Origin of the sequence: Mycobacterium sp. 050134, assembly GCF_036409085.1 — a bacterium.
In the GTDB taxonomy this organism is placed as follows: Bacteria; Actinomycetota; Actinomycetes; order Mycobacteriales; family Mycobacteriaceae; genus Mycobacterium.
On the sequence record NZ_JAZGLV010000010.1, the window covers coordinates 113567 to 169410 of the forward strand.

59 protein-coding genes and 1 pseudogene (2 of these 60 running past the window's edge) are annotated in these 55844 nt (G+C 70.3%); 21 read left to right on the plus strand and 39 right to left on the minus strand.

Features of this window, described 5'->3' with window-relative positions; all coding sequences use genetic code 11:
* The 5 genes and pseudogenes from SKC42_RS13980 to SKC42_RS27735 all read left to right on the plus strand — a co-directional run.
* A protein-coding gene (locus tag SKC42_RS13980; protein ID WP_330964897.1) for an ABC transporter substrate-binding protein crosses the window boundary here: on the plus strand, window positions 1-857 show its 3' portion. The gene continues 556 nt to the left of window position 1, outside the view; 857 of the gene's 1413 nt are visible here — the last part of the coding sequence; its start codon lies off the left edge, out of view; its stop codon occupies window positions 855-857.
* A 31-nt stretch (window positions 858-888) separates the two neighbouring features.
* Window positions 889-1773: an ABC transporter permease gene (locus SKC42_RS13985; protein ID WP_330964898.1), complete on the plus strand. Its 885-nt coding sequence runs from the start codon at window positions 889-891 to the stop codon at window positions 1771-1773.
* Window positions 1770-2531, plus strand: coding sequence for an ABC transporter ATP-binding protein (locus SKC42_RS13990; protein ID WP_330964899.1), 762 nt, complete (start codon window positions 1770-1772; stop codon window positions 2529-2531). The genes SKC42_RS13985 and SKC42_RS13990 overlap by 4 nt, the downstream gene beginning before the upstream one ends.
* Window positions 2532-2576: 45 nt before the next feature.
* A pseudogene (locus tag SKC42_RS27730) lies at window positions 2577-2942 on the plus strand (SulP family inorganic anion transporter); the annotation flags it as partial.
* Window positions 2943-2956: 14 nt separating this feature from the next.
* The gene (locus tag SKC42_RS27735; RefSeq protein ID WP_442932144.1) at window positions 2957-3214 is read left to right on the plus strand and encodes an STAS domain-containing protein; all 258 of its coding nucleotides are present in this window, start codon (window positions 2957-2959) and stop codon (window positions 3212-3214) included.
* An 18-nt stretch (window positions 3215-3232) separates the two neighbouring features.
* Here SKC42_RS27735 and SKC42_RS14000 read toward each other — a convergent pair whose 3' ends face one another.
* On the minus strand, window positions 3233-3685 hold the full coding sequence (locus tag SKC42_RS14000) for a hypothetical protein (RefSeq protein WP_330964900.1): 453 nt from the start codon (window positions 3683-3685) through the stop codon (window positions 3233-3235).
* Between the two features lie 48 nt (window positions 3686-3733).
* Between SKC42_RS14000 and SKC42_RS14005 the strand changes: the two genes are divergently transcribed.
* Window positions 3734-5296: a purple acid phosphatase family protein gene (locus SKC42_RS14005; protein WP_330964901.1), complete on the plus strand. Its 1563-nt coding sequence runs from the start codon at window positions 3734-3736 to the stop codon at window positions 5294-5296.
* Here the strand turns inward: SKC42_RS14005 and SKC42_RS14010 are convergent, their stop codons facing one another.
* From SKC42_RS14010 to SKC42_RS14020, 3 genes are all read right to left on the minus strand, one after another.
* Complete coding sequence (locus tag SKC42_RS14010; RefSeq protein ID WP_330964902.1) at window positions 5297-6319, minus strand: Rv2578c family radical SAM protein; 1023 nt, start codon at window positions 6317-6319, stop codon at window positions 5297-5299.
* Window positions 6320-6361: 42 nt separating this feature from the next.
* Window positions 6362-6652 (minus strand): CDGP domain-containing protein, encoded by a 291-nt coding sequence (locus SKC42_RS14015; protein ID WP_330964903.1) that lies wholly within the window; start codon window positions 6650-6652, stop codon window positions 6362-6364.
* A 151-nt stretch (window positions 6653-6803) separates the two neighbouring features.
* Window positions 6804-7688, minus strand: a complete 885-nt coding sequence (locus SKC42_RS14020; RefSeq protein WP_330964904.1) for an alpha/beta fold hydrolase — start codon at window positions 7686-7688, stop codon at window positions 6804-6806.
* Window positions 7689-7783: 95 nt separating this feature from the next.
* Between SKC42_RS14020 and SKC42_RS14025 the strand changes: the two genes are divergently transcribed.
* Window positions 7784-8398 (plus strand): TetR/AcrR family transcriptional regulator, encoded by a 615-nt coding sequence (locus tag SKC42_RS14025; protein ID WP_330964905.1) that lies wholly within the window; start codon window positions 7784-7786, stop codon window positions 8396-8398.
* Here the strand turns inward: SKC42_RS14025 and hisS are convergent.
* Window positions 8387-9658 (minus strand): histidine--tRNA ligase, encoded by a 1272-nt coding sequence (gene hisS, locus SKC42_RS14030; protein ID WP_330964906.1) that lies wholly within the window; start codon window positions 9656-9658, stop codon window positions 8387-8389. The genes SKC42_RS14025 and hisS overlap by 12 nt on opposite strands.
* Window positions 9655-10329 (minus strand): MBL fold metallo-hydrolase, encoded by a 675-nt coding sequence (locus tag SKC42_RS14035; RefSeq protein WP_330964907.1) that lies wholly within the window; start codon window positions 10327-10329, stop codon window positions 9655-9657. Before SKC42_RS14035 ends, hisS begins: the two co-directional genes overlap by 4 nt.
* A 113-nt stretch (window positions 10330-10442) precedes the next feature.
* On the opposite strand from SKC42_RS14035, the gene SKC42_RS14040 reads away from it, so the two are divergent.
* Both SKC42_RS14040 and SKC42_RS14045 read left to right on the plus strand, forming a co-directional pair.
* Window positions 10443-11339: a peptidylprolyl isomerase gene (locus tag SKC42_RS14040; RefSeq protein ID WP_330964908.1), complete on the plus strand. Its 897-nt coding sequence runs from the start codon at window positions 10443-10445 to the stop codon at window positions 11337-11339.
* Window positions 11340-11397: 58 nt separating this feature from the next.
* On the plus strand, window positions 11398-13191 hold the full coding sequence (locus SKC42_RS14045; RefSeq protein ID WP_330964909.1) for a protein kinase domain-containing protein: 1794 nt from the start codon (window positions 11398-11400) through the stop codon (window positions 13189-13191).
* A 109-nt stretch (window positions 13192-13300) separates the two neighbouring features.
* On the opposite strand, the gene SKC42_RS14050 is transcribed toward SKC42_RS14045, so the two are convergent.
* The 7 genes from SKC42_RS14050 to yajC form a co-directional block, all read right to left on the minus strand.
* Window positions 13301-15700, minus strand: coding sequence for a RelA/SpoT family protein (locus tag SKC42_RS14050; protein ID WP_442932136.1), 2400 nt, complete (start codon window positions 15698-15700; stop codon window positions 13301-13303).
* A 74-nt stretch (window positions 15701-15774) separates the two neighbouring features.
* The gene (locus SKC42_RS14055; RefSeq protein WP_330964910.1) at window positions 15775-15927 is read right to left on the minus strand and encodes a hypothetical protein; all 153 of its coding nucleotides are present in this window, start codon (window positions 15925-15927) and stop codon (window positions 15775-15777) included.
* A gap of 2 nt (window positions 15928-15929) precedes the next feature.
* Window positions 15930-16484: an adenine phosphoribosyltransferase gene (locus SKC42_RS14060; protein WP_330964911.1), complete on the minus strand. Its 555-nt coding sequence runs from the start codon at window positions 16482-16484 to the stop codon at window positions 15930-15932.
* The gene (locus tag SKC42_RS14065) at window positions 16466-18121 is read right to left on the minus strand and encodes an ABC transporter substrate-binding protein (protein WP_330964912.1); all 1656 of its coding nucleotides are present in this window, start codon (window positions 18119-18121) and stop codon (window positions 16466-16468) included. The genes SKC42_RS14060 and SKC42_RS14065 overlap by 19 nt, the downstream gene beginning before the upstream one ends.
* Window positions 18122-18126: 5 nt before the next feature.
* On the minus strand, window positions 18127-19398 hold the full coding sequence (gene secF / locus SKC42_RS14070) for a protein translocase subunit SecF (RefSeq protein ID WP_330964913.1): 1272 nt from the start codon (window positions 19396-19398) through the stop codon (window positions 18127-18129).
* Complete coding sequence (secD, locus tag SKC42_RS14075) at window positions 19395-21203, minus strand: protein translocase subunit SecD (protein ID WP_330964914.1); 1809 nt, start codon at window positions 21201-21203, stop codon at window positions 19395-19397. The genes secF and secD overlap by 4 nt, the downstream gene beginning before the upstream one ends.
* An 88-nt stretch (window positions 21204-21291) precedes the next feature.
* Complete coding sequence (gene yajC / locus SKC42_RS14080; RefSeq protein ID WP_330964915.1) at window positions 21292-21618, minus strand: preprotein translocase subunit YajC; 327 nt, start codon at window positions 21616-21618, stop codon at window positions 21292-21294.
* A gap of 126 nt (window positions 21619-21744) precedes the next feature.
* On the opposite strand from yajC, the gene gabT reads away from it, so the two are divergent.
* Together gabT and car are read left to right on the plus strand one after the other, a co-directional pair.
* Window positions 21745-23085: a 4-aminobutyrate--2-oxoglutarate transaminase gene (gene gabT, locus SKC42_RS14085; RefSeq protein WP_330964916.1), complete on the plus strand. Its 1341-nt coding sequence runs from the start codon at window positions 21745-21747 to the stop codon at window positions 23083-23085.
* 149 nt (window positions 23086-23234) lie between these two features.
* Window positions 23235-26744 carry a carboxylic acid reductase gene (gene car / locus SKC42_RS14090; RefSeq protein ID WP_330964917.1) on the plus strand — a complete coding sequence of 1170 codons (3510 nt, stop codon included), beginning with the start codon at window positions 23235-23237 and terminating at the stop codon, window positions 26742-26744.
* A gap of 63 nt (window positions 26745-26807) precedes the next feature.
* On the opposite strand, the gene SKC42_RS14095 is transcribed toward car, so the two are convergent.
* The 5 genes from SKC42_RS14095 to ruvC all read right to left on the minus strand — a co-directional run bounded on the left by SKC42_RS14095 (window position 26808) and on the right by ruvC (window position 30388).
* Window positions 26808-27500 (minus strand): hypothetical protein, encoded by a 693-nt coding sequence (locus SKC42_RS14095; RefSeq protein WP_330964918.1) that lies wholly within the window; start codon window positions 27498-27500, stop codon window positions 26808-26810.
* Between the two features lie 83 nt (window positions 27501-27583).
* Window positions 27584-27967, minus strand: coding sequence for a DUF1304 domain-containing protein (locus SKC42_RS14100; RefSeq protein WP_330964919.1), 384 nt, complete (start codon window positions 27965-27967; stop codon window positions 27584-27586).
* Window positions 27968-28179: 212 nt separating this feature from the next.
* Complete coding sequence (gene ruvB / locus SKC42_RS14105) at window positions 28180-29229, minus strand: Holliday junction branch migration DNA helicase RuvB (RefSeq protein WP_330964920.1); 1050 nt, start codon at window positions 29227-29229, stop codon at window positions 28180-28182.
* Window positions 29226-29825 (minus strand): Holliday junction branch migration protein RuvA, encoded by a 600-nt coding sequence (gene ruvA / locus SKC42_RS14110; RefSeq protein WP_330964921.1) that lies wholly within the window; start codon window positions 29823-29825, stop codon window positions 29226-29228. The genes ruvB and ruvA overlap by 4 nt, the downstream gene beginning before the upstream one ends.
* Window positions 29822-30388, minus strand: a complete 567-nt coding sequence (gene ruvC, locus SKC42_RS14115; protein ID WP_330964922.1) for a crossover junction endodeoxyribonuclease RuvC — start codon at window positions 30386-30388, stop codon at window positions 29822-29824. Before ruvC ends, ruvA begins: the two co-directional genes overlap by 4 nt.
* Before the next feature lie 139 nt (window positions 30389-30527).
* On the opposite strand from ruvC, the gene SKC42_RS14120 reads away from it, so the two are divergent.
* From SKC42_RS14120 to SKC42_RS14140, 5 genes are read left to right on the plus strand one after another with little or no spacing between them, the layout of a single operon-like run.
* Complete coding sequence (locus SKC42_RS14120) at window positions 30528-31136, plus strand: DUF4178 domain-containing protein (protein ID WP_330964923.1); 609 nt, start codon at window positions 30528-30530, stop codon at window positions 31134-31136.
* 10 nt (window positions 31137-31146) lie between these two features.
* Window positions 31147-31650: a DUF2617 family protein gene (locus tag SKC42_RS14125; protein WP_330964924.1), complete on the plus strand. Its 504-nt coding sequence runs from the start codon at window positions 31147-31149 to the stop codon at window positions 31648-31650.
* A complete protein-coding gene (locus tag SKC42_RS14130) occupies window positions 31647-32078 on the plus strand; it encodes a DUF4247 domain-containing protein (protein WP_330964925.1) in 432 nt (143 codons plus the stop codon). The genes SKC42_RS14125 and SKC42_RS14130 overlap by 4 nt, the downstream gene beginning before the upstream one ends.
* Before the next feature lie 19 nt (window positions 32079-32097).
* A complete protein-coding gene (locus SKC42_RS14135) occupies window positions 32098-32565 on the plus strand; it encodes a DUF350 domain-containing protein (RefSeq protein WP_330964926.1) in 468 nt (155 codons plus the stop codon).
* The gene (locus tag SKC42_RS14140; protein WP_330964927.1) at window positions 32562-34094 is read left to right on the plus strand and encodes a polyamine aminopropyltransferase; all 1533 of its coding nucleotides are present in this window, start codon (window positions 32562-32564) and stop codon (window positions 34092-34094) included. The genes SKC42_RS14135 and SKC42_RS14140 overlap by 4 nt, the downstream gene beginning before the upstream one ends.
* A 26-nt stretch (window positions 34095-34120) precedes the next feature.
* Here the strand turns inward: SKC42_RS14140 and SKC42_RS14145 are convergent, their stop codons facing one another.
* From SKC42_RS14145 to SKC42_RS14200, 12 genes are all read right to left on the minus strand, one after another.
* On the minus strand, window positions 34121-34873 hold the full coding sequence (locus SKC42_RS14145; RefSeq protein WP_330964928.1) for a YebC/PmpR family DNA-binding transcriptional regulator: 753 nt from the start codon (window positions 34871-34873) through the stop codon (window positions 34121-34123).
* A gap of 127 nt (window positions 34874-35000) precedes the next feature.
* Complete coding sequence (gene pdxT / locus SKC42_RS14150; RefSeq protein WP_330964929.1) at window positions 35001-35597, minus strand: pyridoxal 5'-phosphate synthase glutaminase subunit PdxT; 597 nt, start codon at window positions 35595-35597, stop codon at window positions 35001-35003.
* Complete coding sequence (gene tesB, locus SKC42_RS14155) at window positions 35594-36439, minus strand: acyl-CoA thioesterase II (RefSeq protein ID WP_330964930.1); 846 nt, start codon at window positions 36437-36439, stop codon at window positions 35594-35596. Before tesB ends, pdxT begins: the two co-directional genes overlap by 4 nt.
* Before the next feature lie 14 nt (window positions 36440-36453).
* Complete coding sequence (gene pdxS, locus SKC42_RS14160) at window positions 36454-37359, minus strand: pyridoxal 5'-phosphate synthase lyase subunit PdxS (RefSeq protein ID WP_330964931.1); 906 nt, start codon at window positions 37357-37359, stop codon at window positions 36454-36456.
* A 231-nt stretch (window positions 37360-37590) separates the two neighbouring features.
* Complete coding sequence (locus tag SKC42_RS14165; protein ID WP_330964932.1) at window positions 37591-38616, minus strand: NUDIX hydrolase; 1026 nt, start codon at window positions 38614-38616, stop codon at window positions 37591-37593.
* Entirely contained in the window at window positions 38616-39740 is a 1125-nt protein-coding gene (locus SKC42_RS14170; protein ID WP_330964933.1) for a glycosyltransferase family 4 protein, read from the minus strand. Before SKC42_RS14170 ends, SKC42_RS14165 begins: the two co-directional genes overlap by 1 nt.
* A complete protein-coding gene (locus SKC42_RS14175) occupies window positions 39740-40690 on the minus strand; it encodes a phosphatidylinositol mannoside acyltransferase (RefSeq protein WP_330964934.1) in 951 nt (316 codons plus the stop codon). Before SKC42_RS14175 ends, SKC42_RS14170 begins: the two co-directional genes overlap by 1 nt.
* Window positions 40687-41319: a phosphatidylinositol phosphate synthase gene (gene pgsA, locus SKC42_RS14180; protein WP_330964935.1), complete on the minus strand. Its 633-nt coding sequence runs from the start codon at window positions 41317-41319 to the stop codon at window positions 40687-40689. Before pgsA ends, SKC42_RS14175 begins: the two co-directional genes overlap by 4 nt.
* Window positions 41316-41891, minus strand: coding sequence for an HIT family protein (locus tag SKC42_RS14185; protein WP_330964936.1), 576 nt, complete (start codon window positions 41889-41891; stop codon window positions 41316-41318). Before SKC42_RS14185 ends, pgsA begins: the two co-directional genes overlap by 4 nt.
* A complete protein-coding gene (gene thrS, locus SKC42_RS14190; protein ID WP_330964937.1) occupies window positions 41884-43992 on the minus strand; it encodes a threonine--tRNA ligase in 2109 nt (702 codons plus the stop codon). The genes SKC42_RS14185 and thrS overlap by 8 nt, the downstream gene beginning before the upstream one ends.
* Before the next feature lie 67 nt (window positions 43993-44059).
* Window positions 44060-44671, minus strand: coding sequence for a PaaI family thioesterase (locus SKC42_RS14195; RefSeq protein ID WP_442932139.1), 612 nt, complete (start codon window positions 44669-44671; stop codon window positions 44060-44062).
* Between the two features lie 42 nt (window positions 44672-44713).
* Window positions 44714-45589, minus strand: coding sequence for an aldo/keto reductase (locus tag SKC42_RS14200; protein WP_330964939.1), 876 nt, complete (start codon window positions 45587-45589; stop codon window positions 44714-44716).
* Window positions 45590-45612: 23 nt separating this feature from the next.
* Between SKC42_RS14200 and SKC42_RS14205 the strand changes: the two genes are divergently transcribed.
* Window positions 45613-46113, plus strand: coding sequence for a DUF1990 family protein (locus SKC42_RS14205; protein ID WP_330964940.1), 501 nt, complete (start codon window positions 45613-45615; stop codon window positions 46111-46113).
* Between the two features lie 96 nt (window positions 46114-46209).
* Here the strand turns inward: SKC42_RS14205 and SKC42_RS14210 are convergent, their stop codons facing one another.
* Genes SKC42_RS14210 through SKC42_RS14225 form a run of 4 tightly spaced genes read right to left on the minus strand, consistent with a single transcriptional unit; the run spans window position 46210 to window position 47839 of the window.
* Entirely contained in the window at window positions 46210-46341 is a 132-nt protein-coding gene (locus SKC42_RS14210) for a hypothetical protein (protein WP_330964941.1), read from the minus strand.
* A 34-nt stretch (window positions 46342-46375) separates the two neighbouring features.
* Window positions 46376-46723, minus strand: coding sequence for a cupin domain-containing protein (locus tag SKC42_RS14215; protein WP_330964942.1), 348 nt, complete (start codon window positions 46721-46723; stop codon window positions 46376-46378).
* Between the two features lie 16 nt (window positions 46724-46739).
* Window positions 46740-47165, minus strand: a complete 426-nt coding sequence (locus SKC42_RS14220; RefSeq protein WP_330964943.1) for a hypothetical protein — start codon at window positions 47163-47165, stop codon at window positions 46740-46742.
* Window positions 47162-47839 carry a helix-turn-helix transcriptional regulator gene (locus SKC42_RS14225; protein WP_330964944.1) on the minus strand — a complete coding sequence of 226 codons (678 nt, stop codon included), beginning with the start codon at window positions 47837-47839 and terminating at the stop codon, window positions 47162-47164. Before SKC42_RS14225 ends, SKC42_RS14220 begins: the two co-directional genes overlap by 4 nt.
* 153 nt (window positions 47840-47992) lie before the next feature.
* On the opposite strand from SKC42_RS14225, the gene SKC42_RS14230 reads away from it, so the two are divergent.
* Window positions 47993-48874, plus strand: a complete 882-nt coding sequence (locus SKC42_RS14230) for a universal stress protein (RefSeq protein ID WP_330964945.1) — start codon at window positions 47993-47995, stop codon at window positions 48872-48874.
* Between the two features lie 2 nt (window positions 48875-48876).
* Here the strand turns inward: SKC42_RS14230 and SKC42_RS14235 are convergent, their stop codons facing one another.
* The 3 genes from SKC42_RS14235 to SKC42_RS14245 form a co-directional block, all read right to left on the minus strand.
* Window positions 48877-49563, minus strand: a complete 687-nt coding sequence (locus SKC42_RS14235; RefSeq protein ID WP_330964946.1) for a GAF and ANTAR domain-containing protein — start codon at window positions 49561-49563, stop codon at window positions 48877-48879.
* Window positions 49564-49687: 124 nt separating this feature from the next.
* Entirely contained in the window at window positions 49688-50479 is a 792-nt protein-coding gene (locus SKC42_RS14240) for a universal stress protein (protein WP_330964947.1), read from the minus strand.
* Window positions 50476-51660, minus strand: coding sequence for a site-2 protease family protein (locus tag SKC42_RS14245; protein ID WP_330964948.1), 1185 nt, complete (start codon window positions 51658-51660; stop codon window positions 50476-50478). Before SKC42_RS14245 ends, SKC42_RS14240 begins: the two co-directional genes overlap by 4 nt.
* A gap of 303 nt (window positions 51661-51963) precedes the next feature.
* Here SKC42_RS14245 and SKC42_RS14250 point away from each other — a divergent pair, with 303 nt between their 5' ends.
* The gene (locus SKC42_RS14250; protein ID WP_330964949.1) at window positions 51964-52392 is read left to right on the plus strand and encodes an Hsp20/alpha crystallin family protein; all 429 of its coding nucleotides are present in this window, start codon (window positions 51964-51966) and stop codon (window positions 52390-52392) included.
* 65 nt (window positions 52393-52457) lie between these two features.
* Here SKC42_RS14250 and SKC42_RS14255 read toward each other — a convergent pair whose 3' ends face one another.
* Window positions 52458-53072 carry an SRPBCC family protein gene (locus SKC42_RS14255; protein ID WP_330964950.1) on the minus strand — a complete coding sequence of 205 codons (615 nt, stop codon included), beginning with the start codon at window positions 53070-53072 and terminating at the stop codon, window positions 52458-52460.
* Window positions 53073-53280: 208 nt separating this feature from the next.
* Between SKC42_RS14255 and SKC42_RS14260 the strand changes: the two genes are divergently transcribed.
* Window positions 53281-53496 (plus strand): hypothetical protein, encoded by a 216-nt coding sequence (locus tag SKC42_RS14260; RefSeq protein ID WP_330965006.1) that lies wholly within the window; start codon window positions 53281-53283, stop codon window positions 53494-53496.
* A 99-nt stretch (window positions 53497-53595) separates the two neighbouring features.
* Complete coding sequence (locus SKC42_RS14265; protein ID WP_330964951.1) at window positions 53596-55011, plus strand: WS/DGAT/MGAT family O-acyltransferase; 1416 nt, start codon at window positions 53596-53598, stop codon at window positions 55009-55011.
* A gap of 6 nt (window positions 55012-55017) precedes the next feature.
* Here the strand turns inward: SKC42_RS14265 and SKC42_RS14270 are convergent, their stop codons facing one another.
* Window positions 55018-55844: the 3' portion of a wax ester/triacylglycerol synthase family O-acyltransferase gene (locus tag SKC42_RS14270; RefSeq protein ID WP_330964952.1), read on the minus strand. 562 nt of this gene lie beyond the right edge of the window; 827 of the gene's 1389 nt are visible here — the last part of the coding sequence; its start codon lies off the right edge, out of view — the gene reads right to left on this strand; its stop codon occupies window positions 55018-55020.

Here is a 55844-nt window from a genome sequence, read left to right on the forward strand (position 1 = left end):
GGGCGTCGTCGATCGACGGCCACCAGGTCGACGCCCTGGGCCAGTTCGTGCCGTGGCCGCAGTTGGTGATCTTTCGCAACCAGGGCCGCCTGCTGTACGACGGCGGCGACAACAACGTGCCCACCTTCCACGGCGTGGTGGTGCGCAAGCAGTTCGCCGACCGCAACCCCGACGTGCTGGCCGCCTTCATGACGGCGATGTCGGCGACGACGAATTACCTTCTCGCCAACCCGCTTCCGGCCGCGCTGCGCGTCGGCAAGCTCACCGGCATCGAACCCGAGGTCGTCTACCTGTACAACGGCCCCAACGGCCTGGTGTCGTTCGACATGACGCCCAAGCGGCAATTCGTCGACGCCCTGCAACAGATCAAGGGATTCCTCATGCAACGGGGGTCGGTCGCGCGCTCGTTCGACGTTGGCGCCTTCGTCAACGACACGTACGTCCGGCGGCTGTTCGGGGCCGACTACGAGCGGCGCCGCAACGACCTGACCAATCCCGACCGGCTCACCGGGGGCGACGGGCTGTGCGGGCTGCCGGTCGGCGACGCCACCCAGGCCTCGGAGCTGTGGCTCTCCGGTGCCGACCGGACCGAGGTCGCCGCGACCCCGACCTGCCTGCTGCGCCACGTCGCCGCTGCCACCGCGAAGGTGCGGGCCGCGTACACCCCCGACACCGTCACGGGCACGCGGCTTTTCGCCGACCACGCCACCTGGCTCGCCGACCCGGCGGCGCCCCCCACCCGGCGGTACAAACCCTTCGCCACCCAGGACGCCGCGAACACCTACCGCGGGCAACAGCCGCAGACGACGCCGATCTCCTACGCCGCAGCGGTGTCGCTGTCGCGATCATCCGGTTGACGCGAAATCCCCGCCTAACAAAGGAAACTCGATGACCAATACCCTCACCCTGGGCAACCTGAGAGTCCGGCCCAGCCGCCCCGCCGCCACCACGGACTCGCGGCGGCGGCACCCCCGGGGGCCGCTGGCGTCGGCGTCCGCCCGCCACCGCGCCGCGGCGATCGTCCTGCCACTGGTGCCCGTCGCGGTGTTCGTCGCGTTGTGGCAGGTGCTGACCGACCACAACGTGGTGGCGTGGCTGAGGTTCAACCGCATGCCGACGCCGGCCGGCGTGCTGCACGCCCTGCTCGCCCGGGTGACGTCGGGCGGCTACTACGACGACCTGCTCGCCAGCCTGCAGCGCATCCTGTTCGGCTTCGGGCTCGCGGCGGTCGCCGGCATCGCCCTTGGCGTCCTGATCGGGCGATCGTCGATCGCGCGAATGACGCTGCGGCCCTTCGTCGAGATCGTCCGGCCCATCCCCGCGATCGCCCTGGTTCCGCTGACGATCCTGCTGTTCCCGTCGAGTGAGCAGGGCATCGTGTTCATCACCTTCTTCGCCGCCATCTTCCCCGTGCTGGTCAGCACCATCCATGCGATGGACTCGCTCCCGAAGGTGTGGGAGGACGCCGCCCGGACGATGGGTGCGGGCCGGTTGTCGGTGCTCTGGCATGTCGTCCTGCCGGGCGCGCTGCCGGGCATCTTCGCCGGCCTCTCGGTCGCGATGGGCGTCGCGTGGATCTGCGTGGTCAGCGCCGAAATGATCTCCGGGCAGTTCGGCATCGGCTACTACACGTGGCAGTCGTACGGCCTGCTCGACTACCCCGGGGTGGTCGTCGGGATGATTTCGATCGGCGCCCTGGGCCTGGCCACCGCGTGGCTCGTCGAGCGCCTCGGACGCCGCGTCAACCGCTGGCTGCCCAGGACCGGGCGATGAGCATCGGCGCCGCGGTCACCCTCGACAACCTGCGGCTCGGGTTCAACGGCGTCACCGCCGCCCAGGTTTCCCTGACCGTCGAGCCCGGCGAGATCGTGGTCTTCCTGGGCCCGTCGGGTTGCGGGAAGTCGACCATCCTGCGCGCCCTGGCCGGTCTCCTGCAGCCCATGGGCGGCACCGCCACCGTCGACGGCGCGGCCGTCACCGGCAACGACGCCCACTGCGCCATGGTCTTTCAGGAGGACGCGCTCTTCCCGTGGCGCACCGCGCGCAAGAACGTCCAGTACCCGCTGAAGCTGCGCGGCCTGCGCGGCAAGGAACTCAGGCGCCAGGCCGCGGCCCGGCTCGAGCAGGTGGGCCTGGGCGACTACCTCGACCACCTGCCGGGGCACCTCTCCGGCGGCATGCGGCAGCGGGTGCAGCTCGCCCGCACCCTGGCGTGCGAGCCGCGGGTGATGCTGATGGACGAGCCATTCGGGGCGCTGGACGCCCAAACCCGCCTCGACATGCAGAAGCTGCTGGTATCGGTGTGGGAGGCGCAGAAGATGACGATCCTGTTCGTCACCCACGACGTCGACGAAGCGCTGCTGCTGGCCGACCGCGTCGTGCTGCTGAGCCACCGGCCCGCCACCGTGGCCGACGTCATCACCATCGACCGGCCGCGGTCGCCCGAGGCCCAATTCGGCGAGCCGTTCCAGCGCCGGCGCGCCGCCATCCTCGAATTCCTCGGGCACGGCCCGACGCTCGGCACGCACTGACTCGGCGGCGCCCCGCGCCGACCCCCGCACCGAAGGAGACCCGCGGTGAGCATCAGCCTGAGCAGACCCGCCCGCCTGCCCACCCCCGCACGGCTGCGCACCGAAGCGCTGGCCGGCCTGGTGGTCGCGCTGGCGCTGATCCCGGAGGCGATCTCGTTCTCGATCATCGCCGGGGTCGACCCGCGCGTCGGGTTGTTCGCATCGGTGACGATGGCCGTCAGCATCGCCGTCTTCGGCGGCAGGCCGGCCATGATCTCGGCCGCCACCGCTTCGGTGGCTCTGGTGGTCGCCCCGGTCGCGCGCCGGCACGGGCTGGACTACCTCATCGCCACCATCATCCTGGCAGGCGCCATCCAGATCCTGCTGGGCGCCATCGGCGTCGCCAAGCTGATGCGGTTCATCCCGCGCACAAGGCCGACCACGCTATCCGGACCTACCGGGTGCGTGGCGAGCTGTTCTTCGCGTCGAGCAACGACCTGGTGCACCGGTTCGACTACGTGGACGACCCGAACAGCGTCGTCATCGACCTCAGCGACGCCGACATCTGGGACGCATCGAGCGTGGCGAGCCTGGACTCGATCCGGCAGAAGTACGCCAGCAAGGGCAAGTCGGTGCAGATCACCGGCCTCGACGACGCCACACTGGAGCGCCTCGGCCGCCTCTCGGGGCGCCTCGCGATCTGAGCGCGGCGGCCGCGCCGGCTACCAGCGCCGCGTGGAGCAGGTCACCCCGGTGGTCGCGCTCTGGGTCACCACGACCTGGCCGTCGACGGCGATCTGGCACTGGATCTGCGGGGTGTTCGACGAGTCGCAGTCCGGCCAATGGCACCCGCCGCTGGCCGTGACGATCGCCCACTGGTTGGGGTTGGCCAGCGTCGCGTTGTACACCAGCGGCTGTCCCGCGGTGAACGCCGTCTGCACGGAGTTCATGTACTGCGACGAGTTAGCGTCGTAGGCGGCCTGGCTGGGCGGATCGGTGTTCATGTAGCGCACATTGCCGGTCAGATTGCCGGTGGCGGTGATCGTGTACGTCACCTGATGGCCGGCCGGATCGGCAAACGAGGTCGCAGGCGTAACCGCCATCGCGAGGGCTGCAGCAAACGTCGCACATCCGGCTTTCGAGATCGCGCTGGTCACTTTCTGCACGTTCCTCATGTCGCGAACGCTACCGGATTCGTTACGTGGCTCGGGTATGAAGCAACTATGAGTGACGGTGCGGGCATCAGCCGGCGCAGGCTGCTGACGACGAGCGCCGCCTCCGCCGTTTTCGGGGCGGGCATCGGCGGCGGGGCGGCGGTGCTGTGGTCGCACCCGCACGCCGGGGTCTGGTACCAGCCGGACCGCACCGGCGCGCCGCCGGTGTCCGGGCTGCACCTGCAATTCGGCAGGGACGCCGCCACGGAGGTGGTGGTGTCGTGGCACACCGTCGACGCCGTCCGCAACCCGCGGGTCATGCTCGGCACGCCCGCCTCCGGATTCGGCCGCACCGTGCCCGCCGAGACCCGCACGTACCGGGACGCCATGTCGAACGTCGAAGTCCGCGTCTACCACGCGCGGCTGACGGGCCTGTCCCCCGACACCGACTACGTCTACGCCGCGGTGCACGACGGCGCCGACCCCGAAACGGGGACCGTGCGCACCGGCCCGTCCGGGCGAAAACCGCTGCGGTTCACCAGCTTCGGCGATCAGTCCACGCCCACGCTGGAGCGGCTGCCCGACGGCAGCTACGGGACGGACAACATCGGGTCGCCCGCCGCGGCGGACACCACGCTGGCGATCGAACGCCTGGCCCCGCTGTTCAACCTGGTCAACGGCGACCTGTGCTACGCGAACCTCGCCCACGACCGGGTGCGCACCTGGTCGAACTGGTTCGAGAACAACACCCGGTCGGCGCGCTTCCGCCCGTGGATGCCGGCCGCGGGCAATCACGAGAACGAATTGGGCAACGGGCCAATCGGTTACGGCGCCTACCAGGCGTACTTCACGGTGCCCGATTCGGGCGCCGGGCCCGAGTTCCGCGGGCTGTGGTACTCGTTCACCGCCGGCTCCGTCCGGGTGATCAGCCTGAACAACGACGACGTGGCGTTCCAGGACGGGGGGAACTTCTACGTGCACGGCTATTCGGGCGGGGAGCAAAAGCGTTGGCTTGCGGGAGAACTCGACGCCGCGCGTCGTGACCCGGGCATCGACTGGGTGGTGGTCTGCATGCATCAGACGGCGATCTCCACCGCCGACAAAGCCAACGGCGCGGACCTGGGGATCCGCGAGCAATGGCTGCCGCTGTTCGACCAGTACCAAGTGGACCTGGTGGTGTGCGGCCACGAGCACCACTACGAACGGTCACACCCGCTGCGCGGAACGCTGCCGACCGACACCCGGACACCGATCCCCGTGGACACCCGCTCCGACCTCATCGACGCCACCCGCGGCACGGTGCACCTCGTCATCGGCGGGGGCGGAACGTCCGCCCCGACCAACGGGTTCTTGTTTCCCCAGCCACGGTGCCGGGTGCTGACCGGCGTCGGCGCGTTCGACCCGGGGCTCGGCCGCAAGGCCCCGATCTACGTGCTGGAGGACGCGCCGTGGTCGGCGTTCCGCGACCGCGACAACGCCTACGGCTTCGCGTCCTTCGACGTCGACCCCGGCGCGCCCGGCGGCAACACCTCGATCAAGGCGACCCACTACGCCCCGAGCGGCCCGCTGGGCGCGGTGACCGTGGTGGACGAGTTCACCCTGACCAAGCCGCGCCGCGACAACCCGAAGTAGTCAGAACAACGTCGGCTCGAGGGGTTGGACCGCGCCCGCGGCGGCCCGCGGAAAGGGGCGGTGGTCGCCGCCGAGCCGGTGCTTGGCGATCAGCAGGGCCGCCCGGTCCCGCAGCATGTCGCGGTAGCCCTGCGGCAGGTACGGGCCGCGCCGGTACAGCTCGCGGTAGCGGCCGACCAGCTCGGGATGCGAGCGCGCCAGCCAGGACATGAACCACCCGCGGGTGGAGCCGCGCAGGTGCAGGCCGAAGACGGTGACGCCGGTGGCGCCGGCCGCCTTGATCTGGCCGAGCAGGTGGTCGAGCTGCTCGACCGAGTCGGTGAGGTGCGGCAGCACCGGCGCGACCATCACATGGCATCCCAGGCCGGCGTCGCGGACCGCGGTGATGAGGCCCAGGCGCGCCTGTGGCGTCGGGGTGCCGGGCTCGACGTCGCGGTGCAGTTCGGGGTCGCCGACCGCCAGCGACACCGCAACCGACAGCGGAACCTGTTGTGCCGCATCGGCGATCAGCGGCAGGTCGCGGCGCAGCAATGTGCCCTTGGTGAGGATCGACAGCGGCGTACCCGACTGGGCCAGCGCGCCGATGATGCCGGGCATCAGCGCGTAGCGGCCCTCGGCGCGCTGATAGGGGTCGGTGTTGGTGCCCAGCGCGACGGTCTCGCGCTGCCACGACGCCCGGCGCAACTCCCGGCGCAGCACCTCGACGACGTTGGTCTTGACGACCACCTGGGTGTCGAAGTCCGTGCCGCAGTCGAGGTCCAGGTACTCGTGGGTGGGCCGGGCGAAGCAATAGCGGCAGGCGTGCGAGCAGCCGCGGTAGCCGTTGACCGTGTACCGGAACGGCAACGCGGCGGCGTTCGGCACCTTGTTCAGCGCGGACTTGCAGAGCACCTCGTGAAACGTGATGCCCTCGAACTGCGGCGCCGGCACGCTGCGGACGAGGCCGATCCGCTGCAGCCCGGGTAGCGCCCCGTCCTCGACGGGCGTCCCGTTGACCGCGACGGCCTGGCTCGCCCAGCGCATCCCCCTATTCGAACATCAGTTCGATGGCGTGGTCAAGCCCGCTCAGCCGTCGATGTGCGTCGGCGGGTCGGAGAAGGAGAAGTCCGGGGGGCGCTGGTCGGGTCCCATCACATCGCAGCGCCGCTCGGGCATGAGGAACGAGCTGGCACCGCTGAGCACCAGGTGGGTGAATGCCACACACCGCTGCCAGGTGCCGTCGGGCTGAATGGGGCCGTCGCACTTGCTGAGGAAGGCTCCACCGTACTGGCAGCCGGCGCTGGCCGGCGGCGCCGCGGCGATCAACCCGGCGGCCGTCACCAGGGCGGCAACGCCGCCGACGATGCTGCGCTTCATGGCTGCCTCCCGCCATACGACCGCTGGGCGTTCCATGACGCTACCGCGTATCACGACGGTTCGGGCAACCTCATCCCAGCGGGGCGTGATGCGTCGCGTCGCGCCCCGCCCAGCCCCCTCCCGACGGCGCGGACGGCGCGCCGCCGCCACGTCAGCGCGACCCCGCGCGTTCGGTGAGCGCGACGATGCGATCGGCCAGCTGCGGGTAACTGTCTTCGGGAAAGAAGTGCCGACCGGGCAATGCCGTGGGGCGATCGAGGCCGGCCATCCGAGCGGCGATCCGGCCGTGCTTGTTCAGCGTGAGGAACGGATCGTCCACACCCCACACCACCTGGACGGGGTAGCGGGTGCTCGCCACCACGGCGGCATAGAGCTCCGTCTTTGCCCGCGTGGTCTCGAGCCCGCGCATCATCCGGCGGAAGGCCCGCGCCCCGTCGGGGCCCAGCAAAAGCCGTTGGTGGACCATGATTTCGGCGTCCGTGGTCGGCGAGTCGGGCGACAGGCCGGTCGCGCGCATCAACAGCCGAAACACCGGCCCGCGACCGGTGGCCAGCCACACGCGGTCGAGGACCGGCCAGGCGAACGGCCTCATCGGCGGCGGCGGCCGAAAGGTGTGCGCCTCGACCACGGTGTTGAGGATGGTCAGCGAGGCGACCCGCTCCGGTGCGCGGGCGGCGATCTCGAAACCCACCGGGCCCCCGAAATCGTGCACGACCAGGTGGAAACGCTCGACGTCCAGCGCGTCGAGCGTTTCCGAGAGATGGCGGCCGAGGCCGGTCCAGGAATAATCGAAATCCACTGGGCGCCCGGATAAGCCGAGACCGGGCAGGTCCGGCGCCAGGCCGCGCAGGCCCCTCCCGGCGAGCTCGGGAAGCAACCGGCGCCACAGAAAGCTCGACACCGGCACGCCGTGCAGGCAAACCACGGGAACCGAACCGCTGCCCTCGTCACGCACGAACGTCCGCAGTCCCCCGACGTCGACAAAGTGCCCCGCACTCCGGTGCGCGTCGATCAGTCCCGCTGTCTCGTCACCCATGCCAGCCCTCCTCCTACCCATCTTGAACCGATCAGTTCAAGATAACAGGACGCGTGTTAGGGTGGAAGCCCGATCGAGAACGTTGTTTGAGGAACATGCCCGACGTCAAGCACTTCGACGTGACCGCCGCTCTCGACGCGGTGGTGGCGCTCTTCTGGCGAAATGGCATGGCGGCGACGGGCATTCAGGACATCACTGCCGCGACCGGCCTGAACCGCTCGAGTCTGTACGCCACCTTCGGCAACAAGCAGAGTCTGTACGTGTCGGCGTTACGGCGCTACATCGACACCTGGGCGACGCCGGCGTTTCGTCACCTCACCGACAGCGATCGCGGGCTGGCGGCGATCACCGATTTCTTCGACGCACTGATCCGGCTTCGCTGCGAGAGTCCCTTCGCCGGCTGGGGTTGCATGGTCGCCAACGCCAATGCCGGCATCGAGGTGCGGGACCCGGAGATCCGCGAGTTCCTCGATCGGCACCACCTGCAGCTGCGCGCCGCGCTGCGCGCCGCGCTCGAGACCGCCCGCCGCCAGGAACAGCTGCCCGCCGACACCGACCTCGACGCGGCGGCGGACATGCTCGTCTCGCTCACCTACGCCCTTAACCTGCGCTCGCGTTCCGATGCCGACGCCGCGGCGCTGCGCGAGATCGCGGCGCGAACCATCGCGTCGATCGGCGGGAAGACGGGACCGGGCCCCTCACCGGCCTAGCCGGGCAAGCACCTCCGCGACGACGGCGTCCGTCGGCACCGACACCTGCTCACCCGTCGTGAGATCCTTCACCCCGACCGTGCCCGCCTCGATGTCGCGATCGCCGAGCACCAGCGCGATGCGCGCCCCGGAGCGGTCGGCCGCGCGCATCGCGCCCTTGAGCCCGCGATCGCCGTAGGCCAGGTCGACGCGGGCGCCGGAGGCGCGTAACTGCGCGGCCAGCACCGCCAGCCGCAGCTTGGCGGGCTCGCTCAGCGGCACGCCGAACACGTCGCAACGTGCCGTCTCCCCCACGGTCTTGCCCTCGGCGCGCAGCGCCAGCAGGGTGCGGTCCACGCCGAGCCCGAAACCGATGCCGGACAGGTCCTGTCCGCCCAGCTCGCGCATCAGGCCGTCATAGCGCCCACCGCCGCCGATGCCGGACTGCGCGCCCAGCCCGTCGTGCACGAACTCGAAGGTGGTCTTGGTGTAGTAGTCCAGCCCGCGGACCATGCGCGGGTTGAGCACGTACGGCACGCCCAGGGCGTCCAGGTGCGCCAGCACGGTGTCGAAGTGCTGCTTGGCGACGTCGGACAGGTGGTCCAGCAGTACCGGCGCGTCGGCCGTCATCGCCCGCACGGCCGGGCGCTTGTCGTCGAGCACCCGCAGCGGGTTGATCTCGGCGCGCCGCCGGGTCTCAGCGTCCAGATCGAGCCGGAAGAGGAAGTCCTGCAACAACTCCCGGTATTGGGGCCGGCACGTTTCATCGCCCAGCGAGGTGATTTCCAGCCGGAACCCGTCGAGCCCCAGCGAGCGGAACCCGGCGTCGGCGACCGCGATCACCTCGGCGTCCAGCGCCGGGTCGTCGACCCCGATCGCCTCGACGCCGACCTGCTGCAGCTGGCGGTAGCGCCCGGCCTGGGGACGCTCGTAGCGGAAGAACGGCCCGGCATAACAGAGTTTGACCGGAAGCGCGCCGCGGTCGAGGCCGTGCTCGATCACCGCGCGGACGACGCCGGCGGTCCCCTCGGGCCGCAACGTCACCGAGCGGTCACCACGGTCGGCGAACGTGTACATCTCCTTGGAGACCACGTCGGTCGACTCGCCGACGCCGCGCGCGAACAGGGCGGTGTCCTCGAAGATGGGCAGCTCGATGTGGCCGTACCCGGCTCGGCGCACGGCGCCGAGCAGCCCGTCGCGCACCGCCACGAACTGCGCGGAGTCGGGCGGCACGTAGTCGGGCACCCCCTTGGGCGCCGAAAGGGCAGCGAACTCCGTCACGGGCTCAACCCTTCCAGGAAGGGATTCAGCCGCCGCTCGGCACCGATCGTGGTGGCGTTGCCGTGCCCGGGGAGCACCACGGTGTCGTCGTCGAGGACCAGCAGCTTGCCGACGATCGAGGTGAGCAGGTCGCGGCCGCTGCCGCCGTGCAAGTCGGTGCGCCCCACCGAGCGCTCGAAGAGCGTGTCACCCGTCAGCACCACGTCGGCGCCGGACTTGGCCGCCTGGGCGAGGCGGAATACCACCGACCCGCGCGTGTGCCCGGGCGTGTGATCGACGCTGACGCTCACGTTGCCCAGGTCGAGCTTGTCCCCGTCGCGGTCGAGCTCGACGACCTGCTTGGGCTCGCGGAAGAACGCCCCCGCCACCAGCTGCGCCATCCGGGGTCCCAGCCCGTAGATCGGGTCCTTCAACATGAACCGGTCCTCGGGGTGCACGTAGGTGGGACACCCGTAGGTGTCCGACACCTTCTGCGCGGACCACATGTGGTCGATGTGCCCGTGGGTCAGCAACACCGCGGCCGGGGTCAGCCGATTCTCGTCGAGAATGCGCCGCAGCGGGCCCATCGCCCGCTGTCCCGGATCGACGATGATGGCGTCCGCTCCGGGCCGCTCGGCCAGCACGTAGCAGTTGCACTGCAACATGCCGGCGGGAAATCCGGTGATCAACACGATTCCCAGTTTCCCACCTCCGGCGGGCCCGCTTGACACGGGTCGCGGCTGCCGCACTAGCCTGAGCTGGCGAACTCGGGGCCCAACTCACCGAACATGGAGGCGTACCGGCCGTGCCGACCAACGAACAGCGACGCGCCAACGCCAAGCGCAAGCTCGAACGTCAGCTGGAACGCCGCGCGAGGCAGGCCCGGCGGCGCCGCATCATGGTGATCGCCGCCGGCGCGACCGCCGCCGTGGCCGTAATCGCCGTGGTGGTGATCGCGATCGTCAACACCAAGCACGAGCAGAAAAGCACCACCGCCGCGACGTCGACCACGCCCAGCGGCACCGCCGAGTCGACGACGCCGCCGCCCACCCAGCCGGGGGCGGTTCCGCCGCTGCCGCCGTTCAAGCCGTCGGCCAACCTGGGCGCCAACTGCCAATACCCCGCCTCGTCGGACCAGCCCGTCAAACAGGTCAAGCCGCCCCGCTCCGGCAAGGTGCCGACCGACCCCGCGCAGGTGAGCGCGAGCATGGCCACCAGCCAGGGCAACATCGGGCTGATGCTGGCGAACAACGAATCGCCTTGCACCGTCAACAGTTTCGCGAGCCTCATCGGCCAGAAGTACTTCGACAACACGAAGTGCCACCGGCTGACCACCTCGCAGGGCCTGGGGGTGCTGCAGTGCGGTGATCCCAAGGGCGACGGCACCGGCGGGCCGGGATACCAATTCGCCAACGAGTACCCCACGGATCAGTACCCGCCGAATGACCCGAAGGCGCAGGAGCCGGTCATCTATCCGCGTGGCACGCTGGCGATGGCCAACGCCGGACCGGGCACCAACGGCAGCCAGTTCTTCTTGGTCTACAAGGACTCTCAGCTGCCGCCCCAGTACACGGTCTTCGGCACCATCCAGCCCGACGGGCTGGCCACCCTCGACAAGATCGCCAAGGCGGGCGTCGCCGGCGGCGGCGAGGACGGGGCGCCGGCCATCGACGTCACGATCAGATCGCTGCTGCTCGACTGACCTTCGGATCGGCGCGACTTACCCCTCTACATGGCCGTGATTCGCTTATGGTCTTTTGGTGAACATCGATCCGGAAACGTTCGGCCGCTATCAGATACAGGGGCTGCTCGGGCGCGGCGGCATGGGACGCGTGTACCGCGCGTTCGACCCCGCGACCGACCGGGTCGTCGCTCTCAAGGTTCTCCCTCCCCACCTGGCTGAAGACGAGGATTTTCAGAGGCGGTTCCGCCGGGAGGCCCGCATAGCGGCGGGCCTCAACGACCCGCACGTGGTGCCCATCCACGGTTACGGCGAGCTCGACGGCCGGCTGTACGTCGACATGCGGTTGATCGAGGGCCGCGACCTGAGCGAGTTCATCGCCGAAAGCGGGGGTCGGCTCAGCCCCGAGCAGGCGGTCGCGGTGATCGAACAGGTCGCCGCCGCACTCGATACGGCCCACGCGGCGGGCCTGATTCACCGCGACATCAAGCCGAAGAACATCCTGGTCACCACCGCCCGCAACTTCGTCTACCTGATCGACTTCGGCCTCGCGCGCACGATGACCGACACCGCGCTCACGCAGACCGGCCACACGATGGGCACCGTGGCCTACCTGGCGCCCGAGCGCTTCAGGGGCACAACGGATCACCGCGCCGACATCTACTCGCTGGCCTGCGTGCTGTACGAATGCCTCACCGGGAAGCGGCCCTTCACCGGCGACAGTCTGGAAGAGCAGCTCAACGCGCACCTGTACACGCCGCCGCCCCTGCCCTCCGCGGACGCACCGGGCATCCCGCGTGCGCTCGACGCGGTGGTCGCTCGCGGCATGGCCAAGGACGTCGACCAGCGCTATCAATCGGCCATCGAGTTCGCCGAAGCGGCGCGCGCGGCGTTGAGCGGCGCGGCGCCCGCACCCGCACCCGCACCCGCGCCGGCGTGGGCGGCGCCGCCGCCACCGCCCCAGCCACCCACTCGGCACGTGCCCTACGCCCCGCCGCCGGCCGGCGGGCCACCCGAGCCGCGTCCGGCCCCGAGCCCGCCCGCGCAGTCCCGGCGGTTGCTGCTGGGTGTCGTCGGGGCATCGGTCCTGGCGCTGGTCGCGGTGGTGGCGCTCGTCATCGCCCTGGTAACCAGGGACGACGGCGCCGGATCCAGTACGGCCTCGAGCACCCCGGTCCGCGGGGTGGTGCCCAACAGGGCGGGAGCCGGGTCGACCGCCGCGGCGGCCCCCACCGTGCCGCCCCTGCCGGCGTTCGCGCCGCCGACCGACCCGGGCGTCAATTGTCAGTACCCGGCGTCGTCGGAGCCGGCCAGCAAGCCCGTCAACCCGCCGCCCGCGGGCAAGGTGCCGACCGATCCCGCCGAAATCCCGGCTACGTTGTCCACCAACTTCGGTGACATCGGCATCCGCCTCGCCAACTCCGAGTCCCCGTGCGCCGTCAACAGCTTCACCAGCCTGGCCCGCCAGCAGTTCTTCGACAACTCCGAGTGCGGCCGGCTGACCGTCCAGCCGGACGGGGGCATGTTGCTGTGCGGCGGACCCGGCCCCGAAGGCAGCGGCGGCCCGGGCTACGAATACGCCGACGAATACCCGACCAACCAGTACGCCCCCGGCGACCCGGCGCTCCGCCAGACCGTGCTGTATCCCCGCGGCACGATCACCTTGGCCACGGTCGGCGCCAACTCCAATGGCAGCCAGTTCAACCTGGTGTTCAAGGACGCCGAGATGGAGCCCACGTCCACCGTCCTGGGTTCGATCGACGAGACGGGGCTGGCCATCCTCGACAAGATCGCCGGCGGCGGGGTTGCTGGCGATCGTCAGACGGGCATGCCCGCGTCGACGGTCACGATCAAATCGGTGCGGGTCGGCTAGAACGGGCGGCGGGTACTCGCCGCCGAGATGGCCACAGCGGTCGTGGTCCGCGGGGAAATCATGACCCGCACCGCAATTTCGGCGCCAACCGCGGAAGGCCGCTCGAACGCTAGGCCGCGGACGTCACCCGGTAGACGTCGAAAACACCCTCGACGTTGCGCACCACGTTGAGCAGGTGGCCGAGGTGTTTCGGGTCGCCCATCTCGAAGGTGAAGCGGCTCACGGCGACCCGGTCGCCCGAGGTCGTGACCGACGCCGAGAGGATGTTCACCTTCTCGTCGGCCAGCACACGCGTCACGTCCGACAGCAGCCGGTGCCGGTCGAGCGCCTCGACCTGGATGGCGACTAGGAAGACCGACGACGGCGAGGGCGCCCACAGCACCTCGATGATCCGCTCGGACTGCTGTTGCAGCGAGGCCGCGTTCGTGCAGTCCGTGCGGTGCACGCTGACTCCCCCGCCGCGGGTGACGAACCCCATGATCGCGTCGCCGGGCACCGGGGTGCAGCACTTGGCCAGCTTGGTCAGCACGCCGGGCGCCCCCGGGACGGAGACCCCGACATCGTCGCTGCTGCGCGGGCGGCGCAGCATGGTCGTCGGCGTGGACCGCTCGGCGAGCTCCTCCTCGGCCTGGTCGATGCCGCCGAGCTCGGCCAGCAGCCGCTGCACCGCGTGCTTGGCCGAGACGTGGCCCTCGCCGATCGCCGTGTAGAGCGCGGAGACATCGGTGTAGTGCAGCTCGCGGGCGACCGCGCCCATCGACTCGGCATTGACCAACCGCTGCAACGGAAGCCCGCCCCGGCGCACCTCCCGGGCCATCGCCTCCTTGCCGGCCTCCAGCGCCTCCTCACGGCGCTCCTTGGCGAACCATTGCCGGATCTTGGTCTTGGCCCGCGGCGACACCACGAACTGCTGCCAGTCGCGCGACGGCCCCGCGTTGGCCGCCTTGGACGTGAAAACCTCGACGACTTCGCCGTTTTCGAGCTTGCGCTCCAGGGCGACTAGGCGGCCGTTGACCCGGGCGCCGATGCAGCGATGGCCGACCTCGGTGTGCACCGCGTAGGCGAAATCCACGGGAGTCGAGCCGTTCGGCAGGGTGATGACGTCGCCCTTCGGGGTGAACACGAAGATCTCTTGCACCGCAAGGTCGTAACGCAGCGACTCCAGGAATTCACCGGGGTCGGCCGCCTCCCGCTGCCAGTCGAGCAGTTGCCGCATCCACGCCATGTCGTCGATCTCGGTGGCGGCGTGGGGATGCGGAAGACCGTTGCGCCCCTTGGCCTCCTTGTACCGCCAGTGCGCGGCGATGCCGTACTCGGCGGTGCGGTGCATGTCGCGGGTGCGGATCTGCACCTCCAGCGGCTTGCCCTCCGGCCCGACGACCGTGGTGTGCAGCGACTGGTAGACGCCGTAGCGGGGCTGGGCGATGTAGTCCTTGAACCGCCCGGCCATCGGCTGCCAGAGCGAGTGCACCACCCCGACGGCGGCGTAGCAGTCCCGGATCTCGTCGCACAGGATGCGGATGCCGACCAGGTCGTGGATGTCGTCGAAGTCGCGGCCCTTGACGATCATCTTCTGGTAGATCGACCAGTAGTGCTTCGGGCGCCCCTCGACCGTCGCCTTGATCTTGGACGCGTTCAGCGTGTTGGTGATCTCGGCGCGCACCTTGGCCAGGTAAGTGTCCCGCGACGGCGCGCGACCGGCCACCAGCCGGACGATCTCGTCGTACTTCTTGGGGTGCAGGATCGCGAACGACAGGTCCTCGAGCTCCCACTTCACGCTGGCCATCCCCAGCCGATGCGCAAGGGGCGCAATGACTTCCAGCGTCTCGCGGGCCTTGCGAGCCTGCTTTTCGGGTGGCAGGAAGCGCATGGTGCGCATGTTGTGCAGCCGGTCGGCGACCTTGATCACCAGCACCCGGGGATCGCGGGCCATGGCGGTGATCATCTTGCGGATCGTCTCGCCCTCGGCGGCGGTCCCCAGCACCACGCGATCCAGCTTGGTGACGCCGTCGACAAGATGCGCCACCTCGTCGCCGAATTCCTCGGACAGCTGCTCGAGCGTGTATCCGGTGTCCTCGACGGTGTCGTGCAGCAGCGCGGCCACCAGCGTGGTGGTGTCCATGCCCAGTTCGGCCAGGATGTTGGCGACGGCCAGGGGGTGGGTGATGTACGGATCGCCGGAGTGCCGCAATTGGGTGGCGTGCCGCTGATCGGCGACCTCGAACGCCCGCTGCAGCAACTGCACGTTGGCCTTGGGGTAGATCTCGCGGTGGACGGCGACCAGCGGCTCCAGCACCGGGTTGAGCGCGCTGCGCTGGGCCGTCATCCGCCGCGCCAGCCGGGCGCGGACCCGCCTCGAGGCGCTGCTCGACGTCTTCAGGGTCTCGGTGGGCTGCTCCGGAACCTCGCCGACCGGCAGCGGCGCCGTGGCCGGCTCACCGGGGGGCGGCGCCCCAGGCGCTTTAGCGGGCACGTCGAGAGCCTGCGCCGCGCCCTGGTCGTTCGCCACGTGCTCACCTCCGACGTTCAGGATATCGCCAAAGCGCGGCGGCGCCGGGCGCTCCGCGGCAACCCGGGGGCCGCTCAGGACGGATTCGCGTAGCGACGCGGGTGAAACGGCTGCTCGGGCCGCTCCGGCCGCCCCTCCTCGTCGTTGTAGTACGCGATGTAGCCCAACAGCTTTCGCAGCACGTCGGCCGCGAACGCGGCGTCGGTGGCGTCGGCCGACCGGGCCATCGCTAGGCCCTGCTCAGGCTGTACACCGGCAGCGGCGCGATGGCCTCGCGCCCACCCAACGCCGTCAACTCGACGACCACCGCCGCCGCGGTCACGTCGGCCCCGACCCGCTCCAGCAGCCGGGTGGCCGCGCCCAGCGTGCCGCCGGTGGCCAGCACGTCGTCGATGATCACCACGCGGCGGCCGCGCAGGTCGATGCCGTGGACGGGGACTTCCAGCGTGTCGGTGCCGTACTCCAGGTCGTACCGCTCGGAGTGCACCGGCGGGGGCAGCTTCCCGGCCTTCCGGATGGCCAGCACGCCGGTGCCCAACCGGCCGGCGACGGCCGCCGCGGCCAGGGACCCTCGCGAGTCGATGCCGGCCACCAGGTCGGCCGCGGATGCGATGTCGGCGAGCGCGTGGGTGACCGCCGTCATCGCCTCCCGATCGGCGAACACCGGTGTCAGGTCCTTGAACTGGATTCCTGGCTCGGGGAAGTCGGCGACCTCCCGGGTCAGGGAATCGATCAGGTCCCCCACGGACCGGACCCCCGCACCGGTCACTGCACCAGCGCCCATCGGTCCATGTTCCAGCCCGAGCCCCAGCGGGTCGGATTCTTGCTCACGGCATACATCTTCTTCGACAACAGCAGCGTCCGCTGCTGGCGATAAAGGGGAAACGTCGGCATGTCACCCCACAGTACCGGGGCCGCCTCGGCCAGCAGCCGGACGCGCTCGGCCGGGTCGGCCGACACCGCCAGCGCATTGATTGCGCTGTCGACCTGCGGGTTCGAATAGCCGGACAGGTTGTTGCCGTTGCCGCTGTGCAGGTCGTAGGCGTCCATCGCCGACGATCCGGTCGACCCGCTGCCGGTCGCCCCACCCGTGCTCGCCAGCAAGATGTCGATCTTTCCCTCCTTGAGCGCAGCGGGCGAATCGACGGTGACGCTGGAGATCGCGATTCCCGCGGCGGCGCACGACTTGGTGATCGCCCCGACGATCACCGCCAGCCGCGCGTTGGGCCCCTGGTACCCGATCCGAGCCGCCAGCGGCGCCCCGCCGAGCGCATCCCGCGCGGCGGCCGGATCGGCCTTGCTGAACTGGCCCGCCTCGCCCGTCCCGTCGCCGGCGGACAGGGCGTCGTCGACGGCCGGGGCCAGCCGTGAGTTCGCGATCGGCGCCCCCGCGTCGTGGGCGATGGTGTCGCGCGGGGTGCAGAGCGCGACCGCGCGGCGGGCCTTGGCCTGCGACAACGGCCCCTGCGGGGCGAAGATGAGCTGCTCGACGCCGTCCGACGGCGACTCGCTGCGGTCGTAGTTGTCCGGCGGGGCGAGCGCCCCCGCGGAACCGGACGCAATGTCCACGACGTCGACGCTGCGGCTGTTCACCCGGTCCTGGATGTCCGGTCCCAGCGGCCACACGGTGATCCGTTTGGTGATCGCCTTGGGGCCCCACCACCGGTCGTTGGCGACGAGCACCACCCCGCCGTGGTCGAGGACCGACTCGATCTTGTATGGCCCCGACGACGGGAACAGCTTGAGGTCCAGCCCCGGCTTGAGGTCCCAGATCGTGTTCCACTGCTTGGCGATCTGCTCCACGAGCTGCCCGTTCCTGCTGAGCAGCGCCGCGGTCACGTCGATGTTGAGCCGGTCGGCGATGACGTGCGACGGCATCAGCGAGGTCGCCGAGAACAGTTGCGAGTAGTCCACGACGCTGCGGTCCGGGACGAAGGACACCCGGGCCTTCTTCTGCCCCGGTATGCAGTCGACGTTGGCGACGTCGACGTAGCCGGCCTGGCTGGCCGCATCGAACTCCGGGAACCTGCCCGATTGAGCGGCCCAGGTCAGCACCAGGTCGTCGCAAGTCACGGGCTTTCCGTCGGAGTAGACGGCGCCGTCGGCGATCTGGTAGTCGAGCACCAGCGGCGAACCCCCGACCACCGACACGGTGCCGAAGTCGCGGTCGGGAACCACCTGCCCGTCGGGCCCGTGATAGGCGAAGCCGGTGAGCGTGCGGGCGAAGGCTTGCGCCCCCGCGGACGCGGCGCCGACCACGGTGTTGGTGTTGTAGGTGGAAAGCGGGCCGTCGACCACGTAGTCGATCTGGGCGGCGGCGCTACCGGAACAGCCGGTCAGCGCGAAGGCGGCCGAGAGCACCACCGTCAGACCGGCACGCGCCCACCCCGTCAGGCCGCGGGGCCCGGTGCGGTCGGCCATCGGACCTACCGCCGGCCGGCGTTTCGCTTGCCGCTCGGGTGCCGGGCTCCCGTCGGCCGCACCGGGCGCGCACCGGGCGCCGGCTTGCTCGGCGCCGGCTTGTCTGGCTCCGCGGCGGCGTCGACGGGCTCCCGCTCGGTGGTTTCGGCGTCCGGCTCGGCGGTGTCGGCGGTGTCGGCGGCTTCCGCGGCTTCGCCGGCGCCCCGCGAGCCGGGGCTGCGCCGCCGCAGCACCCGCCGGGTGTGGGCGCGCACCAGCTCGGTGCGCTCCCGCAGCGTCACCAGCAGCGGGGTGGCGAAGAAGATCGACGAGTACGTGCCGACCAGGATGCCGACGAGCTGCACCAGGGCCAGGTCTTTCAGAGTGCCGACGCCGAGCAGCCACACCGCCACCACCATCAGCGCCAGGATCGGCAGCACCGAGATCAGGCTGGTGTTGATCGAGCGCATGAACGTCTGGTTGATCGCCAGGTTGGCCTGTTCGGCGAACGTGCGCCGCGTGGTGTGCTGGAAGCCCTGGGTGTTCTCCTCCACCTTGTCGAAGACGATGACGGTGTCGTACAGGGAGAAGCCGAGGATCGTCAGCAGCCCGATGACGGTGGCGGGGCTGACCTCGAAGCCGACCAGGGAGTAGACGCCCGCGGTGACGGTCAAGTCGAAGCACATGGTCGTCAGCGCCGAGATCGCCATGTAGCGCTCGTAGCGCACGGTGATGTACAGGCCGACCAGCGCCAAGAACACCACCAGCGCGATCAGCGCCTTCTTGGTGATCTGACCGCCCCACGTCGACGACACCGCCGAGTCGCTGATGGCCTGCTTGCTGGGCTTGCCGTCGGCGCCCTTGGGCTTGAAGGCGTCGTACAGGGCGTTGCGCAGCTTGGCCGTCTGGTCGTTGGTCAGCGTCTCGGAGCGGATCTGCACCGTCGCCGACGCGCCGCTGCCGACGACGACCACCGATTCGGGATCGTTGCCGAGGGCCTTGCGGAAGACGTCGGTCACCTGCGAGGTCTGCACCGTGCCGGTCGCGCCCGCGGCCGGCATCGACACCGTGGTGCCGCCCTTGAAGTCGATCCCGAACGCGAAGCCGCGAACGACGATGCTGACGATGGCGATCGCCACGATCGCCCCGCTGATGCCGTACCAGAGCCTGCGGCGCCCGATCACCTCGAACGCGCCGGTGCCGGTGTACAGCCGCGACAGGAAGCCGTGGCGCGGCTGGTCGCCGCCGGCGGTCGACGCCACGCCGTCCACAGTCTTGGGGGCCTCGGAGGCCGTCATGCGCTACCCCGTCCCGTCTTCACAACCGCCGACGCCCGGCGTTCGCGGGCGACCTGCTGAACGGCCCCCAGGCCGTTGTACCTCGGCTTGGCCAGCGTCGGAGACTTCGACGCCAGGTAGACCAGCGGCCAGGTCACCAGGAACACCACCACCAGGTCGAGGATCGTGGTGAGGCCCAACGTGAACGCGAAGCCCTTAACCTGACCGATCGCCAGGAAGTACAGCACCGCCGCGGCCAGGAAGGTCACGGCGTTGCCGGACACGATCGTCTTGCGGGCGCGCACCCATCCCCGCGGCACCGCCGACCGGAACGAACGACCCTCGCGGATCTCGTCTTTGATGCGTTCGAAGAACACCACGAACGAGTCGGCCGTGGTGCCGATGCCGATGATCAAACCCGCGATCCCGGCCAGGTCCAGGGTGTAGTTGATGTACCGGCCCAGCAACACCAGGATCGCGAAGATCATGGCGCCCGATGCGGTGAGCGACAACGCTGTGAGCAACCCGAGCACCCGGTAGTACAGCAGCGAGTACAGCAGCACCAGCAGCAACCCGATCGCGCCCGCGATGAGGCCGGCCCGGAGCGAGGTCAGCCCCAACGTCGCCGAAACCGTCTGCGCCTCGGACGACTCGAACGACAGCGGCAGCGACCCGTACTTCAGGACATTGGCCAGCTGGCGGGCGGTGGCCGCGCTGAATGGCGGGTCACCGCCGCTGATCTGGGTGCGACCGCCGGGGATCGCCTCGTTGATGCGGGGGGCGCTGACAACCTGGGAGTCCAGGGTGAACGCCGTCTGCTCGCCGACGTGGGCGGCGGTGAAGTCGGCCCAAACGTTCGCGGCGGCCGGCTTGAACTGCACGTCGACGACGTAGCCGATGCCGCGCTGGTTCAGCGACGACGTGGCGTCCTCGATCTGGTCACCGCTGATGATCGACGGGCCCAGCAGATACGCCGCCTTGTGGTCGGTGGAACAGGTGACCAGCGGCAGCTTCGGGTCGTCGTTGCCGGCGAGGATGTCGGTCTTGTCGCATTGGGTCGCCTCGAACTGCAGGGCGATGTACTGCACGCCCTGACGGGTGCTCTGCCGCAGGTTCTTCTCCTCGGCGATGCGCTCGGCGAGTTCCTTGCGCGGGTCCGGGGGCTGGATCGGCGGCGGCGCCTCCCCGGCCGGCGCTCCGGGGGCGGGACCGGGCGCCGGAGGCGGCGCCGGGCTGGGCCCGGGACCGGGCGGCGGGTCCTGGGGGTAGGGCCGCGGCTGCGGGGCCGGCTGGCCGGGCGCGGGCTGGCCGGGCGCCGGCTGGCCGGGAGGTGCGGGCTCCGGCGCGAGACCGGGCGGCGGCGCGCCGGGAGCGCCCGGGGCGGCGGGAGCGCCGGGCGGCGGCGCGCCGGCGGGCTGACGCGGCGCCTTGGGCGGGGCGCTTTGCGCCGGGACAGCCTGAATCACCGGCCGGATGTAGAGGCGGGCGGTCTGCCCGAGGTTGCGGGCCTCGTTGCCGTCGCTGCCGGGCACCGTGATGACCAGGTTGTCACCGTCTACGACGACCTCGGAGCCGGAGACGCCGAGACCGTTGACCCGGGAGCTGATGATCTGCTGCGCCTGCGCCAACGCCTCCCGGCTCGGGGCGGAGCCGTCCGGCGTGCGGGCGGTCAGCGTGACGCGGGTGCCGCCCTGCAGGTCGATGCCGAGCTTGGGCGCGGCCCGCTTGTCGCCCGTGAGGAACACCAACAGGTACACACCGACGAGCAACAAGACGAACACGGACAGGTAGCGGGCAGGGTGCACCGGCGCCGGAGACGATGCCACGGTCCTTCCCTTCTGCTCGAGAATCGGTTCGCAATCCCGACAGAGCCTACGTGGTCCCCGTCGGCGCCCCGTCGGTCGGCAATTCCCGTCAGGAATCCTTGATGACCGGGGTCTCGTCGGCACCGGCGCCGTTCTCCGACTCGTCCTCGTCGGTGTCGGGGACGATGCGGTCGCGGACGGCCAGCTTCATCCAGGTGGTCACCACCCCGGGCGCGATCTCGAGTTCGACGGTCTCGTCCGCGATCGAGACGACCGTCGCCTCCAGGCCCGAGGTGGTGTGCACCCGGTCACCCGGCCGCAGCGACTCGTGGAGGTCGATGGTGGCCTGCATCGCGCGCCGCTGGCGCCGCGACGCGAAGAACATGAAGCCGCCCATGATGAGCAGGAACGGCAGGAACAGAACCAAACTCTGCATCGACCCGTCTTTCGTATCGGCAATCCCTCGGTCCAGTGTGCCCGTCCAGTTTGGCAGGCCGCTGGGCGGAGCCGACCGCTAGGCTTTAACCGCGACGCGGCACGCGCCGCGGTGAGGAGGATGACAGTGGCCAGCCTCGAGCAAAGCCGCAAGTTGGTCACCGAAATCCCCGGTCCCGCATCGCTGGAACTGACCAAGCGCCGCGCCGCGGCCGTCCCAGCCGGCGTGAACGTTTCCATGCCGGTATGGGCCGCGCGCGCCGGCGGCGGCATCGTCGAGGACGTCGATGGCAACCGGCTCATCGACCTAACGTCCGGCATCGCGGTCACCACGATCGGCAACTCGTCGCCGCGCGTCGTCGAGGCGGTGCGCGCCCAGGTGGCCGAGTTCACTCACACCTGCTTCATGGTCACCCCGTACGAGCAGTACGTCGCCGTCGCCGAGCACCTCAACCGGCTCACTCCCGGCTCCGGCGAAAAGCGCTCGGTCCTGTTCAATTCCGGCGCCGAGGCGGTCGAGAACGCGGTCAAGGTCGCCCGCTCCTACACCCGCAAGCCCGCCGTGGTGGCGTTCAACCACGCCTATCACGGCCGCACCAACCTGGCCATGGCGCTCACCGCTAAGTCCAAGCCCTACAAGAGCGGCTTTGGCCCGTTCGCACCCGAGATCTACCGGGCGCCGATGTCCTACCCCTTCCGCGACGGACTGCTCGACAAGGAGCTGGCCACCGACGGCGAGAAGGCCGCCGCCCGCGCCATCACCATCATCGAGAGCCAGGTCGGCGCCGACGACCTCGCCGCCGTCATCATCGAGCCGATCGCCGGCGAGGGCGGATTCATCGTGCCGGCCGAGGGCTTCCTGCCGACCCTGCTCACCTGGTGCCGCGACAACGGGGTGGTGTTCATCGCCGACGAGGTGCAGACCGGGTTCGCGCGCACCGGCGCGATGTTCGCCTGTGAACACGAGGGGATCGAACCCGACCTGATCTGCACGGCCAAGGGCATCGCCGACGGGCTGCCGCTGTCGGCCGTCACCGGCCGCGCCGAAATCATGGATGCGTCGCACGTCGGCGGTTTGGGGGGCACGTTCGGCGGAAACCCCGTCGCCTGTGCCGCGGCGCTGGCCACCATCGAAACCATCGAGAACGACGGCCTCGTCGAACGGGCGCGACGACTGGAACGGCTGATCACCGAACCGCTGCTCCGGTTGCAGGCAGGCGACGACCGAATCGGCGAAGTCCGCGGCCGCGGGGCGATGATCGCCGTCGAGTTGGTGAAATCGGGCTCCGCCGACCCGGACGCGGAACTGGCCAAGAAGTGGTCCATGGCCGCGCACGCGGCCGGGGTCATCGTGTTGACCTGCGGCATGTTCGGCAACATCATCCGCCTGCTGCCCCCGCTAACCATCACCGACGAGCTGCTGAGCGAAGGACTCGAGCTGGTCGGCAACCTTCTGCACGACCTCTAGACCCAGGGATCGCGGCGACGCCCCCGGTGGGCAATATCACAATCGCGCTCGCGGTGCACCATGGCGGAATACCATTACTTTAGCTAACGTTCTATTTGTCAGCGCATTCGTCGCGAAGCAACGTAATTTTCATTGGTAAGGAACCGCTTATGACCACACCGAACACCGACGAGCGACTTGCCCGCCGCATCGATGAGCTGACCGCCACCGACCCGCAGTTCGCCGCGGCTCGCCCCAACTCCGACCTCACCAACTCCCTGGAGGAGCCCGGGCTGTCGCTGCCGCGGATCGTCCGGAAGGTGCTGGACGGCTACGCGGACCGGCCGGCGCTGGGACAGCGCGTGGTGGAGTTCGTCAAGGACCCGCAGACCGGGCGCACCACGCTCGAGCTGGTCTCCCGCTACGAGACGATCAGCTACGGCGAGCTCGGCGAACGCGTCGGCGCGCTGGCGCGGGCCCTCGCCGAGGGCCCCGTGCGGCCGGGTGATCGGGTCTGTGTGCTGGGCTTCAACAGTGTCGACTACGCCACCATCGACATGGCGCTGGGCCAGGTCGGGGCAGTATCCGTTCCGCTGCAGACCAGCGCGGCGCTGGCCCAGCTGCACCCGATCGTCGTCGAGACCGAGCCGAGCGTGCTTGCGTCCAGCGTCAACCAACTGCCCGAAGCGGTGGAGCTGATCCTGAGCGGGCCCGCCCCCCGCCACCTGGTGGTGTTCGACTACCACCCCGAGGTCGACGACCAGCGCGAGGCCGTTGAGGCCGCCCGCGGGCGGCTGGCCGACACCGCGGTCACCGTCGAGACGCTCGCCGACGTCCTCGAGCGCGGCGAGACGCTGGCCGGTGCGGCGCTCCCGGAACTGCCGGAGGACGACCCGCTGGCCCTGCTGATCTACACCTCGGGCAGCACCGGCGCCCCCAAGGGCGCGATGTATCCCGCGAGCAACGTCGGCAAGATGTGGCGCCGGGGCAGCAAGAACTGGTTCGGTGAGAGCGCCGCGTCGATCACCCTCAACTTCATGCCGATGAGCCACGTCATGGGGCGCGGCATCCTGTACGGCACGCTCGGCAACGGCGGCACCGCCTACTTCGCGGCCAAGAGCGACCTGTCCACCCTGCTCGAGGACCTCGAGCTGGTGCGGCCCACCGAGCTGAACTTCGTCCCGCGCATCTGGGAGACGCTGTTCGGCGAATTCCAGCGCCAGGTCGAGCGCAGGCTGACCGACGACGCCGACCGCGCGGCCGTCGAGGAGCAGGTGCTCGAGGAACAGCGCCGGTACCTGCTGGGCGGCCGGTTCATCTTCGCGATGACGGGCTCGGCGCCCACCTCGCCGGAGCTGCGCAACTGGGTCGTGTCGCTGCTGCAGATGGACCTGCTGGACGGCTACGGCTCCACCGAGGCCGGCATGGTGCTGTTCGACGGCGAGATCCAGCGGCCGCCGGTCGTCGACTACAAGCTGGTCGACGTGCCGGACCTGGGCTACTTCGCCACCGACCGGCCGTACCCGCGCGGCGAGCTGCTGCTGCGGACCCAGAACATGTTCCCGGGCTACTACAAGCGGGCCGAGACCACCGCCGGCGTCTTCGACGAGGACGGGTACTACCGCACCGGCGACGTGTTCGCCGAGGTGGCGCCCGACCGCCTGGTGTACGTCGACCGCCGCAACAACGTGCTCAAGCTCGCCCAGGGCGAGTTCGTCACGCTGGCCAAGCTGGAGGCGGAGTTCGGCACCAGCCCGCTCGTTCGCCAGATCTACGTCTACGGCAACAGCTCGCAGCCCTACCTGTTGGCTGTCGTGGTGCCCACCGAAGAAGCGTTGCGGCGCTGGCCAGTTGACGCGCTCAAGCCGCAGATCGCCGACTCGCTGCAGAACGTCGCCCGGCAGAGCGGCCTGCAGTCCTACGAGGTGCCCCGCGACTTCATCATCGAGACCACGCCGTTCAGCCTGGAGAACGGCCTGCTGACCGGCATCCGCAAGCTGGCGTGGCCGAAGCTGAAGCAGCACTACGGCGAGCGGCTGGAGCAGCTCTACGCCCAGCTGGCCGAGGGCCAGGCCAACGAGCTGGCCGAGCTGCGGCGCAGCGGTGCGGACGCACCCGTGCTGCAGACCGTCAGCCGCGCCGCGGCGGCCATGCTGGGCACCGCGGCCAGCGAGCTGTCCCCCGACGCGCGCTTCACCGACCTGGGCGGAGATTCCCTGTCGGCGTTGACGTTCGGCAACCTGCTGCGGGAGATCTTCGACCTGGACGTGCCGGTGGGCGTCATCGTCAGCCCGGCCAACGACCTGGCGGCGATCGCCCGCTACATCGAGGCCGAGCGGCAGGGCACCAAGCGGCCGACGTTCGCTTCGGTTCATGGCGGGGTGCACGGTCGCGGCGCGACCGAGGTGCACGCGAGCGACCTGACGCTGGACAAGTTCCTCGACGCGGAGGTGTTGTCCGCGGCGCCGAGCCTGCCCAAGGCCGCCGCCGAGGTGCGCACGGTGCTCCTGACGGGCTCCACGGGTTTCCTCGGCCGCTACCTGGCGCTGGAATGGCTGGAGCGGATGGACCTGGTCGACGGCAAGGTGATCGCCCTGGTGCGCGCCAAGTCCGACGAGGAGGCCCGCGCCCGGCTGGACAAGACGTTCGACAGTGGTGATCCCCGGCTGCTCGAGCACTACCGGGCGCTGGCGGCCGACCACCTCGAGGTCATCGCCGGCGACAAGGGCGAGGCCAACCTCGGCCTGGACGCGCAGACGTGGCGGCGGCTGGCCGACACGGTCGACCTGATCGTCGACCCGGCGGCCCTGGTCAACCACGTGCTGCCGTACAGCGAGCTGTTCGGCCCCAACGCGCTGGGCACCGCGGAGCTGATCCGCATCGCGCTGACCTCGAAGATCAAGCCGTACGCCTACGTGTCGACGATCGGCGTGGGCGACCAGATCCAGCCGGGCCGGTTCGTCGAGGACGCCGACGTCCGGCAGATCAGCGCGACGCGCCAGATCAACGACAACTACGCCAACGGCTACGGCACCAGCAAGTGGGCGGGCGAGGTGTTGCTGCGCGAGGCCCACGACCTGTGCGGCTTGCCGGTCGCGGTGTTCCGCTGCGACATGATCCTGGCCGACACCACCTACGCCGGCCAGCTCAACCTGCCGGACATGTTCACCCGGCTGATGCTGAGCGTGGTGGCGACCGGCATCGCGCCCGGCTCGTTCTACGAGCTCGACGAGAACGGGAATCGGCAGCGGGCCCACTACGACGGCCTGCCGGTCGAGTTCATCGCCGCCGCGATCTCCACGCTGAGTCCGCGGGAGGGCTACGACACGTACCACGTGATGAACCCGTACGACGACGGCATCGGCCTCGACGAGTACGTTGACTGGCTGGTCGACGCCGGGTACTCGGTCCAGCGCATCGCCGACTATGGCGACTGGCTGCGCCGTTTCGAAGGGTCGATACGGGCCCTGCCCGAGCGCCAGCGCCAGTACTCGCTGCTGCCGCTGCTGCACAACTACCAGCGGCCGGAGAAGCCGCTCCGCGGCTCGATGGCGCCGACCGACCGGTTCCGCGCGGCCGTGCAGGAGGCGAAGATCGGGCCGGACAAGGACATCCCGCACGTCTCGCCGCCGATCATCGTCAAGTACATCGCCGACCTGCAGCTGCTCGGGCTGCTCTGACAGCTTCGGCGAACAGCAGATCGCCCGGCCCCTTCAGGGGCCGGGCGATTGCTTTGTCTCGGGTCAGCCCTGCGGGTGCGGCCAGCGCAGGTACGCGGCGCCCGAACCCGCGCCGGCGCGCTGGCGACGCCAGCCGCGCTTGGGCCGGGCCTCCGCCGACTCGTACCCGCCCATCCGCGGCCTAGTCAGCGCGCCGGAGGAGACCGGCTCCTCCAGCGACTCCTGATACGGCTCGGCCCCCGCCGCCGCGGCCGGCGGCGCCGCGGTCATGGGCGCCACGTCGCGCGCCAGCCGGACCGCGGTGCGCGCCAGCACCACCCCGCCGACGAAGATGATCAGCGCGCCCAGCCCGTCGAAGTAGGAAACTTCGAGCAGCGCCCGCTTGCGCTCGGTGGCGGCGATCGGGTCACCAGCCGAACCAATCCCCAGCAGCGGCGCCACCTGCTCCCCCACCACGAACCACGCACCGGCCAGCACGGCCAGCCAGCCGCCCAGCATCGCGGCGACGCGATTGCCGGCGGCGATCAGCAGCAGGCCGCCGACCACGGTCGCCGCTCCCGGCAGCACCTCGAGCCAGCCGCGGGCCGAACTCCACGCCCAGTCCTTGTCGGGCGTGTACGCGAAATTGAAGCGGGGGCCGACGAACGGGATCAGGGCGCCCCACGCGCCCAGGACGACCAGGAGCAATCCACTGATCGCACCGCGCGAGCGCGGCATACTCAGCGCGCGTGGGCGGTCGTATTCTGCGTGTTTCATGACATCTCCTCGGTAGAAGCCGGGCCGTTTTCCGGCTCCCGATGGGTACCCCCGGCCCCCGGGAAGTAACCCGCGCCGAGTCGTCAGCGCACGCCGAGGAGCAGCAGCGCGATGGAAAGGGCCGGAAAAATGCCCTGGACCAGGGCTGCCCTGGCCTTGTCCGGCGCGGACACCAGGAGCACCACCGCGGCCGCGGCCATCGAGCCGGCGCCGGCGAGGATGAGGGTGGCACCGACGACGTGATGCCCGATGGACACCGTGGCGATGCCGACGGCGGTGATGATCGCCAAGAAGAGGTTGTAAAAGCCCTGGTTGAAGGCGAGGAGCTTGGTGGTCTCGGCCTCCTCGGGCGTCGTGCCGAACGTCGCGCGGGTGCGCGGGGAGGTCCAGGTCAGGGACTCCATGATGAAGATGTAGACGTGCAGCAGGGCGGCCAGCCCGGCGAATACCAACCCGGCGTTGATCATCGCGTCCTCCTAGCCGACTGACACTTTGGGTGGCGACCCGCTTCGCCCGGCTCCGCCGCGCTCACGATCGCCACTGAAGATTATGGCGGCGACCCGCTTCGCCCGGCTCCGCCGCGCTCACGATCGCCACTGAAGACTATGGTGGCGACCCGCTTCGCCCGGCTCCGCCGCGCTCACGATCGCCACTGAAGATTATGGCGGCGACCCGCCCGCTACTCGAACAGCCCCGGTTGGCTCGCGCCGACGGGCGGCGTCATGCCGAGGTGTGTCCAGGCCTGCGGGGTGGCCACCCGGCCGCGCGGGGTGCGCGCGATCATGCCGGCGCGCACCAGGAAAGGCTCGCACACCTCCTCGACCGTCGCCGCCTCTTCGCCGACGGCGACCGCGAGCGTCGACACCCCGACCGGGCCGCCGCCGAAGCTGCGGGTCAGCGCCGAGAGCACCGCCCGATCCAGCCGATCCAGGCCGAGCTCGTCGACGTCGTACACCGCGAGGGCGGACTTGGCGACGTCGCGGGTGATGATCCCGTCGGCGCGCACCTCGGCGTAGTCGCGGACACGGCGCAGCAACCGGTTGGCGATGCGCGGCGTTCCGCGGGAGCGGCGGGCGATCTCGGCGCCGGCGTCCTCGCCCAGCTCGATGCCGAGGATCCCCGCCGACCGGGCCAGCACGCGCTCCAGCTCAGCCGGCTCGTAGAAGTCCATGTGCGCGGTGAAGCCGAACCGGTCGCGCAGCGGGCCGGTCAGCGCGCCGGACCGCGTGGTCGCCCCGACCAGGGTGAACGGTGCGACCTCCAGCGGGATCGAGGTAGCGCCCGGGCCCTTGCCCACCACCACGTCGACCCGGAAGTCCTCCATCGCCAGGTAGAGCATCTCCTCGGCCGGCCGGGCGATGCGGTGGATCTCGTCGATGAACAGCACGTCGTGCTCGACGAGGTTCGACAGCATGGCGGCCAGGTCGCCGGCGCGCTCCAGGGCCGGACCGGACGTCACGCGCAACGAGGAGCCCAGCTCGGCGGCGATGATCATCGCCAGCGACGTCTTGCCCAGCCCGGGCGGACCGGACAGCAAGATGTGGTCCGGTGTGCCACCGCGGTTCTTCGCCCCCTCGATGACCAGCTGCAGCTGCTCGCGCACCCGCGGCTGGCCGATGAACTCGCCCAACGACCGGGGGCGCAGGCTGACGTCGATGTCGCCCTCGCCGACGGTCAACGCCGGCGATACGTCCCGGTCCGGCGGCTCCTCCGAAAAATCGCGGCTCATCGGGACTTACCCAGCACCGAGAGGGCGGCCCGCAATGTGCCGGACGTTGTCGGGGCCTGCTCGTCGGCCAGCACCTTATCGGTGGCCTCCTCGGCCTGCTTGGCCGGAAACCCGAGTCCGATCAGCGCCTCGACCACGGGACCGCGCACCGCGTGGCCGTTGGACGCCGCGCTCGCCGCCGCTCCCCCGGCGCCCGGGGCGCCGATCTTGTCACGCAACTCCAGCACCATCCGCTCGGCGCCGCGCTTGCCGATGCCGGGCACCCTGGTCAGCGCCGCCACGTCGCCGTCGTGCAGCGCCTGCCGCAGCGCCGCGGCGTCGTGCACGGCCAGCGTCGCCATGGCCAGCCGCGGGCCCACCCCCGACACCGACATCAGCGTCAGGAACAGGTTCCGCGCCTCGGCGTCGGCGAACCCGTACAGCGTCATGGAGTCCTCGCGGACGATCATCGCCGTGATCAGCCGGGCCTCGCTGCCCGTGCGCAAGGTCGCCAGCGTGGACGGCGTCGCGTTCACGCGGTAACCCACGCCGGCGGCCTCGATCACCGTGTGGTCGAGCGCCACCGCGAGCACCTCACCGCGCACCGAGGCGATCATCGCGCCGCCTTCAGCTGCGCCTTGAGCTTCGCCTGGTAGGCCTGCCGCTGGCGGGCGGCCACCGCCTCGGCCTCGGCCAGCCGCGCGAGCATCGGCGCCCGCCAGCAGTGGCAGATCGCCAGCGCGAGCGCGTCGGCCGCGTCGGCCGGTGTCGGCTTGGCTTGCAGCGCAAGGATTTTGGTGACCATGGCGGTGACCTGCGCCTTGTCGGCGGTGCCGTTGCCGGTGACCGCGGCCTTGACCTCCGTCGGCGTGTGGAAGTAGACGTCGAGCCCGCGCCTCGCCGCGGCCAGCGCGATCACCCCGCCGGCCTGCGCCGTGCCCATCACGGTGGTCACGTTCAGCTGGGAGAACACCCGCTCGATCGCGATCACGTCCGGCCGGTGGGTGTCCAGCCAGTGCTCGACCGCGTCGCTGATGGCCAGCAGCCGCATCGGCAGCGCCGCGTCCGACGGCGTGCGCACCACGTCGACGTCCAGCGCGACCACGCTGCGCCCGCGCCCGCTTTCCACCACGGACAAGCCGCACCGGGTCAGCCCGGGGTCGACACCCATCACCCGCATTACCGCTCCCGCCTGTAGAACAACTGTTCGATAGGCTAGCCGCTGGGTCCGACCATTCTTCGTCAGTCGGCCGGTGTGTCGGCGTAAAGCTGTTAACTTATAGCGCACGTTGCTCAAGCCGGGGGCGGAAGGCTGGTCCGTGGGAACAGTGCTGGTCGTGATCGCCGCGGCGTTGTTCATCGCGGCGATCGCCGTCCTCGTGGTGGCGTTGCGCCGACCCAAGGCACCCACGCCGGGACGCACGCGCCAGGATCCGCTGTCGTTCGACGCGGCGCCGGCCCAGTTCGGCCCGCGCCAGCTCGGCCCGGGCGCGATCGTTAGCTACGGCGGCGTCGACTACGTGGTGCGGGGCTCGGTGACGTTCCGCGAGGGGCCCTTCGTGTGGTGGGAGCATCTTCTGGAGGGCGGCGACCAGCCGGTCTGGTTCAGCGTGGAGGAGGACGACGGGCGCCTCGAGCTGGTCATGTGGGTGACCCGCAAGGACCTGACGCTGCAGCCGGGTGAGCACTACGTCGTCGACGGCGTGACGTTCCACGAGTCCGAACGCGGCCGGGCGTCGTACACCACCGAAGGGACGACCGGCCTGCCCGCGGGCGGGGAGATGGAATTCCTGGACTGCGCCAATGCCGACGGGAGCGCGCTGCTCTCGTTCGAGCGCTGGGCCCCCGACACCCCGTGGGAGATATCGACGGGCAAGCCGGTGCGGACCGGCGAGCTCACGGTGTATCCCGCGCCCGCCTCCCCCTAGGACCCCGACGGTGCCGCTTCATCAGCTCGCCGTGACCCCGGCGGACGTGTCCGGCCGGGCGCTGCGGCTGGCGCTCAACGCCCCCGCGCCGCCGCCCCTGGCGACCTGCCGGCTCGCCCATCCGCGCGGCGGGATGCTGATGCTCGGGGTTCTCGGCGCCTCGCACATCGTCGCCGTCGAGCACGGCAGTGGGCGCTTCACCGAGCAGGTCAGCTGCACCGCGCCCAGCGCCGGGGATCGGCTGCCGGAGCGCACCGACGCGCCCGGCTACCACCTCGAATCGCGCACCGACACGCACGACGAGGACTCCTTTCGGCGGATCGCGCGCGAGCTACGAGCCCGGTGCGTGCGGGAGCGCGCCTGGCTGGGCGGCACCTTCCCCGGCGACGACGCCGCGCTCACCGCGCTGGCCGCCGAACCCGACGGCGCCGGCTGGCGGTGGCAGACCTGGCACCTCTACCCCGGCCCATCCGGCGGCATGGTGGTGCACACCGCGAGCCGGTGGCACCCGTGACCCGCAACCGCCTCCTCCTGGTCGCCGGTGGCCTGGCGGCCGCCGCCATCGCGTGCCTGATTCCCGGAATCCTGTTGCTGCACAAGGACATCGACTCATACATCGCCGCCCATTATCGCGAGTACTCCCGCGACCCGGACGGCACCCGCTACGAATGCACCGGGACGCCACAGCAGGTTGCCGACACGCTCGCCCGCTACCAGGCCCCCGCGGCGCGCGCGGCCAACGGCGACGGCCAGTACCTGCGCTACAGCGGCGACATCGTCATCGTCGAACCCGACGGTCAGCGTCCGTGCAGCATCCGCGTCGAAGGCCTGGGCGCCCGATACAGCCACGGCGGGTTCGTCTTCCTGGGGCCGGGGTTCACGCCCGGATCCCCAGCGGGCGGCGGCGGGGGAAGCCCAGGCGGTCCAGGGGGGATCAAGTAACCCTCGAAAGGAAATCCCCATGTTGGCGCTCAACCTCGCGGCCCTCGATTTCGGGGCCTTCAACTTCGGCACGATCGCCCAGGGCGTGGTCGCCGTAGTCCTCTACTTCCTGGTGGGCGTCGGCGTACTGATCGCCGGCTTCCTGATGGTCGACGTGCTGACCCCCGGCAACCTGCGCCAACTGGTCTTCATCGACCGGCGGCCCAACGCCGTCGTGCTGGCCTCGGCGATGTACGTCGCGCTCGCCATCGTCATCATCAGCGCGATCGCCAGCAGCTACAGCCAGCTGGGCCAGGGGCTCGTCGGCGTGGCGGTCTACGGGCTGGTCGGCGTGTTGCTGCAGGGCGGCGCCCTGCTCATCGTGCAGGTCGCCGTTCCGGGCCACTTCCGCGAGCACGTCGACGAGCCGGAGCTCCACCCGGCCGCTTTCGCGACGGCCACCATGCTGGTGGCCGTCGGAGGGGTCATCGCCGCGGCCATCTCATGACCGAGTCGTCCGGCCGCTGGCGGGCCGTGCTCCTCGCCGCCGTCGCCGCGTGCGCGGCCTGCGGAATCGTCTACGAGCTGGCCCTGCTCACCCTCTCGGCCAGCCTCAACGGCGGCGGGATCGTCGCCACCTCGCTGATCGTCGCCGGCTACATCGCCGCCCTGGGCGCCGGAGCGTTGCTGGCCAAGCCACTGCTCGCCCACGCGGCCATCGCGTTCATCGCCGTCGAGGCGCTGCTGGGCGTCGTCGGCGGCCTGTCCGCCGCGGCGCTCTACGCCGTGTTCGCGTTCATCGACGACGAGTCGACGTGGGTGCTGGCCGTGAGCACCGCCCTGATCGGCGGCCTAGTGGGCGCCGAGGTGCCGTTGCTGATGACGCTGCTGCAGCGCGGGCGCACCGCCGGGCCCGCCGACACCGGCCGCACGCTCGCCAACCTCAACGCCGCCGACTACCTCGGGGCGCTGCTGGGCGGGCTGGTGTGGCCGTTCGTCCTGCTGCCGCAGCTGGGCATGATCCGGGGCGCCGCGGCGACCGGGATCATCAACCTGGCGGCCGCGGCCGTGGTCGCGGTGTTCCTGCTGCGGCGGGTGGTGTCGGTCCGGCAGCTGGCGACGGCGCTGTGCGCGCTCGTCGCGGCGCTCGCGGTCCTGGCGACGCTGCTGGTGCGGTCGGCCGATGTGGAGACGACGAGCAGGCAGCGGCTGTACGCCGACCCGATCATCGCCTACCGCCACACGCCCTACCAGGAGATCGTGGTGACCCGGCGCGGCACCGACATGCGGCTCTACCTCGACGGGGGCCTGCAGTTCTCCACCCGCGACGAATACCGGTACACCGAGAGCCTCGTCTACCCCGCGCTCGGCGCCGGCGCGCGCTCGGTGCTCGTGCTGGGCGGCGGCGACGGGCTGGCCGCCCGCGAGCTGCTGCGCCAGCCGGGGGTGCAGAAGATCGTGCAGGTGGAACTCGATCCGGAGGTGATCGCGCTGGCTCGCACCACGATGCGGGAGGCCAACGGGGGCGCGCTCGACAACCCGCGGGTGGCCGTCATCATCGACGACGCGATGACCTGGCTGCGCCGGGGCGCCGTCGACCGGTTCGACGCGATCCTCGTCGACCTGCCCGACCCCGACACCCCCGTGCTGGGCCGGCTGTACTCAACCGAGTTCTACGCGCTGGTCGCGCACGCGCTGGCCCCGGGCGGGTTGATGGTCGTGCAGGCGGGCAGCCCGTTCTCGACGCCCGCCGCGTTCTGGCGCACGGTGTCGTCGGTGCGGGCGGCCGGTTACGCCGTCACCCCGTACCACGTGCACGTGCCGACCTTCGGCGACTGGGGCTTCGCCCTGGCGTCGCGCGCGGCCGCCCCGCCCACCCCGACGATGCCGCCCGACGCTCCGCCGCTGCGCTTCCTCAACCAGCGCGTGCTCGACGCCGCCACGGTGTTCTCGTCGGACTCCGGGCCGCGCGCGCTGGACCCGTCGACGCTGGAGAACCCGCGCATCGTCGAGGACATGCGGCACGGCTACGAGTAGCGCTTTGACGGTGACGCCGACCCGCCTCAGGCGTCGATCTGGGCCAGGACCTCGTCCGGGATGTCGGCGTTGGTGTAGACGTTCTGGACGTCGTCGCTGTCCTCGAGCGCGTCGACCAGTTTGATCACCTTCTGCGCGCCCTCGGCCTCGAGCGTCACGCTCACCGAGGGCTGGAAGCCCGCCTCCGCCGAGTCGTAGTCGATGCCGGCGTCCTGCAGGGCGGTGCGCACGGCGACCAGGTCGGTCGGCTCGGAGATGATCTCGAAGCTGTCGCCAAGGTCGCTGACGTCCTCGGCGCCGGCGTCCAGGACCGCGGCCAGCACGTCGTCCTCGGTGAGGCCGTTCTTCTCGAGGGTCACCACGCCCTTGCGGGTGAACAGGTAGGCCACCGAGCCGGGATCGGCCATGGTGCCGCCGTTGCGGGTCATCGCCACCCGCACCTCACTGGCGGCGCGGTTGCGGTTGTCGGTCAGGCACTCCACCAGCACCGCCACGCCGTTGGGCCCGTAGCCCTCGTACATGATCGTCTGGTATTCGGCACCGCCGGCCTCCTCGCCGGCACCCCGCTTGCGGGCCCGCTCGATGTTGTCGTTGGGCACCGAGGTCTTCTTCGCCTTCTGGATGGCGTCGTAGAGCGTGGGGTTGCCCGCCGGGTCACCGCCGCCGGTGCGGGCCGCGACCTCGATGTTCTTGATCAGCCGGGCGAACTCCTTGCCGCGGCGCGCGTCCTTGACGGCCTTCTGGTGCTTGGTGGTGGCCCACTTGGAATGGCCGCTCATCGCTGTTTCTACCTCTTCTGTCTTCCGAAAGTTCGCCAGACGAGTCTACGTGGGCGCCGAGCGTGGGCCCCACGTACGTGATCCGCGCGGAATTCCGCCATAGGCCACACGTTCGACGCGCGACGCGTCAGGCCCGGCCCCGGACGATGTCGACGAACAACTGGTGGACGCGCCGGTCGCCGGTCACCTCCGGGTGAAACGAGGTCGCCAGCACCGGGCCCTGCCGGACGGCGACGGCGTGGCCCGCGGCGCTCGCTAGCACCCGCACGTGGTCACCGGTCCGCTCGACCCACGGCGCGCGGATGAACACCGCGCGCACCGGGCCCTCGAAACCCGCGAATTCGACGTCACCCTCGAAAGAATCGACCTGGCGCCCAAAAGCGTTGCGGCGCACGGTCATATCGATCGCGCGCAGCGGCAGCGCCTGTCTGCCCCGCGCGCCCGCGTCGAGGATCTCGCTGGCCAGCAGGATCATCCCCGCGCACGCGCCGTAGGCGGGCAGCCCCTCGGCCAGCCGTCCGCGCAGCGGCTCGAGCAGGTCGAAGTCGAGCAGCAGGTGGCTGATGGTGGTCGACTCCCCGCCGGGCAGGACCAGCCCGTCGACCGACTCGAGTTCGGCGCGGCGGCGCACCGGAATCGCCTCCGCGCCGGCCTCCCGAAGCGCCGCGAGATGTTCGCGGGTGTCGCCTTGCAGGGCCAACACGCCGACGCGCGGCGCGCTCATTGCCCGTCCGGCTGGAATGCGCGCGGGAAACGGGTCAGCCCCTCCTGCATGACCGCCGCCACCATCTCGCCGGACTGAGTGAAAATCTTGCCCTGGCACAGCGAGCGACCGCCGCCGGCCGACGGCGAGCTCTGGTCGTAGAGCAGCCACTCGTCGGCCCGGAAGGCCCGCATGAACCACATCGCGTGGTCCAGCGACGCCACCTGCAGGTGCTCGCGCACGTCGAGGTGCGTCACCTGCGCCGATCCCAGCAGCGTGAGGTCGCTCATGTAGGCCAGCGCGCAGATGTGCAGCACGGGGTCGTCCGGCAGCGGGTCGCGGTGGCGGAACCACACCTGCTGCTGGGATGCCTTGCCGGGCAGCAGCTGCAGCCGCTCGCGCGGCACGATGCAGACGTCCCACTCCTCGAACTGCTTGAACCCGGCGTCGTCGAACACCTTTATGGAGGCCAGGCCGGGCAGACCCTCGGGCGGCGGCGCGGCCGGCATGACGTCCTGGTGTTGGATGCCCTCCTGGTGCGCCTGGAACGACGCCGCCATGCTGAAGATGGTTTCGCCGTGTTGGATGGCGTTGACGCGCCGGGTGGCGAACGAACCGCCGTCGCGGATGCGTTCGACGATGAAGACCGTGGGCTCGGTGGCATTCCCGGGCCGCAGGAAATAGCCGTGCAGCGAGTGCACCCGGTAGCTCGGGTCGACGGTGCGGACCGCCGACACGAGCGACTGGCCGGCCACGTGACCGCCGAAGGTGCGCTGGAAGTATCCGGACTCGGGGCTGAACACGCGGCCGCGGTAGATGTTGACCTCGAGTTGCTCGAGATCGAGGATCTCTTCGATCGCCACCGACAGGCCTCGGCTTACCAGCCGCGTTCGGCCAGGCGGTGCGGTCGCGCGAGCTCCTCGACGTTGATGCCGACCATCGGCTCGCCCAAGCCGCGGGACACCTTGGCCAGCACGTCCGGGTCGTCGTAGAACGTGGTCGCCTTGACGATGGCGGCGGCGCGGTGCTCGGGCGCGCCGGACTTGAAGATGCCGGAGCCGACGAACACGCCCTCGGCGCCGAGCTGCATCATCATCGCCGCATCGGCCGGCGTCGCGATGCCGCCCGCGGTGAACAGGGTGACCGGCAGCTTGCCCGCCCGCGCGACCTCGGCGACGAGGTCGTACGGGGCCTGCAATTCCTTTGCCGCGACGAATAATTCGTCTTCCGATAACGACGTCAGGCGCCGGATCTCGCCGCTGATCGCCCGCATGTGGGTGGTCGCGTTCGAGACGTCGCCGGTCCCGGCCTCACCCTTGGACCGGATCATGGCCGCGCCCTCGTTGATGCGCCGCAGCGCCTCGCCCAGGTTGGTCGCGCCGCACACGAACGGCACCGTGAACTTCCACTTGTCGATGTGGTTGGTGTAGTCCGCGGGGGTCAGAACCTCGGATTCGTCGACGTAATCCACGCCGAGGCTTTGCAGGATCTGCGCCTCGACGAAGTGGCCGATGCGGGCCTTGGCCATCACCGGGATCGTGACCGCGGAGATGATGCCCTCGATCATGTCGGGATCGCTCATCCGCGACACGCCACCCTGCGCCCGGATGTCGGCGGGCACGCGCTCCAGTGCCATCACCGCGACGGCGCCGGCGCCCTCGGCGATCCGGGCCTGTTCCGGTGTGACGACGTCCATGATGACGCCACCCTTGAGCATTTCGGCCATGCCACGTTTGACGCGTGCCGTTCCCCGGCCACTGCCGTTTGATGCGGCGGTATCCACTGCCACCTCTTCTGTGATGTCTCGTCGCTCCCGTGTTGCCCGTTCAGTGTAGTGGTCGGCAACCAGCCGATTCTCCACCGAGGACCGCGCGAGACTCAGCGGGTGGCGGCGCCCAGCAACACGCCTCGGCGCCGGCGCTGACGCCGACGAATTGTGTGAGCTGGCCCACGGCGACGCGGTGCCCTGGTCAGACATTGACCGGGTTGCGACCCGCTGTTGATCGAGATCGGCTCAGCGGATGGATTGCAGCGGGCCCGGCGCCCGGCCGACGGCCACGGCGGCCGCCTCGGTGAGCAACTCGGAGAGCTGCATCGGGTACACGGTCTCACCGGCCGCCGCCAGCCGCGCTATCTCGGCGGCATCGCACCAGCGATGGCCGTGGATGTAGCGCCGTTCCAGCTCGGTGCGACCGAGGCAGGACGGCTCGAACCGGCGGGTGCGATGGACGAAGAAGAACTCCTCGCTGTCGATCAGCGCGCCGTTGAACTCGAACACCTCGTCGCGCCGCCAGACCGGACCGACCATGTCGACGGCCTGGACGTGCAGCCCGGTCTCCTCGACCAGCTCGCGCGCGGCGGCCTCCGCCAACCGCTCGCCGGGGCGCACTTCGCCGCCCACCGTGAACCACCAGCGCGGCGCGTCGTGATGGGCGATCGCCGGATCCGACCCGCACAGCAACAACACGGCGCCCGTCTCGTCGAGCAGCACCACCCGGGCCGACGTGCGATGGTTCGGCACGCCGTGACCGCCGTGCGACAGCGCGTGGGACCGCTCGGCGATCTCGAAATAGCTTGGCAGCGCTGCGGTTCCACCCAGCCGAAGGGTGCGCACCAGGAATCGCTCGCGCAGCGCGAGCGTGTCGCGGACGGCGTCGTTGTGGAAACGGCGGGCCAGCACCACCCGGGCCTCAGCGTCGGCCAGCTCCGCGATCAGCCCCGCCGGCAGCGACCCGGGGTCGACGAGCGCCAGGGCCGCCGAGAGCTCGTTCTCGTGCGACTCCCGCGCCTGCCGGGGCGCGTTCTCCGCGGCGTCCGCCAGGGCGGCCAGCCGCCTGCCCTCCGGGGCGCCGCCGTAGGCGTCGATCGCGACGGCGCGGGCCACCACCGCGCGCCGGGCCAGCGCACCGTCCAGCGCCTGCCACGACAGGTCGTAGCGGACGTGCAGGCGGTCCAGCCGGTTCGCGGTCCGGTAGGCCCAGCCGCCCAGCAGCAACGCGGCCGCGACCAGCAGCGCGATCGCGACGGCCAGCCACGTCATCAGCTGGCGACCTGGACCTTGGTGCCGGACCCCGCGACCGTCTCGTAGACCCGCATGATCTGGCTGGCCACCACCGACCAGTCGTACCGCTGGACGGCCTGCTCACCGGCCGCCACGTAGCATTGCCGCAGCGCGTCGTTCTCCAGGACGGCGATCAGCGCGTCGGCCAGCGCGGCGCCGTCCCCGACGGGCACGAGGCGCCCGACCTCGCCGTCGTCGAGCACCCGCCGGAAGGCGTCCAGATCGCTCGCCACCACCGCGGTGCCGGCGGCCATGGCCTCGACCAGGACGATGCCGAAACTCTCGCCCCCGGTGTTGGGCGCGCAGTAGACGTCGGCGCTGCGCATCGCCGACGCCTTGCCGGCGTCGTCGATCTGCCCGAGGAAACGCAGGTGGTCCACCGCCGCGCCCGCGCGTTCGCGCAATTCGTCCTCGTCGCCGCGGCCGACGATGAGCAGCTCGACGTCACCGAACCGCTCGACGACGGCCGGCAGCGCGTCCAGCAGCACCGACATGCCCTTGCGCGGCTCGTCAAAACGCCCCAGGAACAGGACCGTCTTGCCGGGGCGGGGGTAGCCGTCCAGCCGCGGCGCCGACTTGAACGACTCCACGTCCACGCCGTTGGGAATCTCGACCGCGTCGGTCCCCAGCGCCTCCATCTGCCAGCGCCGGGCCAGGTCCGACACCGCGATCCGGCCGACGATTTTCTCGTGCATCGGGCGCAGGATGCCCTGGAACACGGTCAGCGTCAACGACTTGGTGGTCGACGTGTGAAACGTCGCGACGATCGGCCCCTCGGCGATGTTCAGTGCGAGCATCGACAGGCTCGGGGCGTTGGGCTCGTGCAGGTGCAGCACGTCGAAAGCGCCTTCGGCGAGCCACTTCTTGACCTTGCGATGGGTGGCCGGGCCGAACCGCAGCCGCGCGACCGACCCGTTGTAGGGGATCGGGACGGCGCGGCCCGCGGACACGACGTAGTCGGGCAGCCGGGCGTGCGGCGACGACGGCGCCAGCACGCTGACCTCGTGGCCGCGCCGGTGCATCACCTCGGCCAGTTGCAGGACATGGGATTGCACCCCGCCGGGCACGTCGAACGAGTACGGACAGACCATCCCGATCCGCATCAGGGCTCCGTCTGCCGGGCCAACTTCGCCCGCCGTTCGGCGGACAGGTCGGCCAGCCACTGCGGCTGGAGCATGTGCCAGTCCTCCGGGCGGGCCGCGATGTTGGTGGCGAACGTGTCGGCCAGCGCCTGGGTGACGACGCCGACGTCGCCGCTGCCGCAGTCGAGTTCGGGGAAGATCCGCACGCCCCAGCCCCCGTCCTCGAACCAGCAGTGCGCCGGCAGCAGCGCCGCCCCGGTCTCGATCGCGAGCTTGGCCGGCCCGGCCGGCATCCGGGTGGGCTCGTCGAAGAAGTCCACCTGTACGCCGGTGCGGGTGAGGTCGCGCTCGGCCATCAGGCAGACCACGCGGTTGTCGCGCAGCCGCTCGCACAGCACGTCGAACGGCGGCCGCTCACCGCCGGACAGGGGCAGCACCTCGAAGCCCAGGCTCTCGCGGTAGGAGATGAACCGCCGGTACAGCGACTCGGGTTGCAGGCGTTCGGCGACGGTGGTGAAGGTACCGCGGGTGTGCGCCAGCCACACCCCGGCCATGTCCCAGTTGCCGCTGTGCGGCAGGGCGCACAGCGCCCCGCGCCCCTGCGCCAGCGCCCGGTCGATGTTTTCGCTGCCCTCGACCGACGCGTCGAGTTCACGCGCCAGTTCGCGGAGGTCCATCGTCGGCAGGCGGAACGCCTCGCGCCAGTAACGGCCGTAGGAGGCCAGCGAGGCCCGCATCAGCGCGTCGGGAACCTCTGCCGGCGGGACGCCGACGACGCGGGCCAGGTTCTTGCGCAGCTGCTCGGGCCCGCCGCGGCGGGCCGCGTAACGCGCGCCGGTGTCGAACGCGGTGCGCGCGGCGAACTCCGGCAGGGCCCGCACCGCCATCCAGCCGGCCGCGTAAGCCCAGTCGCTCGCGGTCTGGGAAACCAGGCGACGCGGGGCGGTGACCACGCTCAATCGGGGAATCACGGCATGCGCTCCGTCGCGCCCGGAGAGGCCCACACTGTGCGCACCCGCTGCACGCAGGTGACCACGCTGGCCGCCGCCAGCAGCCACATCGCGACGGGCAGCGCGGGCGGCCAGGCGACGAACGGGAAGTCCGACACCCCCGCGCCGACCAGCACGATGATGAGGCGCTCCGGCCGCTCGATGATGCCGCCGTCACCGCGCAGCCCGCTGGCTTCGGCCCGGGCCTTGATGTAGGAGATCACCTGCGACGTGACCAGGCAGATCAGGGCAGCCACCGCCAGCAGTTTGTCGTGCAGACCGAATGCGATCCACCACACCAGCCCGGAGAACACCGCCCCGTCGCTGACCCGGTCGCAGGTCGCGTCCAGGACCGCGCCGAAGCGGGTGCCGCCGCCGCGCTCGCGGGCCATCGCCCCGTCGAGCATGTCGAAGAGCACGAAGAACCAGACGACGCAGCTGCCCGCGAAGAGCTTGCCCAGCGGGAACAGCGTGATCGCGCCCGCCACCGAACCGGTGGTGCCGAGGATGGTCACCAGGTCCGGAGTCAGGCCCAGCCGCAGGCAGGCCCTGGCGGTGGGCGTGGTGACCCGCGCGAATGCCGCCCGGGACAGGAACGGCACCTTGCTCATGACTGCTTCGCCCACTCGGTGGCCAGCAGCCGGCGCGTCTCCCGCAGCAGCTGCGGGATCACCTTGGACCCGCCGATGATGGTGATGAAGTTCGCGTCTCCGCCCCAGCGCGGCACCACGTGCACGTGCAGGTGCTCGGCCAGGGAGCCGCCCGCCGAGTGCCCCAGGTTCAGGCCGACGTTGAAGCCGTGCGGCGAGGACACCGCTTTGATGACGCGAATCGCCTTCTGCGTGAACGCCATCAGCTCGGCGCTCTCGTCCGTGCTGAGGTCCTCGAGCTCGGCCACCCGCCGATAGGGCACCACCATGAGGTGTCCGGGGTTGTACGGGTAGAGGTTGAGGACGGCATAGACCAGGTCTCCCCGGGCCACCACCAGGCCCTCCTCGTCCGACATCTGCGGGATCTCGGTGAACGGCTGGGAGAGCTCGGCGTTCTCCCGCTTCATCGGGGACTCCGCCAGGTACGTCATCCGGTAGGGCGTCCACAACCGCTGCAGGTGGTCACGCTCCCCGACTCCCCTGTCGAGGATGGTGTCGTCGGCGGCCCCGTCGGCGCGTTCCCGATCACTCACCGCCGGCCACTTTCAGCAAAGCGGCCGTCGGAGCGGCGTTTTGGCGATCGGCGATCCAGCCCACGATCGCGTCCACCGCGCCGTCGCGGGGCACGCCGTTGATCTGGGTGCGATCGCCGAAGCGGAAGCTGATCGCCCCGGCCTCGACGTCCCGGTCACCGGCCAGCAGCATGAAGGGCACCCGCTGGTTGGTGTGGTGGACGATCTTCTTGGCCATCCGATCGTCGCTGGCGTCCACCTCGACGCGCACTCCCCGCGACTTCAGTTGCGCGGCAACGCTTTCCAGGTATGACACGTGCTCGTCGGCGACCGGGACGCCGACCACCTGGACCGGCGCCAGCCACGCCGGGAACGCCCCGGCGTAGTGCTCGGTGAGGATGCCGAAGAACCGCTCGATCGACCCGAACAGCGCGCGGTGGACCATCACCGGCCGCTGCCGGGTGCCGTCGGCAGCGGTATATTCCAGTCCAAAGCGCTCGGGAAAGTTGAAGTCCACCTGGATGGTCGACATCTGCCAGCTGCGGCCCAGCGCGTCGCGGGCCTGCACCGAGATCTTCGGGCCGTAGAACGCCGCGCCGCCGGGGTCGGGAACCAGCTCCAGGCCGGACTCCCTGGCGACGTCGGCCAGCGCCGCGGTGGCCTCGTCCCAGATCTCGTCGGAGCCGACGAACTTGTCCGGATCCTTGGTGGAGAGCTCCAGATAGAAGTCCTCCAGGCCGTAGTCGCCGAGCAGCTCGAGCACGAACCGCAGCAGCGACGCGAGCTCGGCGTGCAGCTGTTCGCGGGTGCAGAAGATGTGCGAGTCGTCCATGGTGAACCCGCGCGCCCGGGTCAGGCCGTGCACCACCCCGGACTTCTCGTAGCGGTAGACGGTGCCGAACTCGAAGAGCCGCAACGGAAGTTCGCGATACGAGCGCCCGCGCGAGCGGAAGATCAGCGTGTGCATCGGGCAGTTCATCGGCTTGAGGTAGTAGTCCTGCCCGGGCTTGCGCACGGTTCCGTCGTCGTTGTAGTCGGCGTCGAGGTGCATCGGCGGGAACATGCCGTCGGCGTACCAGTCCAGGTGGCCCGACGTGTGGAACAGCTGCGCCTTGGTGATGTGCGGGGTGTTGACGAACTCGTATCCGGCCTCGATGTGCTTGCGCCGCGAGTACTCCTCCAGCTCCCGGCGCACGATGCCGCCCTTGGGGTGGAAAACGGCCAGCCCGGAACCGATTTCGTCGGGGAAACTGAACAGGTCGAGCTCGGCGCCCAGCTTGCGGTGATCGCGGCGCTGCGCCTCCTCGATCAGCTCGAGGTGGCGATCGAGCGCCTCCTGGGATTCCCACGCGGTGCCGTAGATGCGTTGCAGGCTGGCGTTCTTCTGGTCACCACGCCAGTAGGCGGCCGAGCTCCTGGTCAGCTTGAACGCCGGGATGTGCTTGGTGGTGGGAAGGTGCGGGCCGCGGCACAGGTCACCCCAAACCCGTTCGCGGGTGCGGGGATTGAGGTTGTCATAGGCGGTGAGCTCGTCACCACCGACCTCCATAACGTCGGGGTCGCCGGACTTGTCGTCGACGAGTTCGAGCTTGTAGGGCTCGCCCGCCAGCTCGGCGCGCGCCTGGTCTTTCGACTCGTAGACGCGCCGGGAGAACAGCTGGCCGTCCTTGATGATCTGGCGCATCCGCTTTTCCAGGGCGGCCAGATTCTCCGGCGTGAACGGCTCGGGCACGTCGAAGTCGTAGTAGAAGCCGTCGGTGATCGGCGGCCCGATGCCCAGCTTCGCCGCCGGGAACAGGTCCTGCACCGCCTGAGCCAGCACGTGCGCGGCCGAGTGCCGCAGCACGCTGCGGCCCTCGTCGGTGTTGGCCGCCACCGGGACGACGTCCGCGTCGACGTCGGGCACCCAGCTCAGGTCGCGTAACTTCCCCTCGGCGTCGCGCACCACCACGACGGCGTCCGGCGTGCCCCGCCGCGGCAGGCCCGCCTCGCCGACCGCGGCCCCCGCGGTGGTCCCGGCGGGCACCCGGATCGGGGTGTGCGGCGATCGCAGGCCCGGCTGAGCCGGGCGCTGCGGGTCGCCGCCATCGGGTCCCTGGGCGGGTTCGGCGGGGGCGGTCATGAGGTGGGGTTCTCCATTGTCTTCTCGGGGCTGACGAACGTTGCCATGCTATCGGGGTGGGCCCGCCTCACGGCTGCCCAGGCTTGAGGCGCACGAACAGGGCCTCGGCCTCGGTCAGCAACGTGTCGCCGTCGCTCAGCCGGCCCGACACGAAGATCTTGCGCCCGTCCACCCGGTCGACACCCGCATCGAACTGCAACTCCTGTTCGATCGGCACGATGTGGCGGTAATCGATCTTGAGGTAGGCCGTGCGCTGGTAGGGCCCGCCGGTGAGCACCGACGACGTCAGCCCCAGGACGGTGTCGAACAGCAGGCCGAGGCACCCGCCGTGCACTGCGCCGTTGCGGCCCAGGTGAAACCGGGCGAAGCGCGCCCACCCCTGGATCCGGCCGTCGTCGGTCTTGTGCGCGGACATCGGGACGGTCAGGATGTTGCCTCGCATGGGCAGGTCCATCCGGCGCCCCGACGGTGACGCCCACTCGTCGGCGTCGTACGGGCTCAGCAGCGCCGACACCTTCTCCAGCAGGTCGGCCGCCTCGGTGATCACCGGGTCGGGGGCGTCGGCGGCGCGGGCGTGGTCCTGCAGGCTGCGCACCGCGGCGACGAAGCGGCCGTAGTCGGGGCCGCCGCCGGTCGTCGGTTCGGGCGGATTGAATCCCCCGCCGGGATGTTGCTGCACCACGACACCCTATTGCGCCGCGGTCGCGCTTTCGCGCGGCGGCTAGACGGTGCGCTGCGCCCCTGCGGCCGACAAGGCCTCGAACTCGTCGTCGCTCAGGGTGATCTGGGCGGCCGCGACGTTCTCCTCGAGGTGCGCGACGCTGGACGTGCCCGGGATGGGCAGCATCACCGGCGACCGCTTCAACAACCACGCCAGGGCCAGCTGCGAGGGCGTGGCGTCGTGTTCGGTGGCCATGAGCTGCAGCGGGCCGTCCGGCGCGGCCAGCGGACCGGCGGCCAGCGGGAACCAGGGGATGAAACCGATCCCCTGCCGCGTCGCGGCGTCCACCAGGTCCTCGGCGCCGCGGGCGGCGAGGTTGTACATGTTCTGCACCGACACGATCTCGGTGACGCGCTGCGCCTCGGTGAGCTGGTCGACGTCGACCTCCGACAGGCCGATGTGGCGAATCTTGCCCTCGTTCTTCAGCGCGAGCAGTTCGCCCACCTGGTCGGCCAGCGGATAGTTCTGGTCGATGCGGTGCAGCTGGAACAGATCGATGGTGTCCACGCCCAGGCGGCGCAGGCTCATCTCGCATTCCTGGCGCAGGTAGCTCGGGTTGCCCAGCGGGACCCAGACGTCGGGTCCGGTGCGCAGCAGCCCCGCCTTCGTCGCGATCACCAGGCCGTCGTACGGGTGCAGCGCGTCGCGGATGATCTCCTCGGAGACGTACGGGCCATAGGAGTTGGCGGTGTCGATGAAGTTGACCCCCAGCTCGACGGCGCGGCGCAACACCCGGACGCATTCGTCGCGGTCCGCGGGCGGCCCCCACACGCCCTTCCCCGTGAGGCGCATGGCGCCGAATCCGAGGCGGTTGACGGTCAGGTCGCCGCCGATGGTGAAAGTTCCGGATGCTTGGGCAACAGTCTGTGTGGTCACTTTTACGACCGTACGCTGAACGCGTGGACCTACAAACGCTCGAGGAACTTCCGCTGACGTACTCGGAGGTCGGCGCGACGGCGGCCGACCCGCTGCCGGAGGGATACGGCCACCAGCACGTGGAGCGGCAGATCGGCTCGGGCAAACAGCGTTTCGAACGCGCCGCCGACGCCGTCATGCGGTGGGGCATGCAGCGGGGGGCGGGCCTGCGGGTGCAGGCCAGTTCCGAGGTCGCCGACGTGGACACGGTGGTGGTGGTGCGGATGGGCTTTCTGCCCGCGCCGTGCCGGGTGGTCTACGTCGTGGACGAGCCCGACATCCGCGGGTTCGCCTACGGCACGCTGCCCGGGCATCCGGAGTCCGGCGAGGAGCGCTTCGTGGTGCGCCGCGACCCCGCCACCGACGCGGTGTTCGCCGAGGTGTCGGCGTTCTCCCAACCCGCGACGTGGTGGAGCAAGGCCGCCAGGCCGCTGGTCGCGGTGGCTCAGCGGGTCATCGCCCGGCGTTACCTGCGCGGGGTGTGACGGCGGCTTGGCTCGAGCGTGGCGTCGCGGCCTGAGCCGTGGCGCGTCGCGACACGTAAACCACCGCGAAGACACGCCGCGGACCATCGCAAGGGTTTACGTCTCGCGATGCAAGGGCCGGTAGCACGCCGAGCCGATGTCGCGATCGCCCCGGCGCGCGAGCATTTCCGCGGCCCCCGTACACATCTGGGCGATCCGCTCGCCGACCGGCGTGTCGTCGGCGATCATGCCGACCCCTTGGTCGGCGGCGACAGCATCGCGGCTAGTGTGCCGCCGAGGGAATGCTTTTCAGCACGGTCAGGATGACCACCGAATCCTCGACCGCGTGCAGGGCGTGCCGCCGCGCCGGGATCACCACGTAGTCGCCGGTGCGGCCGTCCCAGGCGTCGTCGCCGGCCGTCAGGCGCACGTGACCCCGCAAAACCTGCAGCGTCGCCTCCCCCGGGCTGTCGTGCTCGGCGAGGTCGTGTCCGGCGAGCAACGCCAGCACGGTCTGCCGCAGTTCGTGCGCGTGACCACCGTGAATGGTGTGCGCGGCGCGCCCGCTGTGCGATTGTTTGGCCTCGGCCAGCTTTTCGGAGGCCAAGCCGGTCAACGAGATGGATTCCATCGCCTCACTCCTTCGTTCAGCCGGTCAACAGCAGTATTCCGGCCACCAGCAACGCCACCGCCTTCACCAGTTCCAGGGCGATGTAGACGTAGTGGGCCCGCGAGCGGGGCCCCTCCGACCCGGCGAGCACCTCGTCGGAGCGCCGGGTCAGGCGGGGCCGCACGGCGATCAACTGAATGCCCAGCGCCGCAACGGCAATCGCGAGCGCAACGTTTACGCGCGCCGGCGCGTGACCGGCGAGCGCGACCACCACGACGATAACCGCGAAGCAGGCCTCCACGGTGTTCAGCGCGCGAAAGACTAGGCGCCCAATGCCAAGCCCGATCTGCAGCGTCACATCGGGCGCGCGGAACTTCAGCGGGGCCTCGAGAAACGAGATGGCCAGCACCATGCCGAGCCAGACGAACGTGACGGCGGCGGCGATCGCCGGCCCGGTGCTCACCTGGCCGCTCGCAGCGTCAGGTGAGCCAGGCATAGGTCCGGTTCGGCGAACGGTTCCAGCCGCTCGACGGTGACGGGCGCCCCCCAGCTCTCCATGGCGCCCTGCATGAGCCCGAGGTGCACCGGGCACACCACGTTGGTGCGGTTCTCGGCCAGCTCGAGGAAGGGGCAATGCCGCAGCCCGATCTGATGTTGCCCGTTGATCTCCCGGCGCTCGGGCGCAAACCCGAGGCCGTCGAGCTCGGCGACGAGGTGATCGATGGCCTGGTCGACATCGGCGGAGCCCCCGGGCGGGGGTTCGAGTCCGGCATCCTGCCTGCGGCCCCAGGCCCGACCGGCGGCCAGCGCCTTCGCGCGGGGATTGCGTTCGGCGGCGAAGGCGGCGGTGAGAATCTCGGCCAGCAGCCGGTAGTGCCGCACCCCGCCGCGATCCATCTGCCGGACCGCGCTGAACATCAGCGGTGGGCGGCCCGGCCCCTTCCGGACGAGCTCCACCTGCTCCACTTGGCCCTCGGCCAACAGGGTCTCGAGGTGGAAGCGGACGGTATTGGGATGCACGTCCAGCACCTCGGAGATCGCGAGGATGCTCATCGGCTGGGCCGATGCGCGCAATATGCGCAGCACCTCCCGCCGTCGGCCCGCGGGTTCCCCGGTCGACGCTGATTTCAAGGCCACCTCACTCTCCTTCGGCCCGGCCGGAAAGCTGGACCTCCGACTTTACACAGGAAAAGCTTGGAAAAAGGCGGTCATGCGCTGAGGACTCATGCCTGTCCCACCGATGACAAACGGCTCTGACGGGACGTCCGGGTGCGCCGATACGGTCGTGCCATGTCAAACGCAACCCTCGGAATCGTGGTCGGCATCGACGACTCCCCCGCCGCCCGGATAGCAGTGCAGTGGGCGGCGCTCGAAGCCGAAATGCGCAGAATCCCTTTGACTCTCGTGCATGCGGTGTCGCCCGAGGTCTCAACCTGGCTGAGGACGCCAATGCCCGCCGGCGTGCTGCGCTGGCAGCAGGATCACGGGCGCCGGCTGGTCGATGCCGCGCTGGGGCTGGTAGCCGAGGCGACACAACACGGCGGCCCGGCCGCGGTGCACACCGAAATCTTTGCCGCGTCGGCCGTATCGACGCTGATCGACCTGTCCAAGGACGCGGAATTGGTGGTCACGGGCGCCCAGGGCGGCGGGCGGTGGCCCGGCCGGCTGCTCGGCTCCGTCAGCTCGGCGCTGCTGCGGCACGGACACTGCCCGGTCGCGATCATTCACGATCAGGACGCCACGCCGGGGATCAGCCACGCACCGGTCCTCGTGGGCGTCGACGGGTCGCCGGCGTCGGAGTCGGCGACGGCCATCGCCTTCGACGAGGCCTCGCGCCGCCGGGTCGGCCTCCTCGCCGTGCACGCCTGGAGCGATCTCGAGTCGGAGTGCCCCGAAGTCGATTGGCCGGCAACACAATCCATGGCCGAGGAGGTGTTGGCCGAGCGGCTGGCCGGATGGCAGGAGCAGTACCCCGACGTTGAGGTCAGCCGCACCGTGGTACAGGCGCAGCCCGCGCGGCGGCTCGTCGAGCAGTCCGGGCAGGCCCAGCTGGTGGTGGTCGGCAGCCGCGGCCGCGGCGGATTCGCCGGGATGCTGGTGGGTTCCGTCGGCGAGACGGTGGCGCAGATGGCCACGGTGCCGGTGATCGTGGCGCGCGAGTCGCCGGCCTGAGACTAGGTGACGTCCCCGTCGCCGTGGCCGGTCGCGGTGCGGTCGGGTGTGAATCGCAACCCCCCCTCCACGACCGCGCGCGCGACGTCGGTCAGCCGCTTGCTGCGGTCGAACGCGTGCGCCCGCAGCCGCACCAACGCGTCGAACGCGGTGGTGCCCAGATCTGAGGCGATCATTCCGGCCGCCTGGTGCACCTGGGCGTGCCACAACACCGGACCGGACTCGTCGGAGTGCTCGGTATCCGGTGAAGTGACGACACCGCTGCGGGCGTCGAGCAGCAGCAACAACGCCGTGTCCGCGTAGATCAGCGCATCCCGCAGGTCGGTCTCGCCCAAATGCCCGGGAATGTCGTTGAACAGGTCGAGCACGCCCACCTGGATGGCGCCGAGCGCCAGCGGAAAGCTGTACATACCGCACACCCCCAGCCGGGCCGCTTCGGCGGCGAACGCCGGCCAGCGATGAAGGCTCATCGGGGCCGCCAGGTCCCCGACGAGGATCGGCCGGCCCGATGCGAGCGCGTCGGTCCCGGGCCCTTCACCCAGCGTCGCTTGCAGCCGCTCCACCTCGCTGGAGCGCGCGTCGCTGACGTACGCCGGTTCGATCAAGTCGTCGCCCTGGGTCACCATCAGGGCGGATCCGCTGACGCCGAGCGCCTCGACGCAGCCCAGACACGCATGACGCGGTGACAAGAAAGACCCGTCACGCTCGGCGAGCGACCCGAGTGATGCCCATATTCGCGCCGTCCGACTTTGCACCCGACGATCATTGCCGCGCCCCCGCGGGCGCGTGAAGTGCCAAACGTCACCTGTTCGACTAGCGGACGACGAGCACCGAGCACTCGGAATGATGGAACAGCGGATGCCCCGAGGGCCCGACGAGCCGGATGAGGTCACCGGCCTCGGCGGCGCCGATCACGGCGAGCTGGACTCGCTCGTCGTTCGCGCTCAGGAACTCGGCGACCCCGGCTCGGGTGGTGATCGGGTAGACCCGCACCTCCGGGTGGCGCTGCCGCCACTCCACGACGCGGCGCTCGAACCGGCCGTCGGCGTGCTCGCCGAGCTCTTCCGGCCGGCCCCCGAGCACCAGCATGGGCGCTCGGCGCAGCTTCGCCTCCCACGAGGCGTACTTGACGACGGTGTCGTTGCCGGGCTCATCGGTCATCCGAACCACGATCCAGTTGACGTCGGGTGCCGGCTGGTCCTGGCCGGTGCGCCGAACCAAGACCGGGCAATGCGCCCGCTCCGCGAGTTCGGTTGCCGTGGAACCCAGGATCGAGCGGGCATAGCGTCCGATCCCGACGGATCCGACACAGACCATCTCGGCGTCGCGGGACGCCTCGACCAGCACCGGCGCGGCGGGGCCTCGCGGGAGGTCGGTTTCGATGGTGACCGGTCTGCGGCACGCCTCGACCGCGAATCGCGCTCCGCGCAGCCATGTTTCGGCGTTCTCCAGGTCGCGCGCGTAGTCCTCGCTAGACGGATGGGTCGGTTTGATCACCGAGACCAGCCGCAGCGGCACCCCGCGGCTGATGGCTTCGTCGACGGCCCAGACGGCGGCCGAAATGGCTGCCTGCGAGCCGTCGATGCCGACCATGACGGGTTTCATCGTTCGGCCTCGAACGCACCGGTGTGCGCGGCCTCGCCCACCGCATGCGCAGGCGCGGGCCGGGCGAGCCGGTAGACGTCGATCATCCGGGCGAGATCCGTCGGCGTCACGATGCCCGCCAGCCGGTCGGCCTCGAAGACCAGGGCCCGGCTGCGCGGACCGGCCGGTGACATCCGCCCGAGCAGGGCGGTCAGTGGCTCGTCCGGCGCCGCGGTGGGCACGGTGTCGAGCGGCAGGGCGATGTCGACCACCCGCGTGGTGGCGCGTTGGGCCGGCGCGACGCCGCGCAGCTGATTGAGCGTGACCAGTCCCAGAACCGACCCGTCCGGCCCGGCGACGGGGTAGGCGGAGTGCCGGTCACCGAGCACGTAGCGGTGAATGAAGTCCTCGACGGTGATCCACGCGGGCGCGGTGTGCGGGTGCGAGGTCATCGCGTCGGCGACGCGAACTCCGCTGAAGAGCTGCTGGGTGGTGACCCGGGTCTCCTCCTCGCGACTGGCGGCGAAGATGAACCAGCCGATGAACGCCAGCCAGACGCCGCCAACGAGCCCGCCGGCGACGAATTCGGCCAATCCGAGCCCGATCAGGACGAAGGCGACCACCCGGCCGGCGTGCGCGGCGCCGATGCTGGCGCGAACGGGGTCGCCGTTTCGGCGCCAGAGGAAGGCCCGCAGCACGCGTCCGCCGTCCAGCGGGGCGCCGGGCAGCAGGTTGAACAGGCCCAGCAGCAGGTTGATGACCCCCAGCCACGATGCGACGCCGATGACGATCGGGGCGGCCCGCACGGCGTCCAGCGCCGCGACCAGCCCGCCGAACGTTGCGGCGAGCACGAGACTGGTGGCCGGGCCGGCGATCGCGATGCGGAAGGCTGCTCGCGGCGTCTTCGCCTCTCCGCCAAGGGTGGTCACACCGCCGAAGAGCCACAGCGTCACGTCGCCAACGGCCACGCCCGAGCGCCGCGCGACGACGGCGTGCGCCAACTCGTGGGCCAGCAGCGACGCCAGCAGCACCAGCGCGCCGCACACCCCGGCCAGCCAGTACGCCCCGGACGAATAGCCCTTCACGACGCCGGGCAACGTGCTGGCCAGGCTCCAGGTGAACAACCACAGGATGACCAGGACGCTCCAGTGGACACTCACCGGGAACCCGGCGACCCGCCCGAGCGGGATCGCATCACGCACCTCAATACCTCCAACGTTTAAGGCGGACAGGGCCTTTGGGAAGCCGATTCGGCCAGTCCACCATTGCCGAAAGTAGGGCTGCGGCGCGGCGGAAACTAGGGCCGTTGGACCTTGCGCCGGTGGCCAATCGGCCCGCATCCAAGCGACTGCACGACGCGCCTTCTCGGGGCCGACCGCGCGCAACGGTCGACCAGAATTCAGCGGCCCGAAACCCAACAGGGACTTCGGTCCCTACCGCGCTCATCCGCCCGGTGGTCGGATTGATGGCGTCACCGTGGCGGAAACATAAGTGAGGAGAAAACGATGACAACCCTTCCCGCAACACCGAAGTCGCACGCGCTGCTACCCGAGTTCTCGGAGTTCTTCGCCGGATTCCCGTCGTTCGCCGGACTGCGCCCCCTGTTCGACACCCGCCTCATGCGGTTGGAGGACGAGATGGTGGACGGCCACTACGAGGTCCGCGCCGAGATTCCCGGGATCGACCCGGCCAAGGACGTCGACATCACCGTCCGCAACAACCAGCTCACCATCAAGGCCGAACGCAGCGAGAAGAAGGAATTCGACGGCCGATCGGAGTTCTCGTACGGCTCGTTCGTGCGCACGCTGTCCCTGCCGGCCGGGGCCGACGAGGACGACATCAAGGCGACCTACGACAAGGGGATCTTGACTGTCTCCGTAGGTGTTTCGGAGCCATCGGCACCGGAGAAGCACGTCGAGGTGGACACCAAATAGTCAGAACCTTAAACGCGGCCCGGGCGACTCGTCGCCCGGGCTGTTGCCTGCTCAGCCCCGTATGCTCAGCCGGTCCCGGCGACCGGATGCGGCTGAACCGGAGCGGGCCGGCGCTCCGCCCGGCGCTTGACGCCCAGCAACAACCACCGCGTGCCCAGCGCGATGCCGGGCCTGACGAGTTCCATGGCGAACACCTCCCCGGGATGACGCAGGGCGATCCTCGCGCGGGTGAGCAGCCGGACCCGGTCCTCCCAGTGTGGCTGAATGTGGAAGGACCACACCGCATTCCACCGCTGGCCCGGCCAGCCGGCGGTGAGCACCAGGGACTTCTCGGGCACGATCTCGGCGACCCGCAGCGGGACACCTTCTCCGAGCCCCGGCAGGCCGCCGACAGCCAACCTGACCTCGTCGCCGACCGCCAGGCGCTGCCATTCCGGGTGGATCCGGTCGGCGTCGCGATGCCCGAGCTGCACGAGCCAGGGCCACACCGCGGACACCTGCGCGTCGACGTAGACCGCCTCGGTCGTCTGAATCGCCGGGTCGGCCACCAAGGCGTCACCGGGCAGCGCCATTGTGCTCTCCGCCTTGGTGGTGCCCCAGTTGCGGTAGTACCGCCGGGCGCCGTAGAGGACCGCAAGCAGCGCGGCGGTTTCGGCGACCCGTCTCGTCTTGTTGGCCATGCCGCCAGTCTCGGCCGGCGCAACGCCGTCCGCGAGGGCCGATGGTCGTCAATGATCCCGGTTTCGGCTCTTCCGCCTTGATGACTTTGGACCCTATCCGCAACCCGCGCGTGACGTGATAATCACCACATCTGGCGTACTTTGGCTGGGGCGATTGCGGCTGAACTCAAGGAGTATGACGGCTATGGGTGCTAACCCACCGTTGTTATTGACCGATTCTGACGTGGATTCTCTGGCTTCGGATTTCCTGCGGTCGGCATACGTCGATCCCAGCTACGCCGACTGGTCGCCGGACCGGCGCCTCGACACGTTCTTGCGGCGCATCGGCTTGGCCCGGGTCGCCGACGACGGCGACCTGTCCGAAATCGTGCTAAATCGCGTCATGGGCCACTCCGGCCGGGCGTCGCAGCCGACACGGCATTGACCTCCGGGTAGCCCGGCCCTCCGCTTCGGGACCAACGGCACTACCGGCTCCCGCGCCGCGCGGCGCATAGTGATGCCGATCGATGATCGGAGAGCGGCAATGGAACAGCTAACCACCTTGGAGGCCAGCTTCCTGGAGGCCGAGGACGCCGACCGCCACGTGAGCCTGGCGATCGGCACCCTGGCCGTCGTCGACGGCCCGATGCCCGAGCGGGCGCGGCTGTTGGCGACCTTGACCGAACGGATCCACGGCGAGCCCCGATACACCCAGCGGGTGCGCAAGCACACCCTGGAACTGGCGGCGCCGCAGTGGGATGACGACGCCGACTTCGACATGGCGCATCACGTGCGCTGGGCCGCCGTGCCCCCGCCCGGCGACGACGCCGCGTTGTTCCGGATCGTCGCGGATCTGATGGAACGCCGGCTGGACCGGGACCACCCGTTGTGGGAATGCTGGATCATCGAGGGCCTGCCCGAAGGGCGCTGGGCGGCGCTGATCAAGATTCATCACTGCATTGCCGACGGCATCGCGGCCGTGCGGATGCTGGCGAGTCTGACCGACGCCGGCCCGGGCGACACCTTCGCCGGCGACATCCGGGCGGCGCACGAGCCGCCGTCGTCGATCGTCCTGCAGGCGGGCTTCAGCCGAAACCCGCTGACCTGGGCCGGTGGACTGTGGCGCGCATCGGTCGCCACCACCGCGACGGCGGTGTACACCGCGAGGGGCGCAGCGGAATTCGTCACCGGCTTGCTCACCCCAACGGCCGGGACCTCGCTGCGCGGCCCGGTCACGGGCATGCGCCGCTACAGCGCGGCGCGGGTGTCCCTGAAAGAGGTGGACTCGATCTGCCGGGCGTTCGACGTGACCCTCAACGACGTGGCGCTTGCCGCGATCGCCGACAGCTACCGCACCATGCTGCTGCGCCGCGGAGAGAAGCCGCGACGCAACTCGCTGCGCACCATGATCCCGGTGTCGGTGCGCGCGCCGAATGCCATGGACCGCACCGACAATCGCGTGTCCGCGATGCTGTCGTCGTTGCCGGTCGCCGAGCACGACCCCGTCAAGCGGCTCAGGCTGGTCCATGCGCGGCTGGACAAGGCGAAGAACAGCGGGGAGCGGCAGGCCGCGAACGCGTTCGTCGCGGCGACGAACTATCTTCCGTTTCCTGTCAGCGCGTGGGCGGTCCGGGCGTTGACGCGGCTGCCGCAACGCAGCGTGGTCACCCTGGCGACCAACGTCCCCGGTCCCCGTCAGCGGCTGCAGGTGCTGGGCCGTCCGGTCGAGGAGCTGCTGCCGGTGCCGCCGATCGCCATGCAAATGCGCACCGTCATCAGCATGCTCAGTTACGTCGACGAACTGGTCTTCGGCATCACCGCCGACTACGACTCCACGCCCGACGTCGACGAGTTCGCGAGCGGCATCGAGCTCGGGGTGGCGCGTCTGCTCAGCCGCGCGCTGGCCCGCAAGCCGTCCGGCGCCAAGCCGGCCCGTCGACCCGCCCGCGTGGCGAACTGACCGGGGTCATACGCCGACGGCGGATTCGAGTTCGGTGAGGCACTGCTCGGTGAGCGGTATCAGGCGGTCGACGTCGGGCACGGTGTCGGCCCCGGCCGTGTAGCCGAACCCGATCCGATCGGCGTAGGAGCACGTCGTCACGTTGAGCGCCAGGCCGTCGAAGACGGTCGAAACCGGGTACATCTCCTCGACATGGGCTCCGTTCCAATACCTTTCGGTGGAGGGCCCGGCGACGTGGGAGATGGGCACGTTGAATCCGGTGCGAATCTGCTGCGAGAACGGCAGCAGGGGCAGGACCACCGTCGCGGCGATGCTTCCGGCGGCGGTCAACAACGAGGCAGATGACCCGCGCTTGCCCAGCCAGCGTTTGCCCTCCGACATCGACCTGTGGATCAGCTCCAACCGCGCGGCGGGGTCCTCGAGGTCGGTGCCCAGCGGGCACAGCCACAGACCGAACTGATTGCCGGGTTGGTGATCCGGGTGGTCACGGTCGCGCACCGTGATCGGGCAGGCGGCGACCAGGGAGCGGTCGGGCAGTTCCCCGCGGTCGCGCAGCCAGCGGCGCAACACACCACCCACGGTCGCGGTCACCGCGTCGTTGGCGGTCACGCCGGCGACCTCCTGCACGGCTTGGAATCGCGACTTCGCCCAGCTGCCCGCGGCGACCACCCGCTCTGGCCCGAGCCGGCCGTTCAACCGCGTGTACGGCGCGCCGAACGGCAGCACCGTGGTGTGTCCGACCAGCGAGTCGAGCACGGTCGAGATCTCACCGGTGAGCAACCGCCCGACCAGCCCGACGCTCGACGTGGCGGCCCCGATCAGCGACCGCAGCG

Coding starts and splice junctions, on each gene's coding strand:
- SKC42_RS14165 (WP_330964932.1), bottom strand. CDS start 38,616: ATGACGTGGCTGGCCGTCGCGATCGCGCTGCTGGTCGCGGCCGCGTTG.
- pgsA (WP_330964935.1), bottom strand. CDS start 41,319: ATGAGCAAGGTGCCGTTCCTGTCCCGGGCGGCATTCGCGCGGGTCACC.
- SKC42_RS14095 (WP_330964918.1), bottom strand. CDS start 27,500: ATGAAACACGCAGAATACGACCGCCCACGCGCGCTGAGTATGCCGCGC.
- SKC42_RS14005 (WP_330964901.1), top strand. CDS start 3,734: ATGAGTGACGGTGCGGGCATCAGCCGGCGCAGGCTGCTGACGACGAGC.
- yajC (WP_330964915.1), bottom strand. CDS start 21,618: ATGCAGAGTTTGGTTCTGTTCCTGCCGTTCCTGCTCATCATGGGCGGC.
- thrS (WP_330964937.1), bottom strand. CDS start 43,992: ATGACCGCCCCCGCCGAACCCGCCCAGGGACCCGATGGCGGCGACCCG.
- SKC42_RS14010 (WP_330964902.1), bottom strand. CDS start 6,319: ATGCGCTGGGCGAGCCAGGCCGTCGCGGTCAACGGGACGCCCGTCGAG.
- SKC42_RS13985 (WP_330964898.1), top strand. CDS start 889: ATGACCAATACCCTCACCCTGGGCAACCTGAGAGTCCGGCCCAGCCGC.
- SKC42_RS14250 (WP_330964949.1), top strand. CDS start 51,964: ATGACAACCCTTCCCGCAACACCGAAGTCGCACGCGCTGCTACCCGAG.
- SKC42_RS14215 (WP_330964942.1), bottom strand. CDS start 46,723: ATGGAATCCATCTCGTTGACCGGCTTGGCCTCCGAAAAGCTGGCCGAG.
- SKC42_RS14015 (WP_330964903.1), bottom strand. CDS start 6,652: ATGAAGCGCAGCATCGTCGGCGGCGTTGCCGCCCTGGTGACGGCCGCC.
- SKC42_RS14055 (WP_330964910.1), bottom strand. CDS start 15,927: ATGGCCCGGTCGGCCGACGCCACCGACGCCGCGTTCGCGGCCGACGTG.
- SKC42_RS14135 (WP_330964926.1), top strand. CDS start 32,098: ATGTTGGCGCTCAACCTCGCGGCCCTCGATTTCGGGGCCTTCAACTTC.
- ruvA (WP_330964921.1), bottom strand. CDS start 29,825: ATGATCGCCTCGGTGCGCGGTGAGGTGCTCGCGGTGGCGCTCGACCAC.
- ruvC (WP_330964922.1), bottom strand. CDS start 30,388: ATGCGGGTGATGGGTGTCGACCCCGGGCTGACCCGGTGCGGCTTGTCC.
- pdxT (WP_330964929.1), bottom strand. CDS start 35,597: ATGAGCGCGCCGCGCGTCGGCGTGTTGGCCCTGCAAGGCGACACCCGC.
- SKC42_RS14140 (WP_330964927.1), top strand. CDS start 32,562: ATGACCGAGTCGTCCGGCCGCTGGCGGGCCGTGCTCCTCGCCGCCGTC.
- SKC42_RS14020 (WP_330964904.1), bottom strand. CDS start 7,688: ATGGGTGACGAGACAGCGGGACTGATCGACGCGCACCGGAGTGCGGGG.
- SKC42_RS14060 (WP_330964911.1), bottom strand. CDS start 16,484: ATGGGCGCTGGTGCAGTGACCGGTGCGGGGGTCCGGTCCGTGGGGGAC.
- SKC42_RS14240 (WP_330964947.1), bottom strand. CDS start 50,479: ATGAAACCCGTCATGGTCGGCATCGACGGCTCGCAGGCAGCCATTTCG.
- SKC42_RS14230 (WP_330964945.1), top strand. CDS start 47,993: ATGTCAAACGCAACCCTCGGAATCGTGGTCGGCATCGACGACTCCCCC.
- SKC42_RS14065 (WP_330964912.1), bottom strand. CDS start 18,121: ATGGCCGACCGCACCGGGCCCCGCGGCCTGACGGGGTGGGCGCGTGCC.
- car (WP_330964917.1), top strand. CDS start 23,235: ATGACCACACCGAACACCGACGAGCGACTTGCCCGCCGCATCGATGAG.
- ruvB (WP_330964920.1), bottom strand. CDS start 29,229: ATGAGCCGCGATTTTTCGGAGGAGCCGCCGGACCGGGACGTATCGCCG.
- SKC42_RS14000 (WP_330964900.1), bottom strand. CDS start 3,685: ATGAGGAACGTGCAGAAAGTGACCAGCGCGATCTCGAAAGCCGGATGT.
- SKC42_RS14100 (WP_330964919.1), bottom strand. CDS start 27,967: ATGATCAACGCCGGGTTGGTATTCGCCGGGCTGGCCGCCCTGCTGCAC.
- SKC42_RS14145 (WP_330964928.1), bottom strand. CDS start 34,873: ATGAGCGGCCATTCCAAGTGGGCCACCACCAAGCACCAGAAGGCCGTC.
- SKC42_RS14170 (WP_330964933.1), bottom strand. CDS start 39,740: ATGCGGATCGGGATGGTCTGTCCGTACTCGTTCGACGTGCCCGGCGGG.
- SKC42_RS14025 (WP_330964905.1), top strand. CDS start 7,784: ATGCCCGACGTCAAGCACTTCGACGTGACCGCCGCTCTCGACGCGGTG.
- secF (WP_330964913.1), bottom strand. CDS start 19,398: ATGACGGCCTCCGAGGCCCCCAAGACTGTGGACGGCGTGGCGTCGACC.
- SKC42_RS14265 (WP_330964951.1), top strand. CDS start 53,596: ATGGAACAGCTAACCACCTTGGAGGCCAGCTTCCTGGAGGCCGAGGAC.
- SKC42_RS13990 (WP_330964899.1), top strand. CDS start 1,770: ATGAGCATCGGCGCCGCGGTCACCCTCGACAACCTGCGGCTCGGGTTC.
- SKC42_RS14255 (WP_330964950.1), bottom strand. CDS start 53,072: ATGGCCAACAAGACGAGACGGGTCGCCGAAACCGCCGCGCTGCTTGCG.
- SKC42_RS14210 (WP_330964941.1), bottom strand. CDS start 46,341: ATGATCGCCGACGACACGCCGGTCGGCGAGCGGATCGCCCAGATGTGT.